Annotated in this window: 64 protein-coding genes, 1 tRNA gene and 3 pseudogenes (2 of these 68 cut by a window edge); 39 read left to right on the plus strand and 29 right to left on the minus strand. The window is 37.4% G+C overall.

Translation table 11 applies throughout. From position 1 onward, the window contains the following. The 7 genes from rseP to lpxB form a co-directional block, all read left to right on the plus strand. On the plus strand, positions 1-1037 hold the 3' portion of the coding sequence (gene rseP, locus BTR_RS04345) for an RIP metalloprotease RseP (RefSeq protein ID WP_038473468.1). Its footprint begins 112 nt before the window's first position; 1037 of the gene's 1149 nt are visible here — the last part of the coding sequence; the start codon falls outside the window, past its left edge; it ends in the stop codon at positions 1035-1037. Between the two features lie 204 nt (positions 1038-1241). Further along, positions 1242-3638, plus strand: a complete 2397-nt coding sequence (gene bamA, locus BTR_RS04350) for an outer membrane protein assembly factor BamA (protein ID WP_012231505.1) — start codon at positions 1242-1244, stop codon at positions 3636-3638. A gap of 68 nt (positions 3639-3706) precedes the next feature. After that, positions 3707-4753, plus strand: a complete 1047-nt coding sequence (gene lpxD / locus BTR_RS04355; RefSeq protein WP_012231507.1) for a UDP-3-O-(3-hydroxymyristoyl)glucosamine N-acyltransferase — start codon at positions 3707-3709, stop codon at positions 4751-4753. Between the two features lies 1 nt (position 4754). Next, positions 4755-5222, plus strand: a complete 468-nt coding sequence (fabZ, locus tag BTR_RS04360) for a 3-hydroxyacyl-ACP dehydratase FabZ (protein ID WP_012231508.1) — start codon at positions 4755-4757, stop codon at positions 5220-5222. A gap of 24 nt (positions 5223-5246) precedes the next feature. Beyond that, a complete protein-coding gene (gene lpxA / locus BTR_RS04365; protein WP_012231509.1) occupies positions 5247-6059 on the plus strand; it encodes an acyl-ACP--UDP-N-acetylglucosamine O-acyltransferase in 813 nt (270 codons plus the stop codon). 14 nt (positions 6060-6073) lie between these two features. After that, entirely contained in the window at positions 6074-6946 is an 873-nt protein-coding gene (locus BTR_RS04370) for an LpxI family protein (protein ID WP_012231510.1), read from the plus strand. Continuing rightward, positions 6939-8135 (plus strand): lipid-A-disaccharide synthase, encoded by a 1197-nt coding sequence (gene lpxB, locus BTR_RS04375; protein WP_012231511.1) that lies wholly within the window; start codon positions 6939-6941, stop codon positions 8133-8135. Before BTR_RS04370 ends, lpxB begins: the two co-directional genes overlap by 8 nt. Positions 8136-8155: 20 nt before the next feature. On the opposite strand, the gene BTR_RS04380 is transcribed toward lpxB, so the two are convergent. From BTR_RS04380 to gltX (BTR_RS04410), 7 genes are all read right to left on the minus strand, one after another. Beyond that, positions 8156-8929, minus strand: a complete 774-nt coding sequence (locus tag BTR_RS04380) for an amino acid ABC transporter ATP-binding protein (protein ID WP_012231512.1) — start codon at positions 8927-8929, stop codon at positions 8156-8158. 80 nt (positions 8930-9009) lie between these two features. Beyond that, on the minus strand, positions 9010-9717 hold the full coding sequence (locus BTR_RS04385; RefSeq protein ID WP_012231513.1) for an ABC transporter permease: 708 nt from the start codon (positions 9715-9717) through the stop codon (positions 9010-9012). Beyond that, positions 9714-10436 carry an ABC transporter permease gene (locus BTR_RS04390; RefSeq protein ID WP_012231516.1) on the minus strand — a complete coding sequence of 241 codons (723 nt, stop codon included), beginning with the start codon at positions 10434-10436 and terminating at the stop codon, positions 9714-9716. The genes BTR_RS04385 and BTR_RS04390 overlap by 4 nt, the downstream gene beginning before the upstream one ends. A 77-nt stretch (positions 10437-10513) precedes the next feature. Next, positions 10514-11266, minus strand: a complete 753-nt coding sequence (locus BTR_RS04395; protein WP_012231518.1) for a transporter substrate-binding domain-containing protein — start codon at positions 11264-11266, stop codon at positions 10514-10516. Between the two features lie 428 nt (positions 11267-11694). Next, positions 11695-12447 (minus strand): transporter substrate-binding domain-containing protein, encoded by a 753-nt coding sequence (locus tag BTR_RS04400; protein WP_012231520.1) that lies wholly within the window; start codon positions 12445-12447, stop codon positions 11695-11697. Positions 12448-13289: 842 nt separating this feature from the next. After that, positions 13290-14585 (minus strand): citrate synthase, encoded by a 1296-nt coding sequence (gene gltA / locus BTR_RS04405; protein WP_012231522.1) that lies wholly within the window; start codon positions 14583-14585, stop codon positions 13290-13292. 264 nt (positions 14586-14849) lie between these two features. After that, on the minus strand, positions 14850-16280 hold the full coding sequence (gltX, locus tag BTR_RS04410; protein ID WP_012231524.1) for a glutamate--tRNA ligase: 1431 nt from the start codon (positions 16278-16280) through the stop codon (positions 14850-14852). A gap of 114 nt (positions 16281-16394) precedes the next feature. Between gltX (BTR_RS04410) and BTR_RS04415 the strand changes: the two genes are divergently transcribed. The 7 genes from BTR_RS04415 to gltX (BTR_RS04445) all read left to right on the plus strand — a co-directional run bounded on the left by BTR_RS04415 (position 16395) and on the right by gltX (BTR_RS04445) (position 26581). After that, a complete protein-coding gene (locus BTR_RS04415) occupies positions 16395-18704 on the plus strand; it encodes a ComEC/Rec2 family competence protein (RefSeq protein ID WP_012231526.1) in 2310 nt (769 codons plus the stop codon). 296 nt (positions 18705-19000) lie between these two features. Further along, positions 19001-19705 (plus strand): ribose-5-phosphate isomerase RpiA, encoded by a 705-nt coding sequence (gene rpiA, locus BTR_RS04420; RefSeq protein ID WP_012231527.1) that lies wholly within the window; start codon positions 19001-19003, stop codon positions 19703-19705. A gap of 97 nt (positions 19706-19802) precedes the next feature. Further along, positions 19803-20360, plus strand: a complete 558-nt coding sequence (locus BTR_RS04425) for a DUF2059 domain-containing protein (protein ID WP_012231528.1) — start codon at positions 19803-19805, stop codon at positions 20358-20360. Positions 20361-20565: 205 nt separating this feature from the next. Next, the gene (gene gor / locus BTR_RS04430) at positions 20566-21957 is read left to right on the plus strand and encodes a glutathione-disulfide reductase (protein ID WP_012231530.1); all 1392 of its coding nucleotides are present in this window, start codon (positions 20566-20568) and stop codon (positions 21955-21957) included. A gap of 71 nt (positions 21958-22028) precedes the next feature. Next, complete coding sequence (locus tag BTR_RS04435) at positions 22029-23408, plus strand: class II 3-deoxy-7-phosphoheptulonate synthase (RefSeq protein WP_012231532.1); 1380 nt, start codon at positions 22029-22031, stop codon at positions 23406-23408. 127 nt (positions 23409-23535) lie between these two features. Then, complete coding sequence (locus BTR_RS04440) at positions 23536-25197, plus strand: NAD+ synthase (protein WP_012231534.1); 1662 nt, start codon at positions 23536-23538, stop codon at positions 25195-25197. A 10-nt stretch (positions 25198-25207) separates the two neighbouring features. Beyond that, positions 25208-26581, plus strand: coding sequence for a glutamate--tRNA ligase (gltX, locus tag BTR_RS04445; protein ID WP_012231536.1), 1374 nt, complete (start codon positions 25208-25210; stop codon positions 26579-26581). A gap of 60 nt (positions 26582-26641) precedes the next feature. On the opposite strand, the gene BTR_RS04450 is transcribed toward gltX (BTR_RS04445), so the two are convergent. Together BTR_RS04450 and BTR_RS04455 are read right to left on the minus strand one after the other, a co-directional pair. Beyond that, positions 26642-28045: a DEAD/DEAH box helicase gene (locus BTR_RS04450; protein WP_012231541.1), complete on the minus strand. Its 1404-nt coding sequence runs from the start codon at positions 28043-28045 to the stop codon at positions 26642-26644. Between the two features lie 143 nt (positions 28046-28188). Then, complete coding sequence (locus BTR_RS04455; protein ID WP_012231543.1) at positions 28189-28962, minus strand: NAD kinase; 774 nt, start codon at positions 28960-28962, stop codon at positions 28189-28191. Positions 28963-29241: 279 nt separating this feature from the next. On the opposite strand from BTR_RS04455, the gene BTR_RS04460 reads away from it, so the two are divergent. The 13 genes and pseudogenes from BTR_RS04460 to BTR_RS04520 all read left to right on the plus strand — a co-directional run bounded on the left by BTR_RS04460 (position 29242) and on the right by BTR_RS04520 (position 38040). Beyond that, a tRNA-Arg gene (locus BTR_RS04460) sits at positions 29242-29318 on the plus strand. Positions 29319-29741: 423 nt separating this feature from the next. Next, positions 29742-30920, plus strand: a complete 1179-nt coding sequence (locus BTR_RS04465) for a YbfB/YjiJ family MFS transporter (protein WP_012231545.1) — start codon at positions 29742-29744, stop codon at positions 30918-30920. Between the two features lie 382 nt (positions 30921-31302). Next, complete coding sequence (locus tag BTR_RS12225; RefSeq protein ID WP_341871960.1) at positions 31303-31443, plus strand: tautomerase family protein; 141 nt, start codon at positions 31303-31305, stop codon at positions 31441-31443. Between the two features lie 90 nt (positions 31444-31533). Next, entirely contained in the window at positions 31534-31911 is a 378-nt protein-coding gene (locus tag BTR_RS04470) for a hypothetical protein (RefSeq protein WP_244393505.1), read from the plus strand. 156 nt (positions 31912-32067) lie between these two features. Next, complete coding sequence (locus tag BTR_RS04475) at positions 32068-32553, plus strand: phage tail protein (protein ID WP_012231550.1); 486 nt, start codon at positions 32068-32070, stop codon at positions 32551-32553. Continuing rightward, positions 32550-32804 carry a tail protein X gene (locus BTR_RS04480; RefSeq protein WP_012231552.1) on the plus strand — a complete coding sequence of 85 codons (255 nt, stop codon included), beginning with the start codon at positions 32550-32552 and terminating at the stop codon, positions 32802-32804. Before BTR_RS04475 ends, BTR_RS04480 begins: the two co-directional genes overlap by 4 nt. Beyond that, the gene (locus BTR_RS04485; RefSeq protein ID WP_012231554.1) at positions 32795-33625 is read left to right on the plus strand and encodes a hypothetical protein; all 831 of its coding nucleotides are present in this window, start codon (positions 32795-32797) and stop codon (positions 33623-33625) included. The genes BTR_RS04480 and BTR_RS04485 overlap by 10 nt, the downstream gene beginning before the upstream one ends. A 695-nt stretch (positions 33626-34320) precedes the next feature. Continuing rightward, positions 34321-35508: an alpha/beta hydrolase gene (locus BTR_RS04495; RefSeq protein WP_012231556.1), complete on the plus strand. Its 1188-nt coding sequence runs from the start codon at positions 34321-34323 to the stop codon at positions 35506-35508. A 125-nt stretch (positions 35509-35633) separates the two neighbouring features. Further along, a complete protein-coding gene (locus BTR_RS04500; RefSeq protein ID WP_012231557.1) occupies positions 35634-36128 on the plus strand; it encodes a hypothetical protein in 495 nt (164 codons plus the stop codon). A 642-nt stretch (positions 36129-36770) separates the two neighbouring features. Next, the gene (locus tag BTR_RS04505) at positions 36771-37043 is read left to right on the plus strand and encodes a CopG family antitoxin (protein ID WP_012231561.1); all 273 of its coding nucleotides are present in this window, start codon (positions 36771-36773) and stop codon (positions 37041-37043) included. Between the two features lie 41 nt (positions 37044-37084). Continuing rightward, a pseudogene (locus BTR_RS04510) lies at positions 37085-37383 on the plus strand (type II toxin-antitoxin system HicB family antitoxin). 72 nt (positions 37384-37455) lie between these two features. Next, positions 37456-37737: a type II toxin-antitoxin system RelE/ParE family toxin gene (locus tag BTR_RS04515; RefSeq protein ID WP_012231565.1), complete on the plus strand. Its 282-nt coding sequence runs from the start codon at positions 37456-37458 to the stop codon at positions 37735-37737. Between the two features lie 15 nt (positions 37738-37752). Next, complete coding sequence (locus BTR_RS04520) at positions 37753-38040, plus strand: HigA family addiction module antitoxin (RefSeq protein ID WP_007346872.1); 288 nt, start codon at positions 37753-37755, stop codon at positions 38038-38040. 44 nt (positions 38041-38084) lie between these two features. Here the strand turns inward: BTR_RS04520 and BTR_RS04525 are convergent, their stop codons facing one another. The 8 genes from BTR_RS04525 to ssb form a co-directional block, all read right to left on the minus strand. After that, positions 38085-38363, minus strand: coding sequence for a hypothetical protein (locus tag BTR_RS04525; RefSeq protein ID WP_012231568.1), 279 nt, complete (start codon positions 38361-38363; stop codon positions 38085-38087). Continuing rightward, positions 38360-39073, minus strand: a complete 714-nt coding sequence (locus tag BTR_RS04530) for a phage antirepressor Ant (protein WP_012231569.1) — start codon at positions 39071-39073, stop codon at positions 38360-38362. Before BTR_RS04530 ends, BTR_RS04525 begins: the two co-directional genes overlap by 4 nt. Before the next feature lie 595 nt (positions 39074-39668). Beyond that, positions 39669-40247, minus strand: coding sequence for a hypothetical protein (locus BTR_RS04535; RefSeq protein ID WP_012231073.1), 579 nt, complete (start codon positions 40245-40247; stop codon positions 39669-39671). Between the two features lie 3 nt (positions 40248-40250). Beyond that, on the minus strand, positions 40251-40571 hold the full coding sequence (locus BTR_RS04540) for a hypothetical protein (RefSeq protein ID WP_012231570.1): 321 nt from the start codon (positions 40569-40571) through the stop codon (positions 40251-40253). A gap of 473 nt (positions 40572-41044) precedes the next feature. Next, on the minus strand, positions 41045-41440 hold the full coding sequence (locus tag BTR_RS04545) for a type II toxin-antitoxin system HicB family antitoxin (protein ID WP_012231571.1): 396 nt from the start codon (positions 41438-41440) through the stop codon (positions 41045-41047). Beyond that, a complete protein-coding gene (locus BTR_RS04550; protein WP_012231574.1) occupies positions 41437-41637 on the minus strand; it encodes a type II toxin-antitoxin system HicA family toxin in 201 nt (66 codons plus the stop codon). The genes BTR_RS04545 and BTR_RS04550 overlap by 4 nt, the downstream gene beginning before the upstream one ends. Positions 41638-41701: 64 nt before the next feature. Then, on the minus strand, positions 41702-42238 hold the full coding sequence (locus BTR_RS04555) for a hypothetical protein (protein ID WP_012231576.1): 537 nt from the start codon (positions 42236-42238) through the stop codon (positions 41702-41704). A gap of 10 nt (positions 42239-42248) precedes the next feature. After that, a complete protein-coding gene (gene ssb, locus BTR_RS04560) occupies positions 42249-42695 on the minus strand; it encodes a single-stranded DNA-binding protein (RefSeq protein ID WP_038473476.1) in 447 nt (148 codons plus the stop codon). 240 nt (positions 42696-42935) lie between these two features. Here ssb and BTR_RS04565 point away from each other — a divergent pair, with 240 nt between their 5' ends. Together BTR_RS04565 and BTR_RS04570 are read left to right on the plus strand one after the other, a co-directional pair. Next, positions 42936-43127 carry a hypothetical protein gene (locus BTR_RS04565; protein ID WP_038473479.1) on the plus strand — a complete coding sequence of 64 codons (192 nt, stop codon included), beginning with the start codon at positions 42936-42938 and terminating at the stop codon, positions 43125-43127. Between the two features lie 69 nt (positions 43128-43196). After that, the gene (locus tag BTR_RS04570; protein WP_012231580.1) at positions 43197-43625 is read left to right on the plus strand and encodes a type II toxin-antitoxin system HicB family antitoxin; all 429 of its coding nucleotides are present in this window, start codon (positions 43197-43199) and stop codon (positions 43623-43625) included. A gap of 48 nt (positions 43626-43673) precedes the next feature. On the opposite strand, the gene BTR_RS04575 is transcribed toward BTR_RS04570, so the two are convergent. The 6 genes from BTR_RS04575 to BTR_RS04600 form a co-directional block, all read right to left on the minus strand. Further along, on the minus strand, positions 43674-44222 hold the full coding sequence (locus BTR_RS04575) for an antA/AntB antirepressor family protein (RefSeq protein ID WP_012231582.1): 549 nt from the start codon (positions 44220-44222) through the stop codon (positions 43674-43676). 213 nt (positions 44223-44435) lie between these two features. Further along, on the minus strand, positions 44436-44813 hold the full coding sequence (locus BTR_RS04580) for a hypothetical protein (RefSeq protein ID WP_012231584.1): 378 nt from the start codon (positions 44811-44813) through the stop codon (positions 44436-44438). Between the two features lie 161 nt (positions 44814-44974). Further along, positions 44975-45394 carry a hypothetical protein gene (locus tag BTR_RS04585; protein ID WP_012231586.1) on the minus strand — a complete coding sequence of 140 codons (420 nt, stop codon included), beginning with the start codon at positions 45392-45394 and terminating at the stop codon, positions 44975-44977. Beyond that, positions 45387-46490, minus strand: a complete 1104-nt coding sequence (locus BTR_RS04590; RefSeq protein WP_012231587.1) for a DUF1376 domain-containing protein — start codon at positions 46488-46490, stop codon at positions 45387-45389. The genes BTR_RS04585 and BTR_RS04590 overlap by 8 nt, the downstream gene beginning before the upstream one ends. Then, positions 46480-46827 carry a YdaU family protein gene (locus tag BTR_RS04595; protein WP_012231588.1) on the minus strand — a complete coding sequence of 116 codons (348 nt, stop codon included), beginning with the start codon at positions 46825-46827 and terminating at the stop codon, positions 46480-46482. Before BTR_RS04595 ends, BTR_RS04590 begins: the two co-directional genes overlap by 11 nt. After that, entirely contained in the window at positions 46820-47296 is a 477-nt protein-coding gene (locus tag BTR_RS04600; protein ID WP_012231589.1) for a crossover junction endodeoxyribonuclease RuvC, read from the minus strand. Before BTR_RS04600 ends, BTR_RS04595 begins: the two co-directional genes overlap by 8 nt. A 127-nt stretch (positions 47297-47423) precedes the next feature. Between BTR_RS04600 and BTR_RS13395 the strand changes: the two genes are divergently transcribed. After that, a complete protein-coding gene (locus tag BTR_RS13395) occupies positions 47424-48212 on the plus strand; it encodes a hypothetical protein (protein ID WP_012231590.1) in 789 nt (262 codons plus the stop codon). A gap of 78 nt (positions 48213-48290) precedes the next feature. On the opposite strand, the gene BTR_RS04610 is transcribed toward BTR_RS13395, so the two are convergent. Together BTR_RS04610 and BTR_RS04615 are read right to left on the minus strand one after the other, a co-directional pair. Next, positions 48291-48743, minus strand: coding sequence for a hypothetical protein (locus BTR_RS04610; RefSeq protein WP_012231591.1), 453 nt, complete (start codon positions 48741-48743; stop codon positions 48291-48293). Between the two features lie 12 nt (positions 48744-48755). Further along, positions 48756-49115 (minus strand): hypothetical protein, encoded by a 360-nt coding sequence (locus tag BTR_RS04615; protein ID WP_012231592.1) that lies wholly within the window; start codon positions 49113-49115, stop codon positions 48756-48758. An 83-nt stretch (positions 49116-49198) separates the two neighbouring features. On the opposite strand from BTR_RS04615, the gene BTR_RS04620 reads away from it, so the two are divergent. The 9 genes and pseudogenes from BTR_RS04620 (at position 49199) to BTR_RS04660 (ending at position 54306) form a co-directional block, all read left to right on the plus strand. After that, positions 49199-49816 (plus strand): LexA family transcriptional regulator, encoded by a 618-nt coding sequence (locus tag BTR_RS04620; protein WP_038473481.1) that lies wholly within the window; start codon positions 49199-49201, stop codon positions 49814-49816. A 239-nt stretch (positions 49817-50055) separates the two neighbouring features. Continuing rightward, positions 50056-50430: a hypothetical protein gene (locus BTR_RS04625; protein ID WP_012231594.1), complete on the plus strand. Its 375-nt coding sequence runs from the start codon at positions 50056-50058 to the stop codon at positions 50428-50430. Between the two features lie 63 nt (positions 50431-50493). Beyond that, positions 50494-50850, plus strand: a pseudogene (locus BTR_RS13765) (antA/AntB antirepressor family protein). A 14-nt stretch (positions 50851-50864) separates the two neighbouring features. Further along, positions 50865-51593, plus strand: a pseudogene (locus BTR_RS04635) (Rha family transcriptional regulator). Positions 51594-51605: 12 nt separating this feature from the next. After that, on the plus strand, positions 51606-51923 hold the full coding sequence (locus BTR_RS04640) for a hypothetical protein (RefSeq protein ID WP_012231595.1): 318 nt from the start codon (positions 51606-51608) through the stop codon (positions 51921-51923). 11 nt (positions 51924-51934) lie between these two features. Then, the gene (locus BTR_RS04645; protein WP_012231596.1) at positions 51935-52504 is read left to right on the plus strand and encodes an LbetaH domain-containing protein; all 570 of its coding nucleotides are present in this window, start codon (positions 51935-51937) and stop codon (positions 52502-52504) included. Between the two features lie 73 nt (positions 52505-52577). Next, entirely contained in the window at positions 52578-53399 is an 822-nt protein-coding gene (locus BTR_RS04650) for an ERF family protein (RefSeq protein WP_038473484.1), read from the plus strand. 1 nt (position 53400) lies between these two features. Beyond that, the gene (locus BTR_RS04655) at positions 53401-54024 is read left to right on the plus strand and encodes a lambda exonuclease family protein (RefSeq protein WP_012231598.1); all 624 of its coding nucleotides are present in this window, start codon (positions 53401-53403) and stop codon (positions 54022-54024) included. Positions 54025-54102: 78 nt separating this feature from the next. Further along, positions 54103-54306 carry a helix-turn-helix transcriptional regulator gene (locus BTR_RS04660; protein ID WP_012231599.1) on the plus strand — a complete coding sequence of 68 codons (204 nt, stop codon included), beginning with the start codon at positions 54103-54105 and terminating at the stop codon, positions 54304-54306. 193 nt (positions 54307-54499) lie between these two features. On the opposite strand, the gene BTR_RS04665 is transcribed toward BTR_RS04660, so the two are convergent. The 4 genes from BTR_RS04665 to bet all read right to left on the minus strand — a co-directional run. Next, entirely contained in the window at positions 54500-55537 is a 1038-nt protein-coding gene (locus BTR_RS04665; RefSeq protein ID WP_012231600.1) for a tyrosine-type recombinase/integrase, read from the minus strand. 8 nt (positions 55538-55545) lie between these two features. Beyond that, entirely contained in the window at positions 55546-55764 is a 219-nt protein-coding gene (locus BTR_RS04670; protein WP_012231601.1) for a hypothetical protein, read from the minus strand. 121 nt (positions 55765-55885) lie between these two features. After that, the gene (locus BTR_RS04675) at positions 55886-56509 is read right to left on the minus strand and encodes a lambda exonuclease family protein (protein WP_012231602.1); all 624 of its coding nucleotides are present in this window, start codon (positions 56507-56509) and stop codon (positions 55886-55888) included. 1 nt (position 56510) lies between these two features. After that, a protein-coding gene (gene bet, locus BTR_RS04680) for a phage recombination protein Bet (RefSeq protein WP_012231603.1) crosses the window boundary here: on the minus strand, positions 56511-56711 show its final stretch. 615 nt of this gene lie beyond the right edge of the window; 201 of the gene's 816 nt are visible here — the last part of the coding sequence; its start codon lies off the right edge, out of view; its stop codon occupies positions 56511-56513.

A 56711-nucleotide genomic window follows, 5' to 3' on the forward strand; every position in this document is an offset into this window, starting at 1 on the left:
TTGGGCGGTGGTGTGGTATTAAAGCGTTAGTTTTTTCACTTGGATTTGGACCACAAATAGCCAGTTACACAGATAAGCATGGCACGAAGTGGCGTTTAGCGCTTATTCCCCTAGGGGGATATGTAAAGTTTGTTGGGGATGAGGAAAAAAACGATACGCTATTATCCCCATCATCTCCGATTGTTGATGGTTCATTTGCCAATGCACATGCTTGGAAAAAAGCAGCAACTGTTTTTGCTGGTCCTTTTTTCAATGCTCTTTTTACTGTTGTTATTCTAACGTTTTTTTTCTTTATGTATGGTCGTGTTGTCATTGAACCCGTTGTTGGTTCTTTGGTAAAAGATAGCCCTGCTATTCAATCCGGTTTGGAATTAGGGGACCGTTTTGTTGAAATGGATGGTCGACGGGTTGAAAGTTTTGAGGATTTGATGAATTACGTCGCTTTTCACGGAAAAGAACCGATAGAGTTTAAAATAGAACGCATGGGGCGTGTGTTTACAACGGTCATTACTCCGAAAGTCGTTGAGCGAGATGATGGATTTGGGAATCGAACACAAAGTGCTATGATCGGCGTAGGTGTGCCTGTTGATTCAAATAATCCTGCACGTTTAGATCAAACTTATATAAAAAATATTCACTATGGTTTTGTAACAGCTATAAGAGAAGCATTAAACCGTACTGCGTTTATTACCACTCAAACGTTTCTTTTTATGAGTCGTTTGATCGGAGGAAAAGAAGATCGTTGTCGGCTAAGTGGGCCTTCTAAAACCGTTAAGATTGCTTGGAAAGTGAGCGAAGCAGGTTTTATCTCTTTGTTGAATTTGGCTGCTTTTCTTTCAATAAGCGTTGGGTTTATTAACCTTTTTCCGATTCTACCGCTTGATGGTGGGCATCTTTTATTTCATGTCATTGAGGTCATTACTGGGAGAAAAATATCCACTAAAGTTCAGGGAATTGTTTTTCGTTTAGGTTTTTCCCTTCTTCTCCTTTTTATGATTTTTGTCTTCTTTAATGATTATTTTTGTTGGTTTAACTAATTAAATTATGGAAAACGCTTTGTAAATTGGGTAATAATAGCAAAAACAAATTGAAGGTTGTTTACCATGTCTGCAAAATATTGTGGCGTTGTACATTATAATGAGTAATGAAGGGATAAAAAGTCTCGCTGTAAAAAGGTTGTTATGGCAGTTAGCTTTTTAAGGCATCATGTCCAAGGAACAAGAGTAAGGTAAAAAAAGCCAATGACTACGAATTCAAAGTTTTTAAATGCAGCATCTGTGTTGGTGTTAAAGATGGGCATGATTGCCCCAGCAGCGGTTTTTATGTCAATTGCTGCAGTTGGAGAAATACAAGCATCTGTAGTCCGTTCTATTGAGGTTCGTGGGAATAAGTTTGTAAGTTCTCAGGCGATTCGGGACAATATGGGTATTAAGGCTGGACAAGGAGTTTCCGGTGGTGATGTTGATCATGCTGTGAAGAATCTTTTCGAATTAGGTTTATTTTATGATGTTAAAATAAATCAAGTCGGTGATAAATTGGTTGTATTCGTAAAAGAATATGAGGTTGTTAATCAAATATTATTTCAGGGAAATAAATCTTTTAAAGATCCAGATCTTAAACGGTTTATTTCTTTAAAACCAAATGAGCCTTTTAACTCTGCTAAGCTTTCTGCTGATATAAATACAATTCGTGAAGCTTATAAAACGCTTGGTCGTAATAATATCACTGTTAACGTTCAAACGATTAACCTTGGAAAAGGGCGTGTTAATGTGGTGTTTAATGTTGTTGAAGGACAAAAAACAAAGATTGGTGATATCACTTTTAAGGGAAATAGTGTCTTTGCAAGCCGCCGGTTACGTGATGTGATTTCAACAAAATCTTCAGGAATTTTTTCGAAGTTGTTGGGAGGCGATGTGTACAGTGAAGAGCGCCTCGCTGCTGATGAAGAGGCTTTACGTCGCTTTTATTATAATCGTGGTTATGCAGATTTTCGTGTCGTCTCTTCTAAAGCGATTTTTGATGCTGCAAGCAATACGTATAAAATTTCTTTCATTCTTGATGAAGGGGCGCGCTATAAAATTAGTGATATTCAGGTTGAAAGTGATGTTGATGGAATTGACGTTCAATCTGTAAAAGGGATGCTTAAAACCCAGCCAGGTAATGTTTATAGTGCAGAAGATATTGAACAATCTGTTGCAATTATTAATAATAAGGTTGCTGATTCGGGATATGCTTTTGCTAAAGTTGAACCACGGGGAAACCGTAATTTAGCAAATCATACAATTTCAATCTTATATAACATTGAACAAGGTACACGTGCTTATATTCAGCGTATTGATATACGTGGCAATGAGAAAACGCGTGATTACGTCATTCGCCGTGAAATTGACTTAAACGAAGGAGATGCTTACAATCAAACTTTATTACAGCGAGCAAAACGTCGTCTAGAAAGTTTAGGTTTTTTCAAAGCCGTTAATATTTCAATGGTTCCCACTGAGCAATCTGACCAGGTTGTTTTGGTGATAGATGTCGTTGAAGCTTCAACAGGAGATCTCTCTCTTTCTGGAGGATATACAACGGGGGGAACAAGCCCTGGTATGTCCCTTGAAGTTTCTGTTACTGAACGTAATCTTGGGGGACGTGGTCAGTACGTTCGTTTAGGATTAGGAGCGGGGCAAGAAAAGTCCCGTAATTATAATTTATCATTTGTTGATCCTTATTTCTTAGGGTACCGTTTATCGGCTGGCGTTGATGTTTTTCGCAGCACTTACCGTGCTGATAAAGCTTATGATGTACGACAGACAGGGGGATCACTGCGGTTTTCGCTTCCTATTAATAATAAATTATCTGCGAATGTTGCTTATTCTTATGTACAGGAAGAATATGACTTTGGTGGAGAGTATGATTTCAACAAAGAGAGTGATATAATAGAATTATATGGGAAATATTCTGGTGCGATTGTTCAAGCAGCGAAGCAAAGTCCTTGGAAACGTTCATCAATTAGTTATGGTTTAACCTATAATACGATTGATGATATGAGAAACCCCCATGATGGCTGGTACGTGCATCTTCTTCAGGAATATGCAGGACTTGGTGGGAGTGCAAAGTTTTTGAAGACCACGGGTAAGGCGATGATGTACAAGACTCTTTCTGATCAGAAGGATATTGTTGGTTTGCTTTCTTTTGGTGGTGGTTATATCCACGAAATAGGCAAAGAAGGTGTTCGTATTTTCGATATGTTTAAAGCGAATACTGATATGATCCGAGGGTTCAAATACAATGGGATAGGTCCACGTCAGGTTTCCAGTAAAGGTGAAGTTTATTTCTTAGGGGGAACGACCTATATGAATGCGACTGCTGAAGTACAGTTTCCTATTCCTGTTGTCCCTGAAGGATTCGGATTGCGTGGTGCTTTATTTGCGGATATTGCTACGCTCTATGGCAATAATTATAAAGCCGTTTTTAAGGGAGAACCGCCTGTTACCAATACCAAAAATGCTTGGCGCTCATCTGCAGGTGTGAGTTTGATGTGGGATTCTCCGTTTGGTCCTTTGCGTTTTGATTATGCTTGGCCAATAACAAAGCGGGAGGGAGATCGTTTGCAGCAATTGAATTTTGGTATTTCTACGAAGTTTTGATTTGAGTGGTTTTTTTAAGAAGGAAAAACTTGAAGAGAATAACTTAAGCTGGGAGAGAAAGTGTTTTGATGGCGGATACGTTTTTTTTTACGCCGTCCCGGCAATTGACAGTTGCAAATGTTGCTGAGTTGACGGGTGCAAAGCTTCTTAATCCAGAGTTTTCTCATAAGGTTATCAATACTCTTTCTTCGCTTGAGAATGCTGTAGAAGGCTCTCTTGTTTTTGTGGAGCATCGGAAATTTTCTGATGCTCTACAGGGCAGTTCTGCTGTTGCTGTTTTTTGTACGAATGAGATTGTTTTTAAAGTTCCTGACACGATGGCAGTTTTGGTGACATCCACACCACAACGTGATTTTGCTCAGATTGGTCGTATTTTGTTTCCTGACTCTGTCAAGCCAATGCCTTGGTTTGGACAGAAGGAGATTTCACCGCACGCGCATATTCATCCAACGGCTAAGTTTGCCCATGATGTGTGTATTGAAGCGGGAGCTGTTATCGGTAGAAATGTTGAGATTGGTGCAGGGACTCTTATTTCATCCACAGCTGTTATCGGTGAAAATTGCCGTATTGGACGTGACTGCTATATTGCTCCTAAAGTAACCGTTCAATGTTCTTTAATAGGTGATACGGTTCAGCTTTATCCTGGTGTTTGCATTGGGCAAGATGGTTTTGGTTATGTTGGGGGTATTTCTGGAATCGAAAAAATTCCACAACTTGGTCGCGTTATTATTGAGGATGGTGTAGAAATTGGTGCGAACACCACGATTGATCGAGGAACATTTCAAGATACTGTTATTGGAGAAGGAAGCAAGATTGATAATCTTGTACAAATTGCCCACAATGTAAAAATTGGTCGTTATTGCCTTATTGCCGCTCAATGTGGAATTGCCGGAAGTACATCTATAGGAGATATGTCTCAGCTTGGAGGGGGGGTTGGAGTAGCAGATCATATTGTAATAGGTAAATGTGTTCAGATTGCTGCTCGTAGTGGTGTTATGAATGACATTCCGGATGGTGAAAAATGGGGAGGCAGTCCAGCACGGCCATTTAAACAATGGTTTCGTGAAGTAGCGACGTTGCGCAGTATGGGAAAAGTTAAAAAGGAGAGAAGCTGATATGATCAGCACTGAAGGAATTAAAGATTTAGAGGCTGTTGATATTGAAAAATTGCTATCAATATTACCGCACCGTTATCCATTTTTATTGATCGATCGTATCGTTAATATTGATGGGGAACAAGAAGCGATTGGTATTAAAAATATAACGATTAACGAACCACATTTTACAGGACATTTTCCCACAAAGCCTGTTATGCCTGGCGTTTTGATTTTAGAAGCTATGGCACAAACGGCAGGAGCAATAGCACTTTTAAATTTAGGCAATAAGCGAACAAATTTAGTTTACCTTATGACGGTTGATAATGCGAAATTTCGTAAGCCGGTTATGCCTGGTGATCAGCTTAAAATTCATGTTCAGCTTTTGAAAAAGAGATCGGGTATGAGGCGTTTTTCGTGTGTGGCAAAAGTAGAAAATGTTCGCGTCGCTGAAGCAGAAATTGCTGCGATGATTGTTGAAGAAGAATAAACGATATTTGATGGGAATTTTAAAATGTCCGGTACGAAAATCCATCCAACTGCTCTCGTGGAGAAGGGAGCGCAGCTTGGTGAGAATGTACGCGTTGGGCCATTTTGCCATATTAGTTCAGAGGCTGTTATTGGTGATGAATGTAGTTTGACAAGTCATGTTGTAATAATGGGAAAGACAATGTTAGGAGCCAAGAGTAAAGTATTTTCTCATGCTGTTTTAGGGGCAGATCCGCAAAATAATAAACATAAAGGGGGGGCTACGATTCTCTCTATTGGTAAAAATTGTATGATCCGTGAAGGCGTAACAATGCATAGAGGCTCCGATTCGAGTACGGGAATGACAGTTGTTGGTGATAATTGCCAATTTTTTTGTTATGCGCATATCGCTCATGATTGTCATGTAGGCAATCATGTAACATTTGCGAATAATGCAATGATTGCTGGTCACGTTACCGTTGGTGATTATGTGATTATCGGTGGTGGTGCTGCTGTTCACCAATTTGTTCGTGTTGGGCATCATGCTTTTATCGGTGGTGTATCTGCACTGGTAGGTGATTTGATTCCTTATGGAACAGCTGTTGGTGTGCAGGCAAAACTTGCCGGACTCAATATTATTGGCATGAAGCGTGCAGGGCTTGAGCGTCAAGATATTCACGCACTCCGCCATGCGGTTGCCATGCTTTTTGATCATAGCAAGCCATTTAAAGAGCGTGTCAATGATGTTGCTTCTTGCTATTCTTCTTCTCGATCTGTTGCTGACGTTGTTCGTTTTATTAAAGAAGAAGGAAAGCGTTTTTATTGTACACCAAAATTTGGAGGTGATAGAATAAAATAATGTAAGGATTAAAAATGCTAATTTGTGGTACCAGAAATTTTCTTTCCGGCCGCACTGCTATTATAGCAGGAAGTGGTGTTTTACCGATTACCGTTGCACAAGCTCTTGAGAAGAATGGAGAGAATCCTTTTCTTGTTCTTTTGCAGGGCGAAGCAGATTCTGTTCTTTATCGTTATGAACATTGCGAGCTATCAATTGTAGAGTTAGCGCGACTCATTAAAGTTTTAAAAGAGGCTGGAGTTTATAATGTTGTTTTGGCAGGTGGTGTAAAAAAGCGACCGCTTCTTACACAGTTACGACTGGACTGGACGACATTTTTAGCGCTTCCTAAGTTAATTGGAGCTTTGAGGAAAGGGGACGATGCATTATTAAAAGCTTTTATACGATTTATTGAGGAGCATGGTTTTTGTGTTATCGGTGCTCATGAAATAGTCCCAGATCTTTTAGCGCCCATAGAATTTAATTTAACAGTACGGCGTGCTACGCAGAAAGAGAAGAAAGATATTTTTTTAGCAGCACGAGCAGCAAAAATTTTAGGTCAATTGGATATCGGGCAAGCCGTTGTTGTTGTTCAAGGAAGGGTGGTCGCTCTGGAGGGCGCTGAGGGAACTGATAATATGTTGTGGCGTGTTTGTGAAATGCGAGAAAGAGGGCAAATTCCCCCTAAAGGTGGTGTTCTTGTTAAATGTGCAAAACCACAACAGGATAATCGCGTTGATTTGCCATCAATTGGGCCCGTGACAATAATGAACACTGCAAAGAGTGGTTTGTCCGGTATTGCAGTGGAAGCAAATAGAAGTATAATATTATCGTTGAAAAAAACAATAGAAAAAGCCAATAAACATTCTCTATTTATAGAAACATTTGAAAAGTGTGATCATGAATAATAGTTTATTAAAGATTGCTGTGATTGCGGGTGAGGAATCTGGTGATTTTCTTGGGGCTGATTTAATTTCTTGTTTATCACAACAAATAGGATGCAATATTCATTTGATAGGGGTTGGGGGGAGGCATTTAGAGGCTTTAGGTTTAAAAAGCTTTTTTGATTCCCATGATATTGGTTTAATAGGTTTAAAGGAGGTGTTGAAAAAATTACCGTTGTTGTTGCTCCATATTCGCAATTTATCCAAATTTATCGCACAAGAACAACCTGATTGTTTAATTATTATTGATAGTCCTGATTTTACGCATCGTGTTGCAAAAAAGGTACGTGCTTTAGCGCCTTCTATTCCGATCATTAAATATATCGCACCAACTGTTTGGGCATGGAGGCCAGAGCGTGCAAAAGCTATGCGGGAATTTGTTGATCATGTTTTAGCGGTTTTTCCTTTTGAAGAAAAGGTTATGCAGGATTTGGGTGGTCCTGCTACCACCTATGTTGGACATCGTCTTTCGACGTATCCTCCTCTTTTGAAAGTTCAGTCAGAAAAAAGGCGCCAAGTAGAACAAAGACATTTGTATGATCAACAAATATTATCGCCTACATTGGTTATTTTGCCAGGATCACGCAATTCAGAGATTCTTTCTTTAATGCCTATTTTTCGAGAAACGGTAGAGATTCTTGTACAACGTATTCCTCATTTACAGATTATTTTACCCACTTTACCCCATTTGGTGGATAGAATCCATGACTTTATTCAGGACTGGAAAAGCAAAGTAGAAATTGTTGTTGGTGAAGATAAAAAATGGCGTGCTTTTGCACAAGCAGATGTTGCTCTTGCTTCCCATGGAACGGTTTCACTTGAGTTAGCTTTAGTAAAAGTTCCTACGGTTCTTTGCTATAAACTTGATCGTTTTGCTAAATTATTTATTTTTCCTAAAATAACGTTATGGAGTGCTGCTCTTCCGAATATTATTGCTGATAAGCCTATTGTTCCAGAATATTTGAATGAATTTATACGTCCTGGCATGTTAGCAAGACAGATAGAACAACTTTTATCTAATCCTTTATTGCGCCAAGCTCAACTCGATGCTTTTGAGGTGGTCGAACAGAAAATGAAAACTGAAATCCCATCGGGAATTATAGGTGCGCAAAAAATTATCACTCTTTTAAAAAGTAGGGGCATAATTATATAAATAAAACAATGTTTTGATGACTAATGCTTAATTTTAGCAAGAAAATCACGGGCACGCTGACTTTTAGGGTTGGTAAAGAATTTGTCAGAGGCTGTGTCTTCAACAATTTTTCCATTTTCTAGAAAGAGTATTCTTTCTGATACTTTTCTTGCGAAGCCCATTTCATGGGTAACACAAAGCATTGTAATCCCTGTATTGGCCAATTGAGCCATCACTTCCAAAACCTCTCCCACACTTTCCGGATCAAGAGCTGAAGTGGGTTCATCAAAAAGCATGACTTCAGGTTCCATACAAAGTGCACGGGCAATCGCAACACGCTGTTGTTGTCCCCCAGAAAGTTGTAAAGGATATTTTTCACAGTGTTTTTCAATACCGACATGCGTTAAATAGCGAATCGCCCGTTCTTTTGCTTGCTGTTTGGAAAGTCCTTGAACTGTCATAGGGGCTAAAATACAGTTTTGTATAACACTCATGTGGGGAAATAAATTAAAGTTCTGAAAAACCATTCCTATCTTTCGCAGGACATTTTTTTGCTGTTGTATAGGAGCGGTATGGATATCAACGTTATGAATATAAATTGAACCTTTTTCTGCTTGTTCTAATTGGTTAATACAACGAATTAAGGTTGATTTTCCTGATCCGGATGGCCCACAAATAACGATATGTTCACCAGCTTGAACATCAAAGTTGATATCGTGTAAGACCTGAAAATCTCCATACCACTTATTGAGGTTTCGAATGGAGATTACAGAATTTTTACTGGGAGAGATCGGTAGATTATTTTCTAAATTCATCTTGTTTTATTCTTTCATTGATGAATAAACTGATTAATTCAACATTTTGGTTTGGTAAAGTTTTTTATGATCATTGTATTTTATCGTAAATATCGCGTGAGGTGATGTTCGATAAAAACAATAAAGCGATGAATGAGTTCAACAATAAAAAGATAGATAAGAGCGGCCCAAACGTAAACTTGAAAATCGAATGTACGTGAATAAGTGAGTTTGGCAATCCCCATTAAATCATAAACAGTAACAAGTGAGGCAATGGCACTTGATTTAATCATTAAAATCAACTCATTTCCTAAGGGACGTAATGCGACAATCATTGCTTGTGGAAGAATAACTCTAAAAAATGTGACAGAATTGCTCAGACCTAAAGCTTTTGATGCTTCACGTTGCCCAGTTGTTACGGATAGAAAACTTCCTTTAAAGATTTCAGATTGATAAGCAGCAGAATTGAGTGTGAAAATAAAAAGACAACAATACCACGCGTTTTGAAAAAACCACCATAGACCAATCTGTTGCCAAAAATTATTCATTGAACCAAGCCCATAATAAAAAAGGAAAAGTTGGGCTAATAAAGGAGAACCACGAAAAAAATAGACATAAGCATTTGCAAAATATTGTAAAAACATATTCTTTGATAAACGTGCAAAAGCAATAAGCATACCAAGGAAAAAACCAAGGGAACAAGAAATAGAGACAAGTTCAACAGTAACAATGAAACCATCAATAAATTTGGACCCATAACGGTTTAAAAGATCAGGATTAAAAATGAAATAAAGCCACTCAGGAATCATTGACTTGCTACCTTTTTATAGCCTCTTTGAGTGTATGTTTCCAAATGGCGTAAGATTGCAGCAAAAAATGCTGAAAATAATAAATAGAGTAAACATGCGACAAGGTAAAATAGCATGGGTTTATTGGTCGCAGCGACAGCTAAATTCGTTTGTCGCATGAGATCAACAAGCGCGATAGTTGAAACGAGGGATGTATCTTTCAGTAAAGTAAGCCAATTATTGGAAAGTCCTGGCAAGGCATTTCGGATGAGTTGAGGGAAGACAATACGAAAAAATGTGGTTGATCGTGAAAGACCTAAAGCTTTGGCCGCCTCATATTGTCCTTTATCAAAAATGTTGAATGCTCCAAGCCAAACTTCACAAGAAAAAGCGGCAAAAACCATACTCAATGCAAGAACACCAGCAACAAAAGCATTGATACTGAACATGACTTCAAGATTAAAATAGTCAAAGATATTTTGAATGAGACTTTGTAATCCGTAGTACACTAAAAACAAGGTTAAAAGCTCTGGTAGCCCACGAAACACTGTTGAAAAGAGATGTGCTATAGCTTTAGCCATCTTAATATTGGATCGAATCATCACAGCATTTAGAAGCCCTAGAGGAAGTCCTAGAAGGCCGCAACATAACGCCAATGACAAAGTCATTCCTGCACTAGAAAGTATAACCATTCCCCATCCACCATTGCTAAATGATAGCAATGCTAAATTTTCAATCATCCTCGTGTTCCTCATGAAAGAGTTAGATAACGTTTTAGAAATAAACAGTGGGCTTCATTGAAATATTATAGTGATATTTAGTAGATATCGCTTGTGAAATATTTTTTCATAATTTTCTCATAAGTTCCATCCAAACGGATCTCTTTTATTGCTTCATTGAACTTAGTTTTAAGATCATTATTGTTTTGACGCAGAGCAATAGCAACAGGAAATTTTGTTTCTTCCAGAGTTCCTAAGAGGAGACAGCAATCTCTACCTTCATTTTTAAGCCAGTTTAATGCTTGTAATTTATCAACAATAATCAAATCAAGTCGATGATTTAAAAGGTCACGGTTCACTTCTATCGTGGAAGGATAGAGCTTGATTTTTATCCCTTTAGAGGCATAATGATCTTCTGCATAAGTAGCTTGTGTTGTATTTGATTGCACACCAAGATTTCTACCTCTAAAGCTTTGCGTCGAGATTTCCTTAATTCCCGAATCTTTGGTAACAATGACAGCCAGTGCTGTATCGTAATAAGGATCTGTGAAGTCAATTTTTTGTAAACGCTCTTGTGTATGGGAGAGGGAAGCAACAATAGCATCATATTTTTTTGCAATAAGTCCGGGGATCATTCCTTCGAAATCTTGCGTGACAATGGTACACTCAACATTCATTTTTTTACAAAGTGCATAAGATATATCGATATCAAATCCTTGTAGTTTATTATTTGAGTCAATATAACTGAAGGGAGGGTAAGTACCTTCACTCGCGATTTTTAATGTTTTCGCATCAGCCAATTGGGTGAATAGCGCGGCGCTTATTATAAGAGCTCTTGCGAATAGTTTCATGATATTCTCCTATTGGATAAGCGGGCAAATATGAAATCATTGACGTTTTTATAATCTGTAAGCTTTTCTGGAGCAATGCAAAAATTTATCGGTGTTTATTTTAGATTATTATGCTGGACATTATTATCAAAAAAATATCTTTTTTATTGATTGAAAGAAGAATAAACATCTTACTGCTGTGTGACGCTAAATAATAAGTCTAAATCATTTTGAACATAAAAAACTAGATTGAGATAAGATAAAAATACAATCTTATCGTTGCTATTAGATTTCATAAACATTTAATTATCGAGAAACAATTAAAAATTAACTTTTTGATAAATATAAATTTTTCTTATGAAAATGCTAAATTTTCAACATTTTTTCTTGTTCAACAAGAAGTTAAAAGATATTTTGGGAAAAGGTTCAGTTTTAATTGACAGTAATATTTAATCGATATCGAATGTAAAATATTTTCTCATGATTTTATCATAGGTTCCATCAGCGCGTATCTCTTTTATTGCTTTATTGAAACTGTTTTTAAGATCATGATTATTTTTACGGAGTGCAATTGCGACAGGAAATTTTGTTTCTTCTAAAGTTCCTAGAAGCTTACAACAATCTTTTCCTTCATTTTCAAGCCAATTTAATGCCTTTAATTTATCAAAGATGATGATATCAAGCCGATGGCTTAAAAGATCACGATTCACTTCTATTGTTGTAGGATAAAGTTTGATATTCACACCTTCAGGGGCATAATGATCTTCTGCATATGCAGCTTGTGTTGTATTTGATTGTACGCCAAGGTTTTTACCTCTAAAGGCTTGTGGTGAGATTTCTCTAATTTCCGAATTTTTGGTAACGATGACAGCCAGTGCTGTGTTGTAGTAAGGATCTGTAAAATCAATTTTTTGTAAGCGCTCTTTTGTAGGAGAAAGTGAAGAAATAATAGCATCATATTTCTTAGCTAGAAGACCGGGAATCATTCCCTCGAAGTCTTGCGTAACAATGGTACATTCAACATTCATTTTTTTACAAAGTGCATAAGATATATCAATATCAAACCCTTGAAGTTCGTTATTTGAGTCAATATAACTAAACGGAGGGTAAGAAGCATCACTCGCGATTTTCAACGTTTGAGAATTGGCTGATAAGGTAAACAATGTTGCACTTATTATAAGAGCTCTTGCTAATAACTTCATGATGTTCTCCTATTCAATAAGCTGGCAAATATGAAACCATGAGGCATTTTTATAATCCGTAAGTTCTTTTGGAGCAATGTAAAAATTTATTTGCCTCCATTTTGTTATCATTACGTTGGATATTACTGTCAAAAAAATTATTTATTCGTATCAATATGGGGGAGAAATACAGGAAAGAAGGAAAGCTCTTGTTAATAAAGGGATGAGATTGAATATTTTTATTTAAAATCAATAAATTATCTTTAAAAGAAAAACTATTCGTTTAAATGTAAAGAAAATTTCAGCTCTTAACAGGACAAAATGTACAATATTCTCATCTGTTGTGTGAAATGTCTTTGATATTAAAAAATGTCAAAATGAATTTATTTTCTGGTATTTGGAAAAATTTTTCTTGTAAATAGAAGCGCAGCTTTAACAAATGATGTTAAGATGAGTACTTGCACAAGACATAGCCATTATAAAGTGATTTTTATAATCATTCCTATAGAAAAATATCATTTTAGGGAGAGAGTCTTAAGAGTGCATTTCATGTTTATTCTAATTTCTTCAAGAGAATAAAAAGTTTTTACATGGTAAAAAGTACTCAAGGTAAGCCCCTTTTATTGAAGGAAGATAAAGAGTCAAATATAAGGTTTTTAAAGATGAGTGAATGATGAAAGATACGCTTCATCAAAGATAATGAGAATTATAAGGAAAAACTTAGGTTTTTTCATAAACTTTTATGATGCTGTTATCTCTGTAGAAAGAGTTTTTAAATGAGGTTTTGTAAAAAATTTTAAAGGATACTTTTTAATCATTTACAATAAAGCTTCAGTTGACTGAAGCTTTATTGATTTTTTTCTTTAATTGGTCCGTTTGTCTATAGAAACATAGTCACGTATAGCATAACCTGTGTAGAGTTGTCGAGGACGCCCAATTTTTTGTGCAGGATCTTCAATCATTTCTTTCCACTGTGCCACCCACCCGACACTGCGCGCTAATGCAAAAAGAACAGTAAACATTTCAGTTGGAAAGCCTAGAGCTTTTAACGTAATACCGGAATAGAAATCAACATTGGGATAAAGCTTTTTCTCAATAAAATATTCATCATTTAGCGCAATTTTTTCAAGTTCTATCGCAATATCAAGAAGTGGATCATCTTGAATGTTGAGCTCTTTTAAAACCTCATGACAGGTTTTTTGCAAGATTTTTGCACGTGGGTCATAATTTTTATAGACACGGTGACCAAAGCCCATAAGGCGGAAAGGATCATTTTTATCTTTTGCACGTGCAATAAATTCAGGAATTCTTTTAATAGAACCTATTTCTTGTAGCATTTTTAGACATGCTTCATTGGCACCACCATGTGCGGGTCCCCAAAGGCATGCAACACCTGCTGCAATACAAGCAAACGGATTGGCACCCGATGATCCAGCAAGACGTACCGTAGATGTAGAAGCATTTTGCTCATGATCAGCATGAAGGATAAAGATTTGATCCATTGCCCGAGAAAGCACAGGGTTTGTTTTATATTCTTCACAAGGAACAGCAAAGCACATACGGAGGAAATTTGCAGCATAACTAAGATCATTGCGTGGATAAACAAATGGTTGTCCAATACTATATTTATAGGCCATAGCAGCAAGTGTTGGAACTTTTGAAATAAGACGAACAGAAGCAATCATTCTTTGGTGAGGATCTGTAATATCAATAGAGTCGTGATAGAAGGCAGACATAGCGCCAAGGCAGGAAACCATGACAGCCATAGGATGAGAGTCACGGCGGAAACCGTGGAAGAAGCGTGCAAACTGTTCGTGGACCATGGTATGTTGCATAATACATCGATCAAAGTCGTTTTTTTCTTGCTGTGTTGGGAGTTCTCCATAAAGGAGAAGATAACAACTTTCGAGAAAGTCACCTTTTTCAGCTAATTGATCGATAGGATAACCACGATAAAGCAGTATGCCTTTATCGCCATCAATATAAGTAATTTTTGATTCACAAGAAGCTGTTGAAGTAAAACCAGGATCATAAGTAAAAATATCGGTTTTTTTGTAGAGAGAAGAAATTTCAATGACCTCAGGTCCACTGGTGCCTTTACGCAAGGGGAGCTCTACTTTTTTATCATTCACAATAATATGTGCGTTATTCTCAGACATTCGGTATTCCTTTCAGATCCTTCTCTTCTAAAAATTAAGACTCTGCTGCATCAGAGTATGAGATATATAATAACTGAAGCTTTTTTTACTTATATTGAGGGTAATTTGCCTCTAAAAGTGAGGACATGCAATCTAAAAATATTCCCTTACTAATCATTATTACTCAATAAAAACTGTATTTCAATGATATAAGATAAAAAACTCTTTTAGATTACGTTGAAATATCTACATAGATATCCATTGATGAGATATATTCAGTACACATTATAAACCTACTGTTGTAATAAGTTGGTCATTGATGCGATAAAGAGATTCATCGCGTCCCAATAAAATAAGTACATCCAAGACACCTGGCGATGTTGTGCATCCTGTAAGAGCTGCACGAAGGGGTTGAGCGATAGATCCAAATTTGAGATTCTGTGTTTGGATATAAGAGCGAAGCGTTTCATCAAGGGCTTTTGTATCCCAAGAAGGGCAAGCTTTCAGGGCAAGATAAAGATCGTTTAAAATAGTTCGTCCATTTTTATCTAAGAGCATTTGTGCTTTTTCATTAAGCTGTAATGGTCGTTGCGTAAAAATGAAGGAGGCATTGTCAATCAGTTCGCACAATGTTTTTGAACGTTCTTTCAAATGTGGAATTGCTTTTAAAAATTGAACACGGCGTTGTTCATCAAGTCTTTCAATGATTTCTGTTCCCCCATCGGTTTCTGGTAGAATATCAAGAGCGGCATCAAAAAGTTCTTGATCATTGCTCATGCGCATATAGTGTCCGTTTATGGAATCGAGCTTTTTGAGATCAAAACGAGCAGCACCTTTGTTAATATCTTCAATATCAAACCAAGAAATCATATCTTGAAGTGACATGAGTTCGTCATCACCATGGCTCCACCCTAAACGGACAAGATAATTGCGCAAAGCAGCAGGAAGGTATCCCATTGTTCGATAAGCATCAACACCGAGTGCACCATGCCGCTTTGATAATTTTGCACCGTTTTCCCCATGGATAAGAGGAATGTGGGCCATAACAGGAATATCCCATCCCATCGCTTTAAAGATGATCGTTTGTCGGGCTGCATTGGTTAGATGATCATCACCCCGTATGATATGTGTAACTCCCATATCATGATCATCAACGACAACAGCGTGCATATAGGTAGGCGAACCATCAGAACGCAAAATAATAAAGTCATCTAAATCTTTATTAGGAAAACGAACATCACCTTGCACACGGTCGTGTACAATGGTTTCTCCATCTTCAGGAGCTTTTATACGAATAACAGGTTTGATACCTTGAGGAGCTTCAGAATGATCACGGTTACGCCAACGTCCATCATAACGTGGTGGACGTCCTTCTGCACGGGCTTTTTCACGCATTTCAGCTAACTCTTCAGGTGAGGCATAACAATAATAAGCTTTGCCATTTTCAACCAACTGTTCGGCGATTTGACGGTGACGTTCTGCACGTTCGAATTGCGAAATAGGGGAACCATCATAACTAAGCCCCATCCAGTGCAAGCCATCTATAATGGCTCTTACCGCTGCTTCTGTTGAGCGTTCTCGATCTGTATCTTCAATACGTAGAAGCATTTTTCCACCGGTATGTTTTGCATAAAGCCAATTAAAAAGGGCAGTACGAGCGCCACCAATATGAAGGAATCCTGTGGGGGAGGGGGCAAAACGAGTAATAACAGACACGAATATTTTCCTTTAAATTGAGATATTATTTATGGAAACTTATAGAAAGGTTATGTTAGCATAGGTAGCGGGGTGTGCAATAGCTGCATTGCAAGTTAAAGTGGGGATTTGCGAATGTTTAATCAAAGTAAAGTTAAAGAGGCTTTATCTGTAGGATCTGCTACAGAAAGAAAAAGCGCATGTCAAATAGGGCGGAGTATTTTTTTTAAGTGTGATGACGCAAAGAATGGCAATTATAACCAACAAAAACTTTTTTTATTAAGATTCTTAAAAGAAGCAATTATTTTTGTTAGAAAATGGTTGTCAGATTGTATCAATAAAGAAGTTTCTTTTGGTATTCTTTTTTCACTGATTTTAGTCTTTTTTTCCCTAGGAATCATTTTTTATTTTCATTTAGATCAGGAGCCAAGTTGGGAACAATTGGGGGCATTGGTTAGCATTTTTCTGGGAATATTCTCTATTGCACGTTTTTATCCAAAAATATGGATTCCTACAGGATTTTTGTTTTGTATCGTATTGGGGGCTTTGGCGGCAAAAATAGAAACGTGGCGTATTGCAACACCCATGTTAAGCAGTGATATTATCACTACATTGACAGGAAGAATTGTTTCTATTGAAGCAGTTACCAAGGGAGGATTTCGTTTAGTATTGGATGTTTTGAGTACAGAAAAACCCATATTACGCCATGGTCTTCATCGTGTTCGTTTATCGGCAAGATATTTGCCCTCTGGATTAGCAATTGGTGATGGCTTGTATGGAAAAGTTAAGCTTCGTGCTTTCTCTGGGTCTGTGCGTCCAGGAGGTTACGATTTTAGTTTTCATAATTATTTTAAAGGGATTGGGGCTCAAGGCGTTTATCTAGGAAAACCAAAAAAAATATCCGTTTCGCAGCCTGATGGAATATTGGCTATCATTCTACAGAAAACTGAAAATTTACGCATGAAGATGACACAAAGAATCCGTTTCGCTCTTGAAGGGGAAAAGGGGAGTGTTGCGGCGGCTCTCATAACAGGACAGCGTGCTGGGATTTCAAGTGAGACAAATGAAGCATTACGTAAAGCTGGATTAGCGCATATTTTGTCAATATCAGGTTTACATATGGCTCTGTTGAGCGGTCTCGTTCTTTTGAGCATCCGTAGCTTTTTAGCATTTTTTCCAATTTTTTCTTCCTATTATTCCAGTAAAAAATTGGCTGCTATTGTTGCATTTATGATAACAGCTTTTTATTTGCTCTTGTCGGGCTTAGCAATATCAGCGCAAAGAAGTTTTGTGATGATTGCTGTTATGTTGGTTGCTATATTGTGTAATCGCTCGGCTGTAACAATGCGTAATTTTTCTATTGCGGGGTTGATAACTCTAGCGATTAGACCTCATGAAATATTAGGCCCTAGCTTTCAAATGTCCTTTTCTGCGACAGCTGCTTTGATTGCTTTTTTTGATTGGTGGAGCGGAAGATCAATTTTTCGTAAAAGAAAAATAGTCTCCTCTTATGTAAGAGAAGGAGTGATAAATTTTGCTTTTTTATCAATATTGTCAACATGTGCTTCTTCGTTTGTAGCAGGGAGTGCAAGTGGAATTTATGCTGCTTACCATTTTTCTAATACGGCATCTTTGAGCATTATCAGTAATGCCTTTGCTTTGCCGATCATTTCAATTTTGGTCATTCCTTTTGGCTTAATCGCAGTTCTTGCAATGTTAGGAGGTTTCGAATGGCTTCCCCTTCAAATTATGGGTTTTGGGGTTGATCTTGTGATAAAGATAGCACACGCTATCAAGGCTATTTCTCCTGATTTGAATCCTGGTTTTATGCCGTTGTCTGCGTTGGTTTTATTGAGTATAGGCTTGGTTGGACTGACTTTTTGCAAAACACCCATCAGGCTTTTTTTTAGTCTTTTTATTTTGGCTGGTTTTTCTATTTGCATTATGCATTCACCTGTACAATTGATTATAGCAGATAATATGCGTCTGGTGGGCGTTATTCATGATAAAAAATTATATATTGATCGTTACCATCATTCTAAGTTTACGACATCCATATGGGAAAAGTCATTTCGTTTGAATGAAACGATTAAACCAACAAGGTATGGTCCTTCGTTTCATGGACAATTTATTTGTGATCATGATGTATGTACATCCTTATTAGAGAATGGATTAAAAGTTATCGTTTTACGTGGAGAAGTAGATCACTGCATAGAGGCGGATATCCTTATTCAGACATTTTTAGTGCATAATCAAACATGTCATAAGAAGGCAAAAATAATATTTACTCCCCAGCAATTATTATCAAGAGGAAGCGTTATGATGACTAAAAGTAGGGATATTACTTGGTCTTCGCTAGGGTTTCATAGACCATGGAATATGCACAGACAGCCTTCACAAAAAAAACATATAATTTATCGCATTTTTTCATATTTGGACAATTGATAAAACAAAAAATGATAGAAAATTTTTCTGATATATTTTGCGTTTTTTAATTGATAAGTTTATCAATTTCATTGTGAATGAGGAAAACGAATTTTCTCGAAGAAACAAAAAAGATAATTGTTGATTATTCTATTTTATCCTTATCATATATTTCTATAACGAGTAACATCTTTTCGAGAAAAAGATGACGGTTAGGTTTAGATAGATTCAAGTCAAGAGTCTGCCTTTTATTATCATTGTTATTGGTGGTAAGAGTGGTGATAAATGTTGTTTGCGGATAAAAGGTAAAGTCATTCATGGATGTTCAGCAGTTAAAAAAAAGAGCCGCTGTTAAAGCACTTGAATTTATTGAAGATGATATGCTGCTTGGTATCGGATCTGGTTCAACTGTTAATGAATTTATTCGTCTTCTTGGTGAGCGTGTTGCGGATGGTCTGCGGGTGACTGGTGTTGCTACTTCGCGATATTCTGAACAACTTTGTCATAAATTTGGAGTGCCTGTTAGCACTTTAGAACAAATACCTGAACTGGATCTTGATATTGATGGAGCAGATGAAATTGGTCCTGAGATGATGCTCATTAAAGGGGGAGGGGGAGCTTTGTTATATGAAAAAATTGTCGCATCAGCATCTCGTGCAATGCTTATCATTGCTGATGAAACAAAGATGGTCAAAAAACTTGGTGCTTTTGCACTCCCGATTGAGGTGAATCCATTTGGTGTTCATACAACACGCAAAGCCATCGAAAAAGTTGCTGATGATTTAGGACTTTCTGGGGAAATTGTATTGCGAATGAATGGAAAAAATCCTTTTAAAACAGATGGGGGTCATTTTATTCTTGATGCGTTTTGGGGGTGCATCTTGCAGCCCAAATTATTATCGGATGCACTTCTTGTCATTCCTGGCGTTGTTGAGCATGGCCTTTTTTTGGGGATGGCTTCACGTGCAATTGTTGCTATGGCGGATGGTCAAATAAAAGTTTTAGAACCGTTTGATTTTTAGAAAAGACATTTACATGGTGATATGTTAGCACAATAAAAAAGATTTTAAGTAGAATAACGAATTTAAATTATAATTAGCGATTGGGGTAATCATTAAAATGAGAATAATATTTTCTTTTCAGCGTTTTTTCGTATGTTTTGGTGCAATTGCCATTTTTTGGGTGAATATTGGAATGGTTCATGCACAAGGTGTGAGTGATCAACATTTAGATTCTGCCAGAAAGGCGATTAGGGCCATTCATGCAACGGATCAATTTGATAGTTTTTTACCAAATGCAGTTCAAGATTTTAAAAATGAACTGATCAGTGATGATCCGAATTTGGCCACAGCTATTTCTGATATCGTTGATAAGCAGGCGCTTGCTTTAATTAAAAGGCGCTCTGATCTAGAAAAAGAGATTGCTCATGTGTATGCAAAATATTTTACGCAAAAAGAGCTTGATGCAATCACAGCATTTTATAATTCTGATACCGGTAAAAAGTTTTTGACAGAAGTTCCCAATATTGCACGTGATTCCTATTCTGCATTTGATGTATGGCGTTCTACTCTTATGCAGGATCTTGTAGAAAATGTGAAAAAAGAAATGTCTGAAACACTTAATTTGAATAATTCTACGATTCCTACAAAATCAGAAGCTTCAGAAAATAAAAAATAATTTGATTGATATCATGGCAGAGATCGGCAATTTCTGATTTTTTTAAGAGCGGCGGTTTTTCCGCCGTTTTTAGTATTTTAATTAAGATTCTGTCTTTTTAGACTATTGCTTTATAGAAAAATGCTTCTTTAAAAGAAAAAAAGACTTTCATTTGATAATAAATGATTTTAGCCTATCATAGCAAATATATGAGAAGGAATAGTTCGTGGGCTCTTTTGATTTTGATTTATTTGTTATTGGAAGTGGTTCTGGTGGGGTGCGTGCAGCACGGCTTGCTGGAGGTCTTGGGAAGCGTGTTGCTATAGCAGAAGAATATCGTATAGGGGGAACCTGTGTTATTCGTGGTTGTGTTCCCAAAAAGCTTTATGTTTATGCTTCACAATATGCAAAAGAATTTAAGAAAAGCGTTGGTTTTGGGTGGAAATATGCGGATCCAATTTTTAGCTGGGAAAAGTTGGTTGCGGCTAAAAATAAAGAAATATCAAGATTAGAAGGGCTGTATCGTCGGGGGTTAGAAAATAACAATGTGCGTATTTATGAAAGTCGTGCTACTTTTATCGATGATCACACATTAAAGCTTTCTGCTACAGGTGAGCGGGTAACTGCGGAAAAAATTTTGATTGCAACGGGGGCAAGAGTTGCACCAAATACGACTGTAGAAGGCGGTGATTTTTGTCTGACTTCTAATGAGATTTTTGATCTTGATAAACTCCCAAAATCAATAGTCATTGTTGGTGGAGGGTATATTGGTGTTGAATTTGCTAATATTTTTCATGGGCTCGGTGTAAAAACAACACTCCTTCATCGTGGTGATTTAATTCTCCGTGATTTTGATCATGATTTGCGGCGATTACTCAACGATGCAATGATTGAAAAAGGGATTTCTATTCTCTATGAGGTAACAGTTTCTCAAGTGCAGGCAGCAGAAAATTATTATAATGTTCTTTTATCAAATGGGCAAACGATCAGCACCGACCAAGTTATGTTAGCTACGGGGCGTATGCCCAATACAGTAGGGTTAGGACTTGAGAAGGCAGGTGTAGAAGTTAATGCGTTTGGGGCTGTTATTGTTGATGAGAAAATGACAACAAATATCCCTCATATTTGGGCTGTAGGGGATGTAACGGGGCATATTCAATTAACACCTGTTGCGATACACGATGCAATGTGTTTCGTTAAGACAGCTTTTGAGAATATTCCCACAAAACCTAATTATGATTTAATTACAACAGCAGTTTTTTCACAGCCCGAGATTGGAACGGTAGGTCTTTCAGAAGAAGCGGCGATACAGCGTTATAAGAGTCTTGAAATTTATCGTACAGTTTTTCGTCCTATGCGTAATGTTCTTTCCGGTAGTTCAGAGAAAATGTTTATGAAGCTCATTGTTGATGGTGAAAGCCGCATCGTTGTAGGGGCTCATATTTTAGGAGAAAATGCTGGTGAAATGGCACAGCTTATTGGAATATCGCTCAAGGGGAAGCTGACGAAGGATATCTTTGATGAAACGATGGCGGTGCATCCAACGATGGCAGAAGAATTGGTAACGATGTATAAACCAAGTTATATATATGAAAATGGGAAGAAAATAGAAAATTAAACAACATTCATAGTGTGGTAAAAAGTTTTTGATATGCTAAGCTTGGAAGCTTCATTTTTAGAGAGAGTATAATGATAAAAGAATGGGCGCCTAACTCTTGGAGAGAAAGGCCAATTAAACAAGTTCCGACTTATCCGGATAAGTCTATGTTAGAAGATGTAGAACGAAAGCTGAGAAGCTATCCTCCTTTGGTTTTTGCCGGTGAAGCACGTGATTTAAAAAATGAATTAGCAGCTGTTGCGAAAGGCAAGGCTTTTTTATTGCAAGGTGGTGATTGTGCTGAAAGCTTTGCAGAACATGAAGCTGATAATATCCGTGATTTTTTTCGTGTATTTTTGCAAATGGCGATTGTTTTAACCTTTGGTAGTTCTAAACCCGTTGTTAAAATTGGCCGTATTGCTGGTCAATTTGCAAAGCCCCGTTCTTCTGATATCGAAAGAAAAGAAGGAATTGAATTTCCTGTTTATCGGGGAGATATTATTAATGGCATTGAATTTGGAGCCGATTCTCGTATTCCAGATCCGCAACGGATGTCTATGGCGTATCGCCAATCTGCGGCAACACTTAATTTATTGCGTGCGTTTTCACAAGGTGGCTATGCTAATTTAGAAAATGTTCACACATGGATGTTGAGTTTCGTTTCTAACAGTCCGCAGGGGGAACGTTATGAATTATTGGCAGAGCGTATTTCTGAAGCAATTGATTTTATGCGTTCCATAGGAATTACATCCAAAACGCATTCTTCGTTGCGTGAAACATCTTTTTATACCAGTCATGAAGCGCTTTTGCTTGGTTATGAAGAGGCGTTGACGCGGATTGATTCAACTTCAGGAAATTGGTACGCAACATCTGGTCATATGTTATGGATTGGTGACCGTACACGTCAGATTGACCACGCTCACGTTGAATATTGTCGCGGCATTAAAAATCCTATAGGATTAAAGTGTGGTCCTTCTATTGAGCCTGACGAGCTTTTAAAATTAATTGATATTTTAAATCCTGAAAACGAACCGGGGCGTCTTACTCTTATTACGCGCTTTGGTTATGATAAGGTTGAAAGTTATCTGCCTAAACTTATCCGTGCCGTTGAACGCGAGAAGCGTGAGGTTATATGGTCATGCGATCCAATGCATGGCAATACCATTACTGCTAATGGTTATAAGACGCGTCCCTTTGATTATGTTTTAAAAGAAGTAGAGAATTTTTTTGCAGTGCATCATGGAGAGGGAACCTATCCAGGAGGCATTCATATTGAGATGACAGGTCGTGATGTCACTGAATGTACGGGAGGAGCGCATGCTATTTCTGTAGATGATTTATCTGATCGTTATCATACGCAATGTGATCCACGATTAAATGCAGATCAAGCGTTAGAATTAGCTTTTCTTGTTGCTGAACTTCTTAAAAAAAAACGTGTGACTGATCCATTAGCGCTTGCTGTTGGTGGGTAGGCAAAAATTTGTCTGACATTTTTTATTTTAGATCATTATGGTAGAAGAGAACTTTTAAAAAAGTGATATTTTTGATGATAAAAGATAAAGTTGTGGTTGCCAAACTGATGAAGTGATACAAAGGCTTATGAAAAATAACTTTCGGGTCGCAGTTGCCCAATTAAATCCTATTGTCGGTGATATTGGGGGAAATTTTTCTCTAGCCGTTATGGCGCATCAAAAGGCTAAAGAAGAGGGGGCAGACCTTGTTTTATTCACAGAGCTTTTTATAAGCGCTTATCCACCAGAAGACCTTGTTCTAAAACCTGCTTTTACAAAAGCATGTGAAGAGTCTGTTGAAAAATTAGCAAAAATAACCGTAGGCGGACCAGGAATTATCATTGGTCTTCCATTAAGACGTAATGGCAATATTTACAACGGTCTCATGCTTCTTGATGAAGGGCGCGTCATTACCGAAAGCTTGAAGTTTGATTTACCTAATTATGCTGAGTTTGATGAAAAGCGTCTATTTTCTCCTGGACCACGTCCTGAGCCGATTGATTATCATGGAATAAAATTGGGAATAGTGATTTGTGAAGATATTTGGAATGATTCCTCTTTGTGTGCAGAACTTTGCAATAAAGGGGCTGAGATGATTCTTGTTCTCAATGGATCTCCCTATTATCGTAATAAAACCTTAAAACGTATAGAAGTTGTTCGTGCGCATGCACTTCAATTTGGAGTGCCGATTATATATGCTAATCAAGTTGGTGGTCAGGATGAGCTGGTTTTTGATGGAGGCTCTTTTGCCTTGAATGGACAAGGCAAAATGGTATTTCAAATGAAACATTTTGAAAGTCATATTTCTGTAAGTCATTGGCAACGAAAAACGACAGGGTGGCACTATGTTTCAGGTCCTAATGAAAATCTCTTAACGGATTTAGCGGCCGATTATCAAGCTTGTGTTTTGGGCTTGAAAGATTACGTTAATAAAAACGGCTTTAAGGATGTTATTCTTGGTCTTTCCGGAGGAATTGATTCAGCACTTTGCGCGGCAATGGCGGTGGATGCTCTTGGTGCTGAGAGGGTCCGCACCATTATGATGCCCTATCATTATACTTCACAAGAATCATTGAAAGATGCCAAAGAATGTGCCGATCTTTTGGGATGTCGCTATGAAATTATACCGATTGCACAACCAGTTGAAGCATTCTTGAATACGATGGCACCTGTTTTTTTGGGGTTGTCTTCTGATGTGACAGAAGAAAATCTTCAAAGTCGTATACGTGGTACACTTTTAATGGCGCTTTCAAATAAATTCGGTTCAATGGTGGTAACGACAGGCAATAAATCAGAAATGGCTGTGGGATATGCAACACTGTATGGTGATATGAATGGTGGATTTAATCCTCTTAAAGATATTTATAAAATGCAGGTTTATGCCTTAGCTGACTGGCGCAATAAAAATTATTTGCACCATTTAAAGGGTCCAGAAGGAATTGTTATTCCATCCAATATTATAAAAAAAGCGCCTTCTGCAGAGCTACGGGAAAATCAAAAAGATGAAGATTCTCTACCGCCTTATCCCATTTTAGATGATATCTTACAATCTCTTGTGGAAAATGACATGAGTATTGGTGATATTGTTCAACGTGGGTATTTGCGGGAAACTGTTGAGAAAATTGAACATCTTCTTTATGCAGCTGAATATAAAAGGCGCCAGTCTGCACCCGGTGTAAAAATCAGTTACAAGAATTTCGGACGCGATCGTCGTTATCCCATAGTCAATCATTTTCGTGATAAAAGTTGAGTATTATTTTATGGTTAAAGTTCGTTTTGCTCCCTCTCCAACAGGTTATATTCATATTGGCAATATCCGTAGTGCGCTTTTCAATTGGCTTTATGCACAAGCGCATAAAGGAGAATTTATTTTGCGCTATGATGATACAGATGTTGAGCGTTCTAAACAGGAATATATCGATGCTATTGCTGTTGATCTTGAATGGCTTGGTATTCAACCAGATGCAATTTATTACCAATCGAAGCGATTTAATCGATATGATGAAGTGGCAGAAATTCTCAAACAACGTGGTCTGCTTTATCCCTGTTATGAGACAGCGGAAGAATTAGAGCGGCGTCGGAAAATCCAGCTTTCACGCAAACTACCTCCCATTTATGACCGTGCAGCATTGAAATTGACAGCAGAAGAGAAAAAAAACTGTGAATCACAAGGTCGTAAACCCCATTGGCGTTTTCTTCTTCCTAATTTTGAAAATGATCCTTTGCAAACAAAGAGAACAGAAGTTTGCTGGAATGATGCCGTAAAGGGAAAGCAGACAATTGATTTGGCTTCTCTTTCAGATCCTGTGCTTATTCGTGAAGATGAAACCTATCTTTATACATTACCATCTGTTGTGGATGATGTCGATATGGCCATTACACATATTATTCGTGGTGATGATCATATTACAAATACAGGTGTTCAGATTGCTCTTTTTAAAGCTCTTGATGCAGAATTACCTGTTTTTGGTCATACCAATTTATTGGCAACAGTTTTAGGAAAAGGATTTTCAAAACGTAATAATGATCTTTCTATTCGTTCTCTAAGGGAAGAGGGATTTGAATCGATCGCTGTTCAGTGTCTTGCTGTTTTGATTGGAACATCACAAAATGTACATCCCTATCCCCATCAAGCAGCGCTTTTAGAACATTTCAATTTACAAGATACATCCAAATCGGTTGCAAAATTTGATATTGCAGATCTTTGTACTTTGAATAGTCATCTTGTTCATGAACTAAATTATGAGGACGTTAAAACACGTCTTAAAAATCTTTCTATTGAAGGAGAAAAAGCAGAGTATTTCTGGAATGCGATAAGAAGCAATATTGATAAAGTCAATGAGGCTGTTTTGTGGTGGAAAATCATTCATGATGAACAGAATTTTGATGCAGTGGCACAAGAGGATCGCGCATTCGTGCAGCAGTCACTCAATTTCTTACCTGAAGGTGTTTTGAAGGATGAAAGTTGGCAAGTTTGGACGACAGCATTAAAAGAAAAAACAGGTCGGAAAGGAAAGTCTTTATTTATGCCATTGCGTCAAGCACTTACGGGCATGGATCATGGACCTGAAATGGGAAAGCTTTTGCAGCTTTTAGGGCGCGAAAAGGTAATAGAAAGACTCTCTAGGAAATAAGAGAAACTTTTTAAAAGCATTTTTTATTTATTGTACGCTTACAGAGATTGAAACGCGGGTCTATCTACGTGTTTTTATGAGCATGAATGCAGGAATATCATCACCAAATCCAAGGGGCGCATAATTCCTATTTTTTCGAAGGCGCTGTTGCTCGGATGGTTTTTCTTTACCCTTCACGTTTTTGATATAATCTATTTTATTCTCTTTTACAGTTTTTTTAGGGTGAGCAATAGGCTCTTTGGGAGCCTTTTTCTTTGATGATTGTGAAGATTTCTTTTTTACAACACTATCTTCTGTTTGATCATCGGTGCTTAAAGTCGAGAGATCCCCATTGAGCCATTCAATTTTTTCATGACTCATTTCCTCAATGGCATTGATATATTTTTGATCAGCTTTTGTGACGATGGTAAAAGCTTTTCCAAGACGATTTGCACGCCCTGTACGACCAATTCGATGGATGTAGTCTTCAGCATGTGTAGGAACATCATAATTAAACACATGACTTACCGCTGGGATATCGAGTCCACGGGCAGCAACATCAGAAGCAACTAGAAGTGTCAGTTTATTATTTTTAAAATCAGCTAGGGTATTCATGCGTGAATATTGATCCATATCTCCATGAAGTGCTCCTACATTAAAGTTATGTTTGATGAGCGATCTAAAAAGTTCAGAGATATCTCTCTTTCGATTACAGAAAATAATAGCATTTTGAAGTTTAGAACCTTCATTTTGGATAAGCTCTCGTAAAACCGCTCTTTTATCCCATGATTTATTTCCAGATTTGACGAGCCGTTGTGTAACTGTGGTTGCTGTTGAGGATGCTTTTGTAACTTCAACAGATACAGGAGAATGTAAAAATTGTTTTGTTAGCTTTGTAATTTCTGGCGCCATTGTTGCAGAAAAGAACAAAGTTTGACGTGTGAAAGGGGTTAGTTTACAGATCCGTTCAATATCAGGAATAAAGCCCATATCCAACATGCGATCAGCTTCATCAATAACAAGGATTTCAACGCCCATCAGGAGTAATTTACCGCGCTCGAAATGATCGAGAAGACGCCCTGGTGTTGCTATAAGAACATCAGCGCCTCGTTCAAGTTTACGATCTTGATGTTCAAAAGAAACCCCACCAATTAAAAGAGCAACATTTAAACGATGATTTATTCCATATTTATCAAAATTTTCTTCAACTTGAGCTGCAATTTCTCGCGTTGGTTCTAAAATGAGCGTACGAGGCATTCGTGCTCTTGCGCGACCTTTTTCAAGGAGAGTGAGCATAGGCAATACGAAAGAGGCGGTCTTTCCCGTTCCTGTTTGAGCGATTCCTAGGACATCTTTTCTTTGAAGGACATGAGGAATTGTTTCACTTTGAATAGGTGTTGGAACTGTATATCCTGCTGACTTTACTGCATTAATAACCTTTTCGGAAAGACCTAAATCATCAAAACTATTCAAAGATGGTATCATTTTTATCAATTGCTCTGTGCTTTTAGCTTCGCTATCTCAATGATAAGTACAACAATATTCTCCACTCTTAAAGAGTGTTAAGACGCTTTTTAAAAAAAGCCAACTATAACAATCATATACATATAAAGCGCATAATACAATCATTAATAGCGAAATTGTTCTGATAAAATGCGCTCATCCCATGAATGACTTGCGTCAAAAAGGATTGAAGCTGTTACTTCTGTTGCCATTGAAATAGTCACTGAATGAACAGATTTAACTTCAACGTTATCAGCGGCAGCATTAACAGGGCGTTTGTCAGGTTCAAGCATATCAAAACGCACTGTTACTGTATTGGGAAGCAGTGCACCATGCCAACGTCTCGGGCGAAAAGGGCTAACGGGAGTGAGGGCCATAAGGGGGGCCATAAGGGGAAGAATAGGTCCTTGTGCTGATAAATTATAGGCAGTTGATCCTGCTGGTGTCGCAACAAGGATACCATCACAACTTAATTGTTCCATGCGTACGTTATTATCAATGGTGATGCGAATTTTTGCTGCTTGATAAGATTGCCGAAAGAGGGATACTTCATTAATTGCAAGCGCCTCGATAGATTCTTGACATTCAGCTTTTGCAATCATGCGCAAGGGATGAATTTCTTTTTTATGGGCGACAGCAATACGATTGGGCAACTTTTTTTCATGAAATTCATTCATAAGAAATCCTACAGAACCTTGATTCATACCATAAATAGGCTTTCCAGTGTTCATAACGTCTCGTACGGTTTGTAACATTGTTCCATCACCACCGATTGCAACAACAATATCAGTTTCTTCCAGAGAAGAATGACCATAAACGGAAATTAATTTATGAGTAGCTTTGATAGCTTCCTCAGTTTCTGCGGAGATAAAATGAAAGCGACTTGGTAATGTAGTCATTTAAGAATTATCCTGATACTTATAACTTATCTTGTAATTTATTTTTTGAGAGTTTTGAAGTTGTAATAAAAACTCTTTTTACAATAAAAAGAGTGTTGAAGACAAAAAGAAAAGTCATTATCAAGATAAAGTAAAGTATCATTGTAGAAAAGAAAGAAGATTGCGCGTTGTTAGATAATTTACAAATAAGCAATTTTTTTACCAGAATGATAATTTAGCATTGAAGCTAAGAGTATGATTAGTTAAAAGACCACAACTGATTTTAATAATTAGTTTGAAGCACCCGTAGCTCAGCTGGATAGAGCGCTGCCCTCCGAAGGCAGAGGTCACAGATTCGAATTCTGTCGGGTGCACCAAACTTTTCAACTTAATATCACCCTAAATAATAATATCATCTAAAAAGAAAAAAATTCCTCTTTTATGAAAATAGCCGTTTGAATTGTTTATTAAGTTTTACAGCGAATGAGCAAACGATTTTAAGAGAGGTAAAATTTACGGTGGCATTTATAATTTGGGGGTTAGTTGTTTTGAATATCGAGATAAAAAAGCAAGATTATCTAGATATGTTTTCAACTTAACTATGAACACATATAACATAAAAATATATATTATTATATAACTAATCCATTAATCAGTAATATTGACAATAATCACTCAATATGTTCCTCTACTTTCTTAAATAAATGGCTAGATTTTCTTTTATTCTCTGAGATTAGGTTACGACTATGATGAGATAGCATGCAGATGGGAAAAAATGATCAGTTAAGGGAATAAGGGAAATGATGGAGAAAAATAATCATCAGGATTTACATTATTTTAAAATAGCTGTATTCGGTATGGTTATTATGATTTTGGGGATAGGGATTGGGCGATTTTTCTATACATCAATATTTCCAGTTATGTTGGGTGAAGGATTGTTTACCTTTAATCAACTCTCTTATATAGCGAGCGCTAATTATGGCGGTTATTTAGTTGGGAGTCTGTTTTTTTCATTTTGCAGAGTTGGGAATATATCCCGTGCTCCCTACGTATTATTTGGTGCAGCCATAGTAACGAGTATACTTATTTTTACAGTGACGTTAACAACAAACTTTTACTTGGTTGTCTTGATCCGCTTTGCTGCTGGTATTGCAAGTGCAGCAATGATGATTTTTGGTTCTATTACGGTTATGCAGCGTAGTCACAATCTGCGGGTTATTGCTTCGCTCTATGCAGGTGTAGGAGTTGGTATTCTATTAGGTAATGAGTATGTTATTATCGGTTTGAGTAGATCACTGAATGCGAAAAATATTTGGTTTGGAGCTGGTTTAATATCTATTATCTTGTTGTTATTATTGTTTATTTTATTCCCGCGTCGTGTTGATACGTCTCAATTTGCTATTAATGAGCCATTAGTACACGAAAATATTGTTTGGTGGGAACTCGTTCTGCTTTATGGACTCGCTGGATTTGGTTATATTATTGTTGCAACATATCTTCCTTTGATGGCGAAAACGTTTAATTTTCAACTGCTTGCTAGCCACTTATGGTCGTTTGTTGGAATAGCCATTGTTCCCAGTTGTTTTATTTGGTTATGGGGAGCAAATCGATGGGGAGTATTACGTTGTCTGATGCTCAATTTGCTTATTCAAGGGGGATGCGTATTACTGACATTATTTAGCCAGTCTCCTGTACTAATAGTTCTCAGTTGCATAGGGTTTGGATTTACCTTTATGGGGACGACTTCTTTAGTTATGCCGTTAGCTAAGCGTTTGCACACACCGTATGGCATAAATCTGCTGGGGTTAGCTATTTTAACTTATAGTATTGGTCAAATATTAGGACCTCTGTTGACGAGTTTTCTACAGTTTGGTTCATACACCATTGCACTTTCCATTATTTGTGGTGCTGTAGCACTTTTTGTAGCTGCTGGAATCTGCCAATATTGCCTTTGTAAAAAGACAGTTAGCGTTTCATAAACACGCAATCTTCACTAAAAATTTTAGGAAATTTATTAAACTCTTTCTTAAGATATTTTATGAAAGTCGAATTATTCTAATGAGGGGTATTTACAGCGTTCTTCACTCTACCGTTGCTATTTTGAGTGTTGTTCCTCGTGTGATTAGTATTCTCGAAAGTTCAGGCTTTATTGGCATAATCTATTTTCTGATGACTCTATTCAACTTCTTTCTCATATATCAATAACGCTATTTTTCTGCTAGAAATTTGCATGCTCTCCGGTAGATATTAGTTTTAAGATATGCATCTGTTATGTGTTAATGTTTAATCTTTTTGCATTCGTTTATTTGAGCTTTTTATTCAACACTTATAAATTATGGAGACGTTATACTTTACGTAAATATTAAAATTATTAATGAAGATATTCCCCCTGAACAAAAGCGACAGCTGATTGCTGGAGTAACTCAATTATTGGTTGATGTTTTGAATACAAATCCGATAACGACTGTTGTAGTAATTAATGAAGTGGAGATGGATAATTAGAGCATTGGCGGTGTTCCAGTTACAAAATTAAGAAAAACTTTAAATAGTGAATAACTCTATTGTATTTTATGATAAATCTGATCAATTCTAGTGTATTGGCTATGTGATCAGCTTATTACTGTTTGGATTGTTGATGGTTTTATGTCGTCCATCTCACAATTGATGGATTATTGTAAATCTTTACCTCACCGCATAAAGGGGTGGATTGGGTCGATTGATGTAAGAGAGTTTTTGCCAAGTTTTTTGAGGGGCAAAACGTCCATCCAACCCATAGTACAATTTGCGGGGGCTTCTCCTGTAAATTCATCTGCCAGAGAACCAAGAGACAAAGACCGTTCCCCCATTACCCACAATCAAAATGTCACAGTGCATGTTAATGGGGCGCGTGACCCCATGGCCACTGGTCGTGCGGTTGCTCATGCTCTGCAACGGGCACGCACCAATGCGCTGCATGGTGGCACAGAATGATAAGGACGACAGAATAAGGGACAAGACAGCGTGCTGGAAAGAACACAATGAGGGGAGGGATGAAGTGCTAGGATGGCGCAATGGTAGGAGAGATGCAATGATACGTTTCGAAAGAAATGACGTGCTGGAAGGGATACAATCAATGGGAGGTCGTCTATGAGAGATCCTTTGCTGATGTTAGGTCCACATCTCTTTTATGTGGACTGGCTAAATTTCCAATCGTTTGAGGAAGAGTTTTCTGCCTCCTGGGTTTGCTTAGAGCGTTTTGGAGAGGCGCCCGGTTTGCAATTTACCGGTTATGGCAATGATCCCAAGACCATTCACGGGGTGTTGTTTCCAGAAGAGTTTGGGGACCGGGTAGCGATAGATGCTATCACCAGAACCATTCGTGCAGCCAAGCCCGTTCAGATGATTCGTTGGATGAGTGACAACGGCTATAGTGCCATTCTCCATGGATCTGTAGTGATCACCAGTGTGACGAAAGACCATGATTACATCAGTCGCTCTGGTCAATCGGGGCGTATTCGCTATGCCATTAGCTTGTTACCGTTTTTCGATGGTGGAAAACCACAAGGTCAATATCAGGTGGGACAATATCAAGAGGGATATGATCAATATTCCCAAGGAGGAGAAACGCCATGAAGATACCAGAAAAGCATCTCGTGGTAGAGCTAGAGGATATGAGTCTTGATCTAATCTGCTTTCAACATGCTATGGCTGTGTTAGGGGATCGTTTTCAAGTTGGAGCGATCAAAGGGTATTGTGAGGCTACTTTGCAAGCCAATCCAGGTATTGCAGGGTATGGTGCTCTGTTGCCGCGGGGCTTAAAGGTCATTCTGCCTGAATTTGTTAGCCAAGAAAAGAACAGCGTGGTGAGAAGGCTATGGGATTAATGCGCACACATCCCTTTATTGAGGTGAGGGTGGGAGAGAAACTTGTTCATGAGGTTTTTTACCAGCGTCTTTTAACGGCAACCATTACGGACCATGCGGGCAATGAAGCCGATACATTTGAAGCGGAGTTTGATGATAGTGGCAATGATTTAGAGATTCCCTCCAGTAACAGCGCACTCCATGTCACCTTTGGCTATCAAAACAGCATCCGAGCCTTTATGGGGCGTTTTGTTGTCGAATCAGTGGTAAGTTGTGGGAGCAGTGATGGAGAGATTTTGCGCCTTTGTGGCAAAAGTGCCTCGATGCGTAAAGAACTTAAAGAACAAGCGAGTGAACATTTTGACCACAAAACCATTGCTGAGATTGTTGAGGCCCTTGCCAAACGCCATGGTTATCAAGCAAAGGTCAGTCCACAATTTACCAAACAAACCTTGCCTTATGTGGTGCGCACCGATCAATCGGCGGTTGACTTTTTAACCCGCCTTGCCGACCGCATGCGGGCACGTTTTTTAATCAAGGACAATAAGTTTTTATTTTTAAGCGGTGACAATTTACCAGCCCTCACCCTCCATAAGCATGACTGTTCCAGCTGGGAATTTACCCTAGAGCCGCGCACCCAATACGGCACCATTGAAACTTCTTATTTTGATCGCGCAAAAGGGCAACAATGCCAAGTCAAGCATCAAACAGGGTTTAGCGGTCCCGTGCGTCGTTGTTATCACAAGGTTGAAAGAGCCGCGCGCTTTTTGTTTCTCCAACGTTGTGTCTTATATGGGAAAAAGATTACGTCTCTTTTAGTTTTGGAAGGAAAAAGCCTATAGAGCATTTAACCCCGATAAGCTTTTAGCTAGGATGAGACGTGTTAGACAAAAATTGCTTGATACGGTTATCTTAAATTTATCATGGGAACGAGTTGTCGAGCTCTTTGATGCGCCCGACAGTTTATTTTATTTAGAGCCACTTTATCTTGTAAACAAGAAGTATTTATAGTTCTGGGAATTTTGTTGAAGACGATTTTGTAAGTATGGCAAAAGTTCTCAAGGGCATTCAAGGGAAGTTTATTTTGAGTCTGAATGATTGTGATACGGTTCGAGAGATCTTTAAGGATTTTGACTTTTTAGAAGTTGAGACGCTTTGGACATCCGGTATGGCAAAAAAACACCCCGGAAAGAAGTTCTGATTCGTAATTGCAATATATAGATGCTGATGCTATTTGATAGCGTTACGGATTCTATCTATCAGGTGGTTCAAAAGGTTGTTTTGTTATTTAACGTTTTTATTAACTTATTGAAAAATATTGTTAAGTTATCATTAAATTGTACCGACCATCTGCACCATTAACAATTAATTTCTCTGTAACGATAAGAGGTTGTATATAGAGAGGGAATCTGTGCAAATTATGGAAAAATCTTTCTTTATGTGTTATCTTCTGGTTTTTTCTTCATAACGTTTCATTTTTTTGCTTTAATCTGTGCATTTGAAAGGTTATATTTTTTATAGATGGGGCCGAGTTGCAGTGAGAAGTATAGTTGTTATAAGGTATTTAACACTTTTTATTTGTATTTCTTTATTATCAGCGTGTAGCGATTCGCGTGCTGTTCTTTGGCATGGGGTGCATGCAACGCCTTCTATGACCGCAGTAGAAAGAGAAGTTGAAGGAAAACCGATTTCTCCAAAGGCCATCGTTCCAGTGTATGTTGCAACAAGTCGTATGATGCAAAATAATTATGCTCAGCCTTATGGTTCAGAGCGATCAAATAAAGTACATTACAATCGCGTTGACGTAGGAATTCCTCAGCAACATGTAAAGGGAGTTGTTGAAATAAATGCATATAAACCTACACATGATAAGTATTTTGCGGCAGTCTCATTGCGAAAATACGATAACAAAGAACAGTTTAAACAGCAATTAAATGCTGCTTTAGCAAAAAAGCCAAAAGGAAAAAGAGAAATTTTCCTTTTTATCCATGGATATAATAATAATTTTGCAGATGGTACATTTCGTACAGCGCAATTTACACACGATTATTCTTTAAATGTTGTCGCTGTGCATTATTCTTGGCCTTCTGCTGGATCAGTTCCTCTTTATATTTATGATCGTGATAGTGCTAATTTTGCCCGTGACGGATTAATAGAGCTCTTGACACTTATTAACGAAACCAATGCTGATCAAGTTTCAGTTATTGCACATTCTATGGGCAATTTTGTTATAATGGAGGCATTTAGAACCTTAGCTCTACAGGGAAAATATAAGCCTATTCGTCGTATTACAAGTTTATTAATGGCAGCACCAGACATTGATATTGATGTATTTGAACGCCAACTTAATGATATAAAGACACTTCCACAGCCAACAGCAATTTTAGTATCCAGAGCAGATAAAGCTCTCGCAGTTTCTGGGCGTCTTACGGGTGGACATCACCGCGTGGGTGATGGCTCAGATATTGAAATGTTGCGTAAAAATGGAATAACTGTTCTTGACTTTTCTCATGTGGATGGGGGAGCACACAATGTTTTTGCGTCTTCTCCAACGTTAATGGCTCTTTCTCGAGAAGGCTCTTTGGCTTCAACAATTATGCAAGGTACAGAATTATCACCTAGTCAAGCTCTTCTTGCAGATAGTAGTAGTGTGTTGGAAAAAACAACACATCTTATCCTTTATACACCTTTACGTTTTCTCTCTCCACGGATTTTACGTCGATAGCAAAAAAAGAGACCGTCTAATAATGCATTGGAAGGGTATTTTTTAGCACTTTCTTTAGAATGACTTTGTAAAATAAAAAAGAAATAGCGGACTGAGTGTAAAAACAGTTATTAGGTGAGTTTGTAATGATTGCACAGAAAAGCTATCTCAATGCACCTACAGTTGTTGATTATTTATCTCATTCCGCAATTAAGTTGTTAGAAATTCATGCTATGCTTGTGAAGGTGAGAAAAGGTGATATGGGGGAAAAACCAAATTTATTGCGTCAAATTGATTCTACAAAAAAACAATTAGATGAGATAAGCCATGCTCTTATTTTAGAATATCGTAAACGCCAAGAAAATGAGCGCTTTTTAAAACAAATTTTGCTCTCCATTTCCGATCAACTTTTTTCACTTAACAATGGTTTTAAAGAAACTGGACGTCTTTTTTTTCAAGAAGTTAGAATACTTCAGTCTCAGATGCAATGTTTATATGAGGGAAAAGAGAGGCTGCATTTGTTGAATAGCGAAGAAGCTCTTTGTTCTCCATCAAAAATTGATGAAGTCATTAAACAGTTACAAAAAGCGCGAGAAAAGCTTATCGTTGAAAGTCCACACCTTTTTGAAAAAGAATGTTAAAATCAAAAAAAGATTTTTTAAAACAAGCACATTGATAAAAATATTTCCTCTTTACGAGCAAACAGTGCATTTAGATTGCAGTTATTTTTCTCTTTCTTTCGCCTTTTTATAATATCAGTTAATAGAGCACTCCAAGTGCGATTGCAAAGGGAGAAAAGATGCTGGTATTGCTTCAATAAATAAATTGAAGTCACGCATATTGAAAACATTGTCACCTGCCGCTGTTTTTGCTGCTTTGATTAACGCAACAAATGTTTTTCTTATCGTTTCTCGGGGATGCATGGGAGCTCCTTTTAGACAAATTTGTTTTTAGTCATTTTTATTGCATTTGTGGATACATTTTGATATACATGCGTTATGGTAACAAATATCCAAGTTCATGGCATAAATTGGGATGACGGGAACTGGCCTAAATGTGCCAAACATGGAGTTTGTAAAAAAGAGATAGAATATTTATTCACCAATCCGGGAAATCTCGTCATAAAGCACGACCCAAATGTTAAAGAAGAGCGTTTCAGAGCTATTGGAAGAAGCTATAATAAAAGATATTTTTTTTAGTTTTTACTTTGAGAACAATAGAGAGCGAACTGTTTGTGCGTCCTATTAGCGCCCGTTATATGCACCAGAAGGAGATCGATTTTTATGAACACCTCTAAATTAAAACAAATACCTGTTTTCAAAACGGATGAAGAAGCAGAAAACTTTGTCGATACTGCTGATCTTACGGATTACGATTTAACGGGTTTTAAACCTGTTCATTTTGAATTCTTACCTAAAGAAGCTTCTATGAATATTCGCTTGCCTCAAGCTCTTATGAAGGCTTTAAAGGAAAAAGCTAAAAATCAAGCTATCCCTTACACACGTTATGTTAGGCATCTGATTGAACAAGATTTACGAAAAAGCCATCGTAATTAGTTTTCCTTTATGAAGGATATAAGAAAGTATTGAGTTAAAGCATGAACAATAATCATTATACATATCGTGTTTTGTTGTTACAAGAAGATGAGGAATATGTCGGATTATGTGCAGAATTCCCATCTCTTTCATGGTTAGACGCTCAAGCAGAATGGATCTCGTTTCAGAGGTTGTTGAGGATATGCAACACAACGGAGAAGAGGTTCCTGTGCCTTTGTCACATGGTAAATATAGTGGTAAGTTTCAATTAAGAATTCCACCAGAACTTCATAGAAAACTTGCAATTCAAGCCGCCGAAAATGGTGTAAGTTTAAACAGATACATTTCTTCTAAACTGTAATTTTCCTTTTGATAAAACACTTGATTGACACAAGTGCATGGTGTATAGTATCAAGTATCAAAAGGTAAGTGTATGGCAATCGTTAGTTTTAAGCATAAAGGATTAAAGTTGTTTTTTGAAACAGGATCACATAAGGGTATACAGTCCGCACATGCTAAAAAATTAGCAAATATTTTGGTGATTTTAGATACAATATCCTCGCCGGAACAAGTAACAATTAAATCATATCGTTTACATGCACTTACTGGCGATTTAAAAGGCTATTGGTCGATGCGTGTAAGTGCCAATTGGCGCGTTACCTTTCGTTTTATTGGAACAGATATTGAACTTGTTGATTATCAAGATTATCATTAATTTTAAGGTATTATTATGATGTACAATCCTCCACACCCCGGTGGCATTTTAAGAGAAGAGTTATTGGATACGCTAGGATTAACGGTAACAGAAGCAGCTAATCGTCTTGGTGTTGCACGTTTAACTTTATCACGTGTTTTAAACTGTAATGCAGCAATTAGCATTAACCTAGCCTTACGTTTGGAGATGGCTGGTTTAAATGATGCAGAATTTTGGCTTAAATTGCAACAGAAGCATGATCTTTGGCAAGCACGGCATAATAATCCGATTTCGTATATCGCACCTTTAGAAGCAGCCTCTTAGCCACCTCCCCACCTTCGAAGTGGGAAAGGGGCATGCTTTTGAATTTAAGCAACTTTTCTAATGGGGCTCTCGAAATTTGGTTCATAAGTGCGCAACAAAGAATCCATGCTATGCGGTAACTCTGAAGATCCAAAATTTGTAATCATTGCTAAAATCTTTGTAATATTGGGTAGTTCATTTTGAAGTTTTAAAACTAAAACTTTTTCTATCAATTCCATAACTTCAACTATGGCATTACAATTTTTATCTCCAATGCCTCGATGATTGGAAAATTTAAACAGTGCCATCCATAAATCACATAAGAAGTTGGTATCTATCTTCATAGCACACCTCCATGGATTTGTTCTCTCAAACATGCCAATCTTCTGGATGTGATTTTTGTCGAAGGGAGTACCTTTTCTGTACCATCTGGTCTTTGAATGGTGATAGCAGGGCAATTCATGAAGCCTTTCTTGATTTTATCCTGATAAGGTAACAGAGGCGCCCCTGGAGCACGTCGATAAACCCAGTCATGTTTACGCAAGTAATCGATTAAACCAAACAGCCTATCAGAACGTTTTAAACCTTCCAAAGCTTCTGCTTTTGGCGTGAGTGTACTCACCTCATTTCTTAAGTCTTCTAATTGATTGATACTCTCTAAAAGAAGCTGTTTAATCGTAAGAGGATTTTCCAAAGCATTGGCAAGATCTACTTGTGGTGTTGCTACTTGTTTTAACCGTCTTTCACATTCGATAAAGTATAAACGAGCTTCTCTACCTTTCTTATTGTTCTCCACCATAGAAAGTTCTTTGGCTACACTTAAAGTGAGGTGATAGTCTTTACGATTGTGACCACCTCTTCCTTTGCTCCCCAAAATCGGGGAGCAAACAAAATCTTGATTTTCTACTAAATTATATTTGTTGATACGGTCAGTAATCCAAGTAGAGAAATCTTTTCCTATTTCCAAAAACGCATGTAGATCACGTGCATCTACTGTCTGAACAGTATCGCCATCAATACTGGTTTGATGTATGTCGATTAAATATTGTGCCATGATTGGGTTCCTATGTGCTTAAAGGTTTCTTAGTAGACACCCTAACAGGTGCCGGGTGCTAAGAAACACGGCACATAGCCCGTCGTTATACCTTTCCCAAAAGGGTATTGTATAGCATAACCACACCCGACAAGGTCATTATATGTGCGTAGCATATAATGAGTCAAAGCTTTTAATTGGCGGTGAAAAGATTGTTTCGGCAATCTATCCGCTATGTGTTTAAGGTGTTTCTTAGGCACCTGATTCGACAATATGCATAACGTCACTGCCTTGTCAAGTGATAAAAACTTTTTTCTAAAAATAATACGCTATTGTACAGTGTGTATATGAATACACATTAAATTCGTTATTTTTCAATATATTATGTGTACAATGTACAGTCATTTTGAAAATTCTGTCGCTAGCGATAGTTCGCGCTCGTCCGCCCCGCAACGAAGCCAACCCGCTGGGAAGTACCTTTTGAATTGATTTTATTGACTTTTTTATGGAAAAAACAAAGCATAAATGATGGTCTTTTTTTTAAATTGCAATAAGAATAGGGAATGCTTAAACTCATAAAGATATGGAATATAGAGATAAAGCTTGAGAACATGATCTAGCCTTTTTTATTAGCAGCGTATTCTTGACGTTTAAGTTGTCTCTGTATATTTTTGGTTAATCTTTCATTGGCATATTGTGCAATAGCGCTTGCAATCTCTGGCTTGGACATCACTTTAGCAATTGATGGTCCTTCTTGTTTTGCAATGGGGAATTGGTCTCCATCATCTCTTTGAAACACATTCCCTCCCATTTTTAACTCAACACGTTTTGGAAAACTGCCTCCCATGATAAAACCATGGGGCAAGATTTCTTTCTTTTTAAACAGTGTGTAAGTTACGCCGCGTTTTGTTTCTCTTGCTTTAAAAAATTTAAGAGGTATCGGTGTTCCAGAACCAATGATATCTGTCTCGAGAAACTGTGCGGTAGCCTTGTCTTTAATATAAACACCTCTTCTTATACGCTTTATTTGGGCTGATGAGATGTCGGTAACTTGCTTTTCAGTAAAGCGTTCAACTTGTTTTGCTGCAGTGTTTAGAGCATTACGCAGAGCCCAATTAAGGCGAGGGGCTTGAAGGCTTGTGAAGGTATCTTTTACCTGTTGAAGATACCATTTTTGGTGGATAATTAATTTCAACTTTTAAGCCTTTTGGGGGGTAGATATTGATGGCTTGGAAGCTGTAGGTGCTTTTGGTTTTTCGAATGAGGGTTCCTCTGTTACTGTTTCAGATGATGTTTGGTTGGGTTCTTTTTTTACCTGCTTAATCTGTTCAATTGTCTTGTCGGGTTTTATTTTTGTTTTGACATCAACAAAGGGTTTAGCAGCATTTGCACGCTTGAGACGTGCGTAGACTTGATTAGAAATCTCAACAAATGGATTATTGGGAGTTGAAGTTTCAAAACGAACAGTGCTTTTATTATCGCCAACAACACACATTGGCTTGGTGATGATTACTTTCATCTTCGCTCCTTTTGAGGCAATGAATTAATGACATCATTGGTCACTTAATGGCATTTGATCTTTGCAAAATAGATTAGTCTGTTTTATCAATAAAAACAGTACTTCAAGCCCTCTTGAAAGCTTAAGATTTTATCAAATTTTAGGGGATATTTTTGAATTTTAGACACAATACAACTAGGGACAGCATGATCATTAAATAAAATTTTTTACACATTGTCAAGGGGAAAAATCTATATTTTGTATTTTTTATCTAAATATTTATAAATATTGAGCAGTATAGGAGAGAAAGGAAATGACAGGTCCAGAAATATTAGATGCCGTGTTAGTGATATCAATGATAGTTATATCACTATTGACTATAGCGTTTTGTTTGCCTGCCACCTTTTGATTTTCATTAATATTTTGTATATCATATGTAATTATACGCTTTTGCAAAAAAAATCTAGAGTGAGAAATTTCTCCATATTGATGGGCTAAATATTAAGCTCGTGACGGGCTGCTGTTGCCAAAAAAGCAGATCTTGTTAAGCCTCTCTCTTGTGCACAATTATCAATTGCACGCAAAAGCCCTCGTTCAATTGATATATTTGTACGTACGACTTCTGAATCATTTTCAATAAAAGGAACTTGTATTAAAAAAGCTCCTTCTGACAAGGCTTTTTTGACAGCTTTCTGTTGTATCACTTCTTCAAATTTTAAAGGAACAGGCACTGTATCCATATCTTCACAGTAAAGTTGTAAAGCTTCGGTTGCATTTATGATAAGATTTTCTTCTTCATCAGAAGCAGAGAATAGACCTTCAAAATCAGGAAATTGAACACCAAAAGCAGAATCCTCATCTTTATGAACAAGAGCAAAAAATCTTTTCATTCTTCTTCTCCTTTTTTAAACCAGCCTGCTTGTTGTGCAATAGAACGCGCTGTACCAATTGGAAGATTTTTTTTAGGATGTGGAACAATAACAACCTTACCGTCTTTTTCAAATTTATGGTGCGAACCTTTTACTTTTACAAGTTCAAAGCCATCGCGTTTTAATTTTGCAATTATCTTTCGGCTGTTTTGTTCCATTCCCTAATCTCATAATGTGTATATATTTACACACTATACTTTTTCTTATTTTAAGTCAAGGTTTTTAATAACCACAATGTTTCTGGAGAGCGTTAAGGACTATCCGCAATGAAGGTACAAGGTACGGTAATTCTTGATCTTCACTAACAAGATACTGTAGCGCAGCATAAAAATTATGCTGTTTATATAGGTTTTGTGTTTCTTTTATTACCTCTTGCATATTCAAAAATTGTTTTGTTGCAAATTCAATCCATTTTTTTCTAGCTGCTTCATCAGAAGATGAGGGCATTTTATCATAAATTGCACTAGGCAATGTTTTTGCACATAGATAATCATTTCTGACTTCAATATATTTTTGTGCAACATCGTATTGATCTTGATTAATCACACCTTTCAGATAAAGCCGTCCGATATAGGTACCGGAAAGCGGATTTTTTGCTTCTTCTATGGTCAAGCCAAAGCGTTTGGCACGCATTTCTATTGCTAATTTCTCAATGGGGTCATGAGGCATTTTTGTCCGTGAGATACGACCGTTGGGTTCTCTGATACATCCCTTAATCCGTGGACGCCCACGTTTTGCATGTTTTTTTCTTTTAGCCATATTTTTTCAATCAGAATGGGACGCTATCATTAAGAGATGCGCTATAATCTTGAGTACCTGAGGCAATAGCATAACTTTGAGAAGTAATGGGTGAGGGGTGTGCAGATTGCTCTTTCTTTGCATCAAGCAAATGCAGTTCACCTTTATATTGTGACAAGACAATCTCTGTTGTGTAACGGTCATGACCATTTTTATCTTGCCATTTACGGGTTTGTAATTTGCCTTCTATGTAAACCTTTGAACCTTTGTGTAGATATTGAAGTGCTATTTTTGCCAAATGCGGATTAAAAACCACTACGGAGTGCCATTCGGTTTTATCTACTTTTTGATGCGTGTTTTTATCCGTATAGCTTTCAGAAGTAGCCATACGAAAATTGACTATTTCGGCACCAGAATTCATTGTTTTGCTTTCGGGATCTGCCCCTAAATAGCCAATTAAGATCACTTTATTCAACATGTTTGTAAGTTCCATTTGATTTGCATTTTATACACATAAAACCTTAGCATAATTTGTTTATTTTTTTCAATTATTTCAGTTAATTAATCACAGTTTTTTAAAGTATTGCATTATAATTTTATTTGATAAACTCACTAAATAGCTGTGTTATAAAAAGGCAAGGCTTTTTTTGTTCGATTTATTATTGACAATCGAACCTTTTTGTGCGATATTGGTTTTATGAAATTAAGGGGAGGCTAAATGAAACGAGAAGCGCTGCTTAGAGAGTTACGCAAAGAAGCCAGAAAAAGAGGTCTTCATTACAGTGAAGCTCCAGATGCAGGCAAAGGGTCACATTATTTGGTAACTTTTGGAGACAAGACAACTGTTATAAAATCGGGTGAATTAACGCCACTTTATGTGAAGATAATAAAAAAACAATTGGGAATATGAAATTTATAATTCAAATGTTTTTAAATTTTCGTTTCAAAAGCATTTTGATCATAGTGAGGAGACCTAAACATGGAATATACGTATCAAGCAAAATTTGAAACTGATCCGGATGGTGGTTTTGTTGTGACTTTTCCGGATGTACCTGAAGCAATAACAGCTGGAGAAAATAGAGTAGAGGCATTAGAGAATGCTGTTGAAGCTTTAGGGTTGGCATTACGGAGCTATTCTATGCGTGGTCTACCTTTACCTGTACCACAGCAATATAAAGGTCTTGTAGAGATTACGGTAGATGCGTGGAATGCTCTTAAGCTTGCAGTGGTAGAAGCCTTTAATGAAGCGAATATTACAAAAACAGAATTGGCACATCGTTTGGGTAAAAAAGAAACAGAAGCAAGACGCATTCTTGACCCCAATTATCCAACGAAGCTTCAAACTTTAGAGCAAGCACTGAGTGTTCTTGGCAAGCAAGTCGTTATTACAATCAAAAACGCGGCTTAACTATCTCCTCGTCTTTGAAGACGAGAAGATAAAATCATGTTTTTAAATCTAAGCAGCTCTTACGACAGATTTTTCTAAAACCTGTTTTGCTTCTTCAATGAGTGTTTTATACTGTTTGCTTTCTTCTACCAATGTAAAGGCTTTAACAAGATGCATGTGGAGAGGTCCATAAATGTAAACAGCTTTTTTAGTTGGAGACATTTTATCCCAATCTTTTGGAAAATCAAAGCGTGTATCACGGTCATAATCAACAGATTGGCTTTTTAACTTTTTCTCACACTCAATAAAGTAACGACGAGCTTGTCTGCCTTTCTCATTGCGTTCAACCATGGAAAGTTCTTTTGCCATGTCTAGAGTAAGATGATATTCTATGACTGTAACAGCTCTAGATTTTGCGCTTCCCAATTTTGGGAACCGCAAATCTTGTGTTTTTATAAAGTCTTTACCTTCTTCAAATGTATATTGATTAATACGATCTGTAATCCAAGTAGCGAAACGTTTTCCTATTTCCATGAATGCATGTAATTCACGCGCATTGACCGTTTGCACAATTTCTTGTTCAATAATTTTTTCTGATATTTTAATGAGTGTGTTCATAATATTGGTTCCTTTGTTTTAAAAGTTTAAGTATCCAGGGCTAAAACAACCGAACCAATTCAGTCCTTCACATCTTTAGGTTACCCTTGGACATACACGTGAAGACCCTGGAATAATAAAATGAAGGGCAACAGATCTTTCGGGATACTGTTGAACCGATTGGTTACAGGTGTTTTAAGCCTGCCTCGTAACCTAATGGCTTTTAAAAATTTGTCAAGTTGTTTCTGATATGAGTTGGTATCTAATCATTGTTTTTTCAGAAGCTTCCGATAACTTTTTAATCTCTTTATTGATCTCATCTATAAGAGGTTCGTAATTGAGAACGCTTTTCGGAATAGCACCACCGTAAACCCATGCTTTCACTTGCGCTTTGGTGCTAAAATCTGCCTTTTCTGGTATGGTGTAATACTGACCGCCGTCAAACTTTTCACACTCTCTTGTGCCGTCTTCATATTCGTAGAGATTATAAAAATACTCTGCCGCCCCATCTCCCCAAGGAACATACCCAACAGCCGTTGCAATAAATTTTTTGTGCATTTTTTGTATTGGCTGTTTACGTTTTTTAAAGAATCGTCGTTTTAATATTTCCATTTTAATTTCTATTTTTACCAATAGGTTAATTTGCCTCAAATTTGACCGTACAGAGCGTTTTGCATTACATATGTGTTTTCATCATAAAATCTTTAAATCGCTTTGTACGGCGCTTTTTATCGATTTAAACGCATATCTAATTACAAAACCATCAGCTCTTTTCACTGAAAAGGATTTAAACCAATCTCCGTTTTTTCAAGCATTTGCATCAGTTTATCCCATTTTTCAGCAGAAACAGGTTCTCCTTTCGGCTTAATCTCTGGTCTATCGAGTGAGGTAAATATCCCTTTAACAGTAGTTCGAATATCGTCTTCAAGCTTTTCACAGTAAAGCAGAAGATCAGCAGAAGCGGGCATGAATGTTGTCGACAAGCCTTCTGCTTTACCCTTCATCACATCCCTTGTTGCGGTTTTGATTGCCCAACGGCTTAAACCATCGAGAGAAAAAAGATAAGCAACAGCTGTGGCTTTTTCATCTTCTCCAGGTTGGCTTTTAAGTCCACCAGAAAGCATGAGAAACATAGCTTTTATTTCTTCCTCAGAAGCTTTTTCATCAAGCATTTGCAAAGCTTCATTACCCAACGAGATAATTCTCTCCGCTTCTGCAGGTGATGGCTTTTTGCCCGCTAACCAATGGAATGGAGGGTTTTGCATCATCCTCGAACAAAAATTTGTACGGACTGTCTGCATTTTTGAAATCGGACATGTGTTGTGTAATTCTATAGGCACGACCGCGCTGTTGTCCTGTTTGGGAATTGGTTTGTGTTCCATAATTTTCTCCTTGTTTGTAATCCTTTGCATTTCTTACCCAGTTACGCCACGTTGCTTGCCAATCGGTTTTGGTTGCATTTGCTCCAGCTTTTGAACGCCAGTAATCTCGAAACTTTGCGATTTCGACTTTGATACGCTCTGGAGGCAAGCCCTCTGCAATGGCAAAATCGTAATCGGGTTCGAAATCATCCGGTAATCGACAGCCTCGATTAGCTTTAACCCGCTTGGCTTTTTCCGGAATGCTTTCTTGCTCGTGAAGGGGTGGGTGGTTGGTCTCTACCGTTTCGATTTGCTCTGCATGGCTCTCGAGATCATGAACCTCGATTGGCTTGTGAACCAAATCGGTTGTTTGTAAATTTTCAGAACCAATTTCTTTTTTTGCTAAAACGATAGTTTTAGTTTTTTTATTATATATGTTATTGTTATTGTTAATGGCATCATTAAGCATTGCTTGTGCATTGCTAAAATCCCCACAAGCATCATGCTTAGCATCCTTAAGCATACCGTTAGCATCATGCTTAGCATTTTTAGCATCACTCATTGTTTTTGCTTTATGATGTTTTTCCCATTTTGCCTGTGCTGCTTTCTTTGCTCTCTCTGAAAACTTATTTAAATTTTCGTTTGAGTTATTGAGTTCTTCTTCAACATCTGAACTCCACAAACGTCCATCTTCTAAACAAATGATGTGTCCGGATCTAAATAAATAATTTAACGCCTTTTCAAATCTTTTTACTGAACAACAAGTAAAATGAGATAATATTCCTGCATCATTCAAAAGAGGCTCACGCGTGTGTAACATTCTTATCCGCAACTTCACATAAACATTGACTTCCATAGGTGGTAAATCAGAGAGTTTAAATAGCCACTGGTCTGTATTAAGTCTCGTCCAAGCCAATTTAGTTGACATATTTTACCTCCTTTTCTTCATTATTATTAGAGGTAAAATTATCTAGCTCTTCACTGAAGTTATTAAGCTCTTCTTCAACGCGCGTATTCCACAACCCGCCATCTATCTCAATAAGTTTATCATTTCTCATGAGATATTCGACAATCGTTGCAAATTTTTTCTGCGAACAATTGCAAGCACGTGCAAGCGTTTGAAAGTCTGTTTTAATTGGTGCTTTTTTATCATACATGCGAACGAGAAGCGTCATATAAGCCCCCCTTTGCTCCAATGTCATTCCATCTGTACCACTTATCCAGTCATACAAATGGAATCTTATCCATGGCATACCATTAGACATGTGTGCCCCCTTCTTTCTTTAAATATAAAATTGCTAAAGCATCTGCTTCATTATCATCTTCAGGCGCGTGCCCTTTTGCACGCATTACCTTAATCATTTCTTCTTTTGAGGCGTTTCCTTTTCCTGTCGTCGCTTTTTTTATCGTACAAACTGGAATGCCTTCATACGGTATCTGATGATGTTCACACCAAGCTGTTAATGTTGCTAGAAAGCCCCCATAAACATGAGAAGCGTCTGTACCCACATGCCGGCGTACTTCTTCAAAATACACCGCATCAATGCTGCCTACTGCCTGCTTTATTTCTGATAGACATCTCTTAAAGCGTAAGTAACGCATACCACCGCCTTCAAAACGGCGTGGCTGGAAATTCATGACACCACTGACGATGTGACCATCAGCACCACAAATAGCCCAGCCAGTCTTGCTACCTAGATCAAGACAGAGAATGGTTCGCGTGTTATTGATCATAATCCCCCCCTTAAGGCTGTTGTGTATTTATGCGTGCGTTATGACAGAGCGCGTTGCGATTGCCTGTCTTGCAAAAATGTTTTTGAAAAAGTAACCTCCCAACGATTCTAAAAAATTGGGGGGAGTTATGATGCAAGAATTGATAAAGATATTTCTTACAGGTTTACTGTCATTTATAGGATCACTTTCAGTAGCGCTTATTTTAAGAAATAAAGACCGTAAAGAAGCAGCCAAAATCCGCAAAGATGATTTAGAAAAAGCTGCAAAAAAACGAGAAGAAGATAGAGAATGGATAAGCAAGCAATTTGCAGAAAGCCAAGAACAGACGACAGCCCTTAAAGAGCAAGCGCAATCGATAAAAGATCTTGCCAAATGGTCAGAAGAACATATTAGAATTTTGTTACGCCCTTCAAGGAGATACCTAGAGTGGGAAGCGTGCACCGATATAATAGACCGAAAAAGTGGTCTCTTATATGGTGAGCTCACATTGAAGGTTAGAAATCTAACAAAAAAAGATATTTTAATAAAAAACATACAAATAACGGAACACTGCTCCTTTGAATTTCTTGAAAATGCTTGTCGATTTGATGAGGGGAGGTCTGATAAGTGGCGGTCTGATCTATCAAAAGAAAAAGATCCTGTCGTCATTAAGAGAACAACACCCAAACGCATTTCTTTAGATCCCAAAGAGGTCAAATCGAATGCTACATTATCGTTTACTTTAGATTTATTTCGTATAACTGATAGTGAGTGCATTGTTCTTTACTTCCTATTAAGCATAAGCGAATCTGAATACAATGCTCACAACATTGTAAATTGTACTCTTGAATATACTTCACCCAAAAATCCAGATGAATTAATCACTGATTATTTCTGGGCGTTAGAAACACCTTACAAACACCTTTATTGCGATTAAACAGACCTATTATGAAGTTAATCCCAAAGATCCGCTTTTAATTAACGACCCTCATTTTTGGTTCAGATGACGCAAGAATTAAAAAACTTCTCCTGCGAAAAGAAAATCTCTCAATCTCAGTTCTTCTTTTTTGTTGATTAACTCAATGAGTTTATTATTTAATTCATCAATTAGCTCCATTTGTGAAGCCAACTTTAATCTTTGTTCATACAGTGTCTTATTTTTTTGCTTAATTAAAGTGGATAGGTTTTCAAGTACTACTCGCTGTTGTTCAATTGACTTATCTCGCTCTGCAAGAGTGGCTTCATGCCATCTCATCCAACTATCAAATTTTGACTTATGCCATTCTTCTCGTTTTTTAAGAATTGTTGTGTGAGTTTCGTGTCGTTTCACAAGATCTTCTATGCTACAATCACGATCCGCTATCCGTGCAAATTCTTTCACAAATTTATCTCCATTCTTCATTTTCGTATTACAACCTATTAATCTACAAAGCTGCGTATAGAGTTTCTTCAATATCCCGTTTTTCATGATCTTTCTTCTTTAAGCCTGTGAATTATGCTGTGGGTGTTTGTTGTTGTCTGTAGAATTATTCATACAAATTGCCCCATTCGATGTTGTAAATTTCTCCGTTAAAGAAATCGTACTTTTTCTTTTTTCTGTTATTAGAAGAGAAACACCATGAGATTTATTCTCATACATATGAAGAAACCAATCTAGTGTAACCCAAGGTGGACCTTTGGATTCAGACAATTGGATAATTATGTTCCAATATTTTGGAGAAATACTATTGCGATCGCGCATTTTACGTGCAGCTTCATAGCTACAACCGATTTCCTTCGCAAATTGACCTATAGATCCCCAAGACTCAATCAAATTTTTGACATAAAAATTATTAACCATGATCAAAATAGTACATTACGTACAATTTTAAATCAAGATAAAATAGTACACAATGAATGAAAAAAATAGTAGATAATGTACGAATGAGTTATTTGCCAAAAGATAGACTTAAAATAGCGCGTAAAAATGCTGGGTATGCAACACCGAGCGAGGCTGCACGCGCTATATCAGCTCTTAATCAAAATACTCTAATTAGTCATGAAAATGGAAATCGTCCTGTTTCTCGACAAAAAGCCGAACTCTATGGACAAGTATTTAACGTCGATCCGGGATGGATTTTATATGGTGAATCTCCTCAAGAAAATCCTAGTCTTAATATAAGTATTCCTCTTATTTCATGGATTAGTGCTGGAGAGTTAAGCGAGCAAGATGGGATAATGGATTTTTCAGATTATCCTATGACAGAAGCTGTTAATCTTCCGGCCGGTGAATGGATTGCGTTGCGTGTAGATGGTGCATCCATGAATAAAATTAGTCCTCCAGATTCCATAATACTTGTAAATATGCGAGATAAAAAGCTTGTACCTAATGCTTGCTATGTAATTGCAGATGAAACTGGGCAAGCTACATATAAGCGATATAGACCAAATGATAATCCTCCTTTTCAACCTGCTTCGTACGATAAAACAATAAAAGCTCCAAAACTTGAAGGTGCCATTTCTATAATAGGTCGTGTACGACGCACTATTCTTGATATGTAAGTACAATTAAGATTCTCTATTTAAATTATCAATTAGATGCCATCAGCAAGTCATAGCAGATTATTAATTCTACAATAAACTGCATACTTATTGATTCTTAAATTAGTCGATGATTCGTCATTTTTTAATTTTTTTGAAAAATAGTACATTTTGTACCCGACTGTATTTCATTCATATTGTACTAATATATCCATAAATTAACACAAACTATTGCCAAGGGGCGTTAGGGAGGGGAAATTATGGAAAAGCCAATACTTATTCATTCCAATGAAATCTTATTAGTTGCCTACGATAAAGAGCAATACATTGCAGAGTCTGGACCACTTGATGCAAGCCAAGTTCTAAGCATTGTTGATGAGGTAGATGATGCAATCCAAATCTTTCGCATCAATCCTTCTGAGAAGAGTTGTGAAGATATCTCTGAAGATATTGCAGAAGCATATGTAGAAGCAAATATTGAAGATCTCTATGAGGATAGTGAGGTTCATTACTTTATACGCGAAAGTGATGTTTACAATAGACTTTTAGACGAGATTGCAGACGAAAAATATAATGATGAGTTTTACGGTACTTACGAACAACAACACCGTTTGCGTCCTTGTGATGTACTTTAAAATTCTTAAGGGCGTTTGAAAAAGCGCCCCTTTTTCCCATCAATAATTGATTAGAGTAAACTTATGAACACACATGATAATGATAGTGAAGGATATCTCATACCTGAAAACGAGGCAGACAATAGTATTGGTTATGTCCAAATGGTCAATGCCCATGTCATGCATAGGTACTTAAATTTAAAACAAGATTTTAATACTTGATTTAATGATTGTGTTGAAAAGCTTGATCTAAAAGAAGGTGTGGATTTTGTTTTTACAAAACAAGAATGGAACAAAAAAAAGATTTGTCCAAAATCTGAAATAGAAACAGATAAAACCGATAATCATCACTTCAAAATTCACGCAGCAAAGAAAATCGCTCAAACAGAACGCCATAGAAACTATGGCAGAATATTATACCAAGACTTGTGTTTTCATTAATTTAGGAAGTGATGATGCGAAACTTTATTACAACATCTGAAAACAATTTTCAAAACACAACAGTTCAAACAATGTCTAGTCGTGAAATTGCAGAGTTATGCGGTAAGCAACATGCGCATATTATGCGTGATATTCGGCAAATGTTAGGAGAATTATATCCTGAAGGGGGGTAATCCAAATTTGGATCCACCTATTTAGATAAACAGAGTAAGCTCCAAAACTGCTACAACCTCCCTAAACGTGAATGCCTCATTTTAGTTTCGGGTTACAGCATGACATTACGTGCTAGGATTATAGATCGTTGGCAAGAATTGGAAAAGCAAGCAGTAACACCACAAATCGACTATTCAAGTCCAAAGGCTATGATTGGCTTTTTGAATTACCTACAAGGTCAAATAGATCAAAAAGACACCAACATTGAAGATTTAACACCAAAAGCCATGGCTCTTGAAAGCTTACAGCGCCATGATGGGCTCTTTGGTCTTACAGAAGCTGCTAAAATACTCGAGATGCAACCAAAACAATTCATTCAATTCTTACAGCAAAAAGGGTGGATTTACAGACGCGCAGCGGGTGGAAATTTGCTACCGTATCAAGACAAAATCCAAAAGCAACTAATGGATTGTCCAACCATCACGTTTCAAACCGCCAGTGGAATAGAAAAAGTCATTCCTTGCGCAAAAATCACAGCAAAAGGCATTGGTGTGTTGTCTCAAGAACTTAAACGACAAAGCATACATTAAGAGGAGGCTATCATGATAAAAAAGAAATATAAACTCACTGATGAAACAATCCAAATTGATGGAATAACGCTTTATCGCATACGCGCCTTAAAAGATTTTGATGATGTCAAAGAAGGCGACCTTGGTGGCTTTGTCGAGAGTGAATGGAATCTTAGCCATGATGATAATTGCTGGGTTGGAGGCAATGCTTGTATTTATCAAAATGCATATATCTCTGAAAATGCCAAGGTTTATGATGATGCCGAAGTTTATAATAACGCAAAAGTTCGTGGTAATGCCATAGTAGCCGGCGATACAGCATTTTATGGAAGTGACGCTATTTTAAGGTAGGGGGATAAATCATGGAAAAGAAATACGAACTTACTGATGAAATAAAAGAATTTTATGATGCAAAAACCGATAAAAGTAAAAAACTTTATCGCATACGTGCATTAAGAGATTTTAGAAATATTAAAAAAGGTTACTTAGGCGGCTATATACAAAAAGAAGACAACCTATCGCATGAAGGCGATTGTTGGGTTTGGCATAAAGCTATGGTTTATGGTGACGCTAAAATTTTCGGCAATGCACAAGTATTTGAACGCGCAAAAATTACAGGCAGGGCGCGTGTTTATGAAAATGCAAAAGTTTGCGGTGAAGCATATGTTGAATATGATGCGCAAATTTACGGCAATGCACAAATTTATGGTGAGGCTCGAGTTTTGGGCCATGTTTATGGCAATGCCCGTGTCTATGGAGATGCTTATATAAGTGATAAAGCACACATTTCCGGAAATATGAAAATTCTAGATGGAGTATATATTTTCGATAATGTAAATATTTTTGGTAATCTTGAAATTCGTGGACGCAATTCAATCATCTGCGAAAGTGACTATTCAGCAAGCGATATAAGCTACATAAGCCGTTTCTAGCAACACAAACCAACTTTTAACACATGCGTGATTCACGCCACGGGTGAATTGCGCTCCAATGGAGGAAAGCAAAATGAATGAACAAAACACGAACTTAACAGAAGTAAACAAAACAAACGATTATGAAATCAAACCTACAGCTATGGAACTTATTTTAGAAAGAGCTTTAGAAAATGATGTTAATCTGGATCGTCTCAAGAGCCTTCTCGAATTACGAGAAAAGGAGATAGAACGACAAGAGCGCAAGAACTTTGTTCGTGATCTTTCTACTATGCAAATGGAATATCAAAAAATACATAAAAATGCTACAAACACCCATACAAATAGCCAATATGCTACGCTTGATAAATATCTTGATGCCATAAAGGATAGTCTTTCAAAATATCGCTTTTCCTTGTTTTCTCGTATCAAAGAGCAGAATTCAAATGCCATAACTGTAGAAATGACTTTAAAGCATATATCAGGCAATGAAATATCAACACAAGGAACATTTCCTTTTGACACTACAGGGAGTAAAAACAACGTACAAGCAGTTGGTTCTACAATCACGTACGCACGTAGATATCTCTTAGGTATGCTTCTTAATATTGTGAGTGAAGATGATGATACAGATGGAAATCCCCCTATCAAAAAGGCATTTCCGCAGCAAATCAATGAAATCAGAAGACTCATAGTGCAAACCCAATCAGAAGAAGCAAAGGTACTTGATTATGTGAAAGTCGAAAATCTTGCCGATATGTCTGAGGGACAAGCCCAAATCGTTTTGCATCTTTTGAAAGATAAACAAAACAAGCAAAAGGCTCCAAAAGAACAATCTCTTCCACAACAAAAGAAGATAGACGCACCTATACAAGATATTGAATATGCACCAACACAACAACAAACGGCGGTGTGAAATGAAACAAAGAACAGAAGAATGGTTTCAAGCCCGTCTAGGCAAAGTCACCGCATCAAACGTTTATAATGTACTCAGTAAAACAGCGAGGGGAACCCCTACAAGCAAATATGAGAACTATAAAATCCAACTTATGACAGAGCGATTAGCAGAGAAAGTAAACCAGTTTTATACGACACCTGCTATGCAATGGGGCATTGAACATGAAGAAGATGCCTTGAGAGAATATGAATTCATTTATGACACGATTGTCACAAGATGCGGATTTATCGAACATCCCACAATCAAAATGGCTGGTGCAAGCCCTGATGGTTTTATTGGCGATGACGGTTTAGTTGAAGTCAAATGCCCGCAAAAAAATACTCACCTGCGCTTTTTTATAGATGACAATATAAAGCCCGAATATAGTGCGCAAATGCAGTTCCAAATGGCTTGCACTGGACGAAAATGGTGTGATTTCATTAGCTATAATCCGCATTTTGTAGGCAAATCACTTCACTTGCGCATGAAAATCAAACGCATCCACCGTGATGAAGAACAAATTGAACAGATTAATCAAGCGATTGAAGTCTTTTTAGAGGAAATAGAGCAAGAGATGGAAAAGATCTCGACAAAAGCTGCATGAAGTTATGGGGGTGCTCTCTCCTCCCAGCACCCCCACCCATTTAAGTAATAAGTAATATAAAAATAGAAAGATAATGAGATGATATTTGATGATGGCGATAGATATGTAACAACCCGTGAATGTGCACAGCTTTTTAGTGTATCAACCACAACGATTCGCAATTGGGTGCTTCAAGGGGAGTTTCCGCAACCCTATAAGCTAGGAAGAGCCGTAAGATGGAGAAAAAAGGAGATCTTAGCCTTTACTCCAAAGAAAAATAGGGAACAAACAACAACAAATTAAGTAAAATTGTATAAACTACAAGAGGTGGTCTGAAAATTACTGTTTAAAGGAAAAATATATGTATTTTAATAACTTAAATAAAAAAAATGGTGCCCCCAGAGAGCGAAAAGAAAGCAAATAAAATCAAAAAATTATGTTGAATGTAAGGGAATACCCGAGTCTTGATTCTATTACGTTTTTTTGTCTCTACTCCCTAACTTTTTTGGAGCTTTTTTATAGCTTCAAGAGCTAGTCTTTTACGATCTGCGCTCTTTGTATAAAGAGATGCCATTTGATCTTCTGTCCAGCCAAAAATTGCTTTGAGTTGTGAAACTGTTGCTCCAGAATTTGCTGCGCGTGTAGCTGCTAATTTTCTCAATCCATGGGCTGATTTTTTAATTCCAGCCGCATTACAAGCGTCTCTAAATGCATTACCAAAGCTTTCTTTGATAAATTTTTGATTAGTTTTACTACAGATAAATGTTTCATTTCCAATAGGACCAATTTTAAGAGTCTCTGCTAATTCTGGTAAAATAGGCAGAAAAACATCTGTTTGATATTTGCTTTTCTCTGTCTTGAGGTGAATGATATTATCTTTGACGTTTTTCCAACCAATACGAACCGCATCACCACGGCGCAAACCCGTGTAAAGAAGAACATCAATCCAAACCCGTTCATGGGTACCATGTGACCAGCGTTGGTAATATTTCTCAACATCATCTTCTGTCCAAACAGCAAATCCGTCTTTATTGTTAAGAGCTGGTCTTTTTACTCCTACTGTTGGATTACTTTCCAAAAGACCTTGGTCAATCGCCCAATTAAAAAGTCCATTAAGTGCTTTCAGAAAGTTTCTAGCCATTGCCGGTGTTTCTTTACGGCGTTCAACACCGGCTACGATATGTTTTTTTTCAATTGCTTGGTATGGGATATTTCCTATGCTATCGCATACCTTCATAAGAATGAGTTCTTTTTGTCTTTTCGTAGCTTTAGCAAGGCAATACCAATCAGAGCTATTAAAATATTGTTTAAGCAGCCATGCAAATGACCCTTCAATCAGTTTTCCGGTTTTAGGTTTTGGAGGGATTATGCCTTGTAATTCGGCAAGTGCGCTTTTGTAGTTGTCAACAAACTCTTGCGTTCCATAGGTTCCGCGTATTCGAATACGTTTTCCATGACCAATACGTACATACCATATGATTTTGTTATGGCGTGTGACTTCTTTTAGAAGATAGGGGGGGCGTGGTTTAGGCATGATCAATTTTACATCTTAGAGAGTGCGATTTCGTAATATTCATTCTTTGACAAATCTAAAAGTGTGTCTGGATGGCTAACGGAATTTGGTATTGGAATATCTGCTTTCAGATAGATAAGCAGTTCACCGGTAGGTTTGATTTCTATGAGTTCGCAGCCTTGCTTTTTTGCTTCTCTTAAAGCTCGTGCAATGTCTGCTTGCGTTATGATAGCTTTACGAGGCGCCATATCTCTTCTCCTTACATTGAGACGCAATTCACTCGTGTGGTGAGTCACGAATTGATTAAAAATTGTTAGGAAAGGGTGGGGGTGCTAGGAGGCGTTGGTGAGGATAAGCACCCCCATAGTTTCAAGCGGCTTTTATTGAGATTCTTTGTATCTCTTGTTCTATTTCTGCTAAAAAGGCTTCGACGGCTTGATTAATCTGTTCAATTTGTTTGTCATCACGGTAGATGCGTTTGATTTTCATACGCAAGTGAGATGAATCCCCCGCAAAACGCGGGTCATAACTGATAAAATCACACCATTTTCGCTCTGTACAAGCCATTTGGAATTGCATTTGCGCATGATATTCTGGTTTAATTTCATCATCTATACAAAAGCGTAAATGGTTGATTGATTGTGGACATTTGATTTCGATTAAACCGTTTTCACCAATAAGCCCATCAGGGCTAGCCCCCGCCATTTTGATTGTGGGGTGTTGGATAAAACCACATTGAGTGATTTCTGTATCATAAATGAATGCATATTCTTTTAGAGCATCTTCTTCATGTTCAATGCCCCATTGCATAGCCGGCGTTGGATAAGATTGGCTTATTTCACCCGTTAAACGCTCTGTCATAAGTTTGATTTTGTAATCTTCATATTTGCTTGTAGGAGTTCCCTTTGCTGTTTTACTAATGACGTTATAAACGTTTGAAGCGGTGACTTTACCTAACCGTGCTTGAAACCATTGTGCTGTTCTTTGTTCCATCTCACACCGCCGTTTGTTGTTGAGTTGGTGCATATTCGATATCTTGGATATGAATATATTCGGCATCTTGTATAGGCGCGTCTATTTGCTCTTGTTGCGGGTGAGATTGTAGAGCTCTTTCTCTTTGAATGTTTTTCCTTTTTTCCAAAAGCGCCAAAACCTCTTGTGCTTTTTCACAAGACAGATCTGTTAAGTTTTCTAC

Origin of the sequence: Bartonella tribocorum CIP 105476 (assembly GCF_000196435.1) — a bacterium.
Lineage (GTDB): Bacteria > Pseudomonadota > Alphaproteobacteria > Rhizobiales > Rhizobiaceae > Bartonella > Bartonella tribocorum.

Bases quoted from the DNA above. Each gene is read 5' to 3' on its own strand.
- bamA (WP_012231505.1), top strand. From the start codon at position 1,242: ATGACTACGAATTCAAAGTTTTTAAATGCAGCATCTGTGTTGGTGTTA.
- lpxD (WP_012231507.1), top strand. From the start codon at position 3,707: ATGGCGGATACGTTTTTTTTTACGCCGTCCCGGCAATTGACAGTTGCA.
- fabZ (WP_012231508.1), top strand. From the start codon at position 4,755: ATGATCAGCACTGAAGGAATTAAAGATTTAGAGGCTGTTGATATTGAA.
- lpxA (WP_012231509.1), top strand. From the start codon at position 5,247: ATGTCCGGTACGAAAATCCATCCAACTGCTCTCGTGGAGAAGGGAGCG.
- BTR_RS04370 (WP_012231510.1), top strand. From the start codon at position 6,074: ATGCTAATTTGTGGTACCAGAAATTTTCTTTCCGGCCGCACTGCTATT.
- lpxB (WP_012231511.1), top strand. From the start codon at position 6,939: ATGAATAATAGTTTATTAAAGATTGCTGTGATTGCGGGTGAGGAATCT.
- BTR_RS04380 (WP_012231512.1), bottom strand. From the start codon at position 8,929: ATGAATTTAGAAAATAATCTACCGATCTCTCCCAGTAAAAATTCTGTA.
- BTR_RS04385 (WP_012231513.1), bottom strand. From the start codon at position 9,717: ATGATTCCTGAGTGGCTTTATTTCATTTTTAATCCTGATCTTTTAAAC.
- BTR_RS04390 (WP_012231516.1), bottom strand. From the start codon at position 10,436: ATGATTGAAAATTTAGCATTGCTATCATTTAGCAATGGTGGATGGGGA.
- BTR_RS04395 (WP_012231518.1), bottom strand. From the start codon at position 11,266: ATGAAACTATTCGCAAGAGCTCTTATAATAAGCGCCGCGCTATTCACC.
- BTR_RS04400 (WP_012231520.1), bottom strand. From the start codon at position 12,447: ATGAAGTTATTAGCAAGAGCTCTTATAATAAGTGCAACATTGTTTACC.
- gltA (WP_012231522.1), bottom strand. From the start codon at position 14,585: ATGTCTGAGAATAACGCACATATTATTGTGAATGATAAAAAAGTAGAG.
- BTR_RS04415 (WP_012231526.1), top strand. From the start codon at position 16,395: ATGTTTAATCAAAGTAAAGTTAAAGAGGCTTTATCTGTAGGATCTGCT.
- rpiA (WP_012231527.1), top strand. From the start codon at position 19,001: ATGGATGTTCAGCAGTTAAAAAAAAGAGCCGCTGTTAAAGCACTTGAA.
- BTR_RS04425 (WP_012231528.1), top strand. From the start codon at position 19,803: ATGAGAATAATATTTTCTTTTCAGCGTTTTTTCGTATGTTTTGGTGCA.
- BTR_RS04435 (WP_012231532.1), top strand. From the start codon at position 22,029: ATGATAAAAGAATGGGCGCCTAACTCTTGGAGAGAAAGGCCAATTAAA.
- BTR_RS04440 (WP_012231534.1), top strand. From the start codon at position 23,536: ATGAAAAATAACTTTCGGGTCGCAGTTGCCCAATTAAATCCTATTGTC.
- gltX (WP_012231536.1), top strand. From the start codon at position 25,208: ATGGTTAAAGTTCGTTTTGCTCCCTCTCCAACAGGTTATATTCATATT.
- BTR_RS04450 (WP_012231541.1), bottom strand. From the start codon at position 28,045: ATGATACCATCTTTGAATAGTTTTGATGATTTAGGTCTTTCCGAAAAG.
- BTR_RS04455 (WP_012231543.1), bottom strand. From the start codon at position 28,962: ATGACTACATTACCAAGTCGCTTTCATTTTATCTCCGCAGAAACTGAG.
- BTR_RS04465 (WP_012231545.1), top strand. From the start codon at position 29,742: ATGATGGAGAAAAATAATCATCAGGATTTACATTATTTTAAAATAGCT.
- BTR_RS04475 (WP_012231550.1), top strand. From the start codon at position 32,068: ATGAGAGATCCTTTGCTGATGTTAGGTCCACATCTCTTTTATGTGGAC.
- BTR_RS04480 (WP_012231552.1), top strand. From the start codon at position 32,550: ATGAAGATACCAGAAAAGCATCTCGTGGTAGAGCTAGAGGATATGAGT.
- BTR_RS04485 (WP_012231554.1), top strand. From the start codon at position 32,795: ATGGGATTAATGCGCACACATCCCTTTATTGAGGTGAGGGTGGGAGAG.
- BTR_RS04500 (WP_012231557.1), top strand. From the start codon at position 35,634: ATGATTGCACAGAAAAGCTATCTCAATGCACCTACAGTTGTTGATTAT.
- BTR_RS04505 (WP_012231561.1), top strand. From the start codon at position 36,771: ATGAACACCTCTAAATTAAAACAAATACCTGTTTTCAAAACGGATGAA.
- BTR_RS04515 (WP_012231565.1), top strand. From the start codon at position 37,456: ATGGCAATCGTTAGTTTTAAGCATAAAGGATTAAAGTTGTTTTTTGAA.
- BTR_RS04520 (WP_007346872.1), top strand. From the start codon at position 37,753: ATGATGTACAATCCTCCACACCCCGGTGGCATTTTAAGAGAAGAGTTA.
- BTR_RS04525 (WP_012231568.1), bottom strand. From the start codon at position 38,363: ATGAAGATAGATACCAACTTCTTATGTGATTTATGGATGGCACTGTTT.
- BTR_RS04530 (WP_012231569.1), bottom strand. From the start codon at position 39,073: ATGGCACAATATTTAATCGACATACATCAAACCAGTATTGATGGCGAT.
- BTR_RS04540 (WP_012231570.1), bottom strand. From the start codon at position 40,571: ATGAAAGTAATCATCACCAAGCCAATGTGTGTTGTTGGCGATAATAAA.
- BTR_RS04545 (WP_012231571.1), bottom strand. From the start codon at position 41,440: ATGAAAAGATTTTTTGCTCTTGTTCATAAAGATGAGGATTCTGCTTTT.
- BTR_RS04550 (WP_012231574.1), bottom strand. From the start codon at position 41,637: ATGGAACAAAACAGCCGAAAGATAATTGCAAAATTAAAACGCGATGGC.
- BTR_RS04555 (WP_012231576.1), bottom strand. From the start codon at position 42,238: ATGGCTAAAAGAAAAAAACATGCAAAACGTGGGCGTCCACGGATTAAG.
- ssb (WP_038473476.1), bottom strand. From the start codon at position 42,695: ATGTTGAATAAAGTGATCTTAATTGGCTATTTAGGGGCAGATCCCGAA.
- BTR_RS04565 (WP_038473479.1), top strand. From the start codon at position 42,936: ATGAAACGAGAAGCGCTGCTTAGAGAGTTACGCAAAGAAGCCAGAAAA.
- BTR_RS04570 (WP_012231580.1), top strand. From the start codon at position 43,197: ATGGAATATACGTATCAAGCAAAATTTGAAACTGATCCGGATGGTGGT.
- BTR_RS04575 (WP_012231582.1), bottom strand. From the start codon at position 44,222: ATGAACACACTCATTAAAATATCAGAAAAAATTATTGAACAAGAAATT.
- BTR_RS04580 (WP_012231584.1), bottom strand. From the start codon at position 44,813: ATGGAAATATTAAAACGACGATTCTTTAAAAAACGTAAACAGCCAATA.
- BTR_RS04590 (WP_012231587.1), bottom strand. From the start codon at position 46,490: ATGTCAACTAAATTGGCTTGGACGAGACTTAATACAGACCAGTGGCTA.
- BTR_RS04595 (WP_012231588.1), bottom strand. From the start codon at position 46,827: ATGTCTAATGGTATGCCATGGATAAGATTCCATTTGTATGACTGGATA.
- BTR_RS04600 (WP_012231589.1), bottom strand. From the start codon at position 47,296: ATGATCAATAACACGCGAACCATTCTCTGTCTTGATCTAGGTAGCAAG.
- BTR_RS13395 (WP_012231590.1), top strand. From the start codon at position 47,424: ATGATGCAAGAATTGATAAAGATATTTCTTACAGGTTTACTGTCATTT.
- BTR_RS04610 (WP_012231591.1), bottom strand. From the start codon at position 48,743: ATGAAAAACGGGATATTGAAGAAACTCTATACGCAGCTTTGTAGATTA.
- BTR_RS04615 (WP_012231592.1), bottom strand. From the start codon at position 49,115: ATGGTTAATAATTTTTATGTCAAAAATTTGATTGAGTCTTGGGGATCT.
- BTR_RS04620 (WP_038473481.1), top strand. From the start codon at position 49,199: ATGAGTTATTTGCCAAAAGATAGACTTAAAATAGCGCGTAAAAATGCT.
- BTR_RS04625 (WP_012231594.1), top strand. From the start codon at position 50,056: ATGGAAAAGCCAATACTTATTCATTCCAATGAAATCTTATTAGTTGCC.
- BTR_RS04640 (WP_012231595.1), top strand. From the start codon at position 51,606: ATGATAAAAAAGAAATATAAACTCACTGATGAAACAATCCAAATTGAT.
- BTR_RS04645 (WP_012231596.1), top strand. From the start codon at position 51,935: ATGGAAAAGAAATACGAACTTACTGATGAAATAAAAGAATTTTATGAT.
- BTR_RS04650 (WP_038473484.1), top strand. From the start codon at position 52,578: ATGAATGAACAAAACACGAACTTAACAGAAGTAAACAAAACAAACGAT.
- BTR_RS04655 (WP_012231598.1), top strand. From the start codon at position 53,401: ATGAAACAAAGAACAGAAGAATGGTTTCAAGCCCGTCTAGGCAAAGTC.
- BTR_RS04660 (WP_012231599.1), top strand. From the start codon at position 54,103: ATGATATTTGATGATGGCGATAGATATGTAACAACCCGTGAATGTGCA.
- BTR_RS04665 (WP_012231600.1), bottom strand. From the start codon at position 55,537: ATGCCTAAACCACGCCCCCCCTATCTTCTAAAAGAAGTCACACGCCAT.
- BTR_RS04670 (WP_012231601.1), bottom strand. From the start codon at position 55,764: ATGGCGCCTCGTAAAGCTATCATAACGCAAGCAGACATTGCACGAGCT.
- BTR_RS04675 (WP_012231602.1), bottom strand. From the start codon at position 56,509: ATGGAACAAAGAACAGCACAATGGTTTCAAGCACGGTTAGGTAAAGTC.